Origin of the sequence: Echinicola shivajiensis (genome assembly GCF_018642165.1) — a bacterium.
GTDB classification, from domain to species: Bacteria; Bacteroidota; Bacteroidia; order Cytophagales; family Cyclobacteriaceae; genus Echinicola; species Echinicola shivajiensis.
Genome location: NZ_JAHHZM010000016.1, coordinates 1 through 57,671 on the forward strand (window position 1 = coordinate 1; position 57,671 = coordinate 57,671).

Here is a 57,671-nt window from a genome sequence, read left to right on the forward strand (position 1 = left end):
AAACAAAGAATCCAGAGCTGAATTGACTGTAAGTCAAAAAAAATAGAGGCCGATTTTCATTAATCGGCCTCTATTGGCTAAAATCGACTATCTCGCTTTTTTAACTCTTGTTTTGAGACAGCCTCTTTTTATTTGCCATCATCAGTTTGGTCTGCAATAAATCTTCATGATCAAGCCAATACTGTCTGCTAAAGACGAAGACTACGTGCCAGCCCTTTTGCCTTAACAACTGCGGATGGTATACAAAAGCCTCCTTAGCTGTTTTGGAAGCGAAAAGACGGTTATCATCTGTCAGTACAGCCCCAATGTATTTATCTCCCTCAAGCAACTCCAAATCCATTATTCGTGAAATGGAATTATTCTTTAATTCATGATTCCCATAGAGTCCCAGTAATTTGTCCTTCAAATACCATGAACTTTCAAAGCCTGTAGTATCCCTTTCTTGGATCACGAGCTTATCCCCAGCAGCTACCTGTTCTGCATATGCCAAATAATCGTGCAGCATTTTAACTCCCTGATTGAGCAGTTGCCTATGCTTAAAGTCCTTAGAAGTAATACTACTAACTACCACCACTCTACTTCTAGCTCGAGTTACAGCCACATTTAACCTATTGATCCCACCCTCCTTGGACAATAAACCAAAATTCGCTGTAAATTTCCCCGATTTATTCTTGGCATAACCAATAGAAAAAATCACTTCATCAAACTCATCTCCCTGAACATTCTCAATATTCTTCACTTTTACTTTCGCTGAGGACACTGAGCTATCTTGGGAAATAAGTTCAGCAATCAGCTCCATTTGGAAATAATTAAAAGTGATCACGCCTATTTCCACTTCTGGCTTATCTTTTAAAATTCCCTTTATTTCTTCCACCACAGCTTCAGCTTCAACCTTGTTGGACTGCTTATCCCAAATGCCATCTACCTTCTTCCATTTATAGGCCTGTACTGATTCATTAAGAGAATTCATTTCAGGCAACATGGTAAGTTTATTATTATAGAAATGTCGATTGGAAAACTCTATCAGTGATAAATTCTTACTTCTGTAATGACCGTCCAATGCATATTTCTTAAAGTAATTTGAAGCCAGGTCCAAAAGGGAATTGGAATCCAATTCTATTCCTTCCTCTTCTGATTCCAAACGAACTTTATAAAGATCAAAGGGCTGTAGCTGCTGACTGTCCCCTGCTACAACAACTTGTTTTCCCCTGAGCATGGCCGGTAGTCCTCTTTCCGCAAAACACTGTGAAGACTCATCAAAAACCACCAGATCAAACCTGCTTTCCAATGGGAAAAGGGCTGAAACGGTTTCTGGAGAAGCCAACCAACAGGGCACCAGTTTAAAAACTTCCGCTTCGAATTCTTCTATCAGTTTTTTAATAGTCCAAAGCCTCTTTTTCTTACTGACCTGATGCAAAAGGTCCCGATAGGTAATCAAATTGTTGAGCCTATTATATTCGAGTTTTTTAAAAGTATTTTCCCTTACCCTTAACTCAGCGATAAATCGACTTACTTTGATCTTCTCTTCTACTGAAACAGTAAATTCCTCGAGGATATCTTTTACTTTTTGAAGGCTAATCTCCTGCAAAATGGGATACTTTGCCTCAATATGTTCTATCCAACTGAATTTCAAGCCCTTCAGAAACACCTCTTGTAATTCTTCAAAGCTTCTATTTGGATAAGTATCGATCAGCTTATTGATCACCTCTACATCCACAGTGCGCAATTTCCTCTTCAACCTGTCCAAGGCTACTATTTCAGAAAAATCCTGCGTGATGGTACGTTTCACCATTTCCAACTTCTCATCATTGGAGGCTGTAAGTAGGTGTTTGATCTGAATAGTACTGAAATAATTCTTCCACTGGGAAGTTTTCATTTCAATCAAACCATTGACTCCGATCAATTCTTGTAGTACTAGTCTATATTGGTCAAAATCTGTCTTTTCAAAAACCAAATATGGAGAAAGCATTCCCAAATCCTCTAATATAAACTTAGCCTTCAAAGCCTCTGTGAGCACGTGGAACTGATGGTTGAATACTGTAAAATCGAATGGCTTGGCGGGCATTTCCACCCATTCCTTACGGTTTAGCAAAGTATACTGGTGATTAAGGTTCAGACGGTTTTCCAGCATTTTAACCAACAAATTCAGTCCTTCCTTATCACGATTAAGCCCATTCCGTTTTAATAAATCCCAAACTCCTTTGTACTCTTTTCTATAAAAAATCAAGCTAATTGACTTCCACCAGGATCCTTTCATCTGAAGAACATGAAGGACTTTTTGGTAAACAGCCTCCACATATTTATCACTTACAGTCCACTCAATCCCTTCCTCAGAAAGCAATTTTTTCACAACATCCACTTTATTTTCCAACCATAGCCTGTCGAGTTCTCCTTTCGGATACTTCATAAGCTTTTTGAGGCTTTGGAAAATCTCCTCATTAGACACTATTTCCTGTAGCTCTTCTAGCCTACTCCTATATTCAAACGATTGGTAAACCAAAGGAAATTCAAAAGGCTGGTAGAGAAGATTCCCTAAAATATTTTCAGCTGTTTGCTTCAGCTCTTTTATTTCCTCCAGATTCTCTTTAAAGCGATGGATAACATTGGGGGTAAATTGGGCAAAGTCTACCCGGTGCAACCAAAATGAGTCTGGACTTTCATATCTAGGTTGGTAATATATATACTCCTTAAAATCACGTAGAAACTCATCCAGCGAATTCCAATGGTAATTTTTATAATACTGAGTAAGATTAAAATGTTCCTCCCGAAAATCAGAACTGATATATAGCTCCTTGATCGGCACTCCACACTCTTCTGTATTGAAAAGTGCATGTCTATAATCTTCCAAAAACTCCGAATGCGTCTCAATCGTCCTTACAGTCTGACTGAAATTCCGCTCCAATTGGATGGCATCCAAACTTCTATTGAGCTCTTGGTAGCGTTCCAAAGATTGGATTTGATCACTTATTTTTTTGAATAGCCTATTTCTATCTGCCCTGAAATCATGAACTAAAGCTAAAAATCCTGAAAAGCCCTGCTCATTAAGCCTCGAATTGACTACCTCGAGAGCCGCCCTTTTTTGCGAAACCACCAACACCTTTTTTCCCCTGGAAATAAAATCAGTCACCAAATTACAGATCAATTGGGATTTACCTGTCCCAGGAGGGCCTTGCACCACACAAGAACCGCCTTCTCTGACTGTTTTGAGGACTTCCTCTTGACTGGCATCCATGGGGAATGTATTGAACAGATTTCCCTCTTTCAAGGACAAGGTTTGTTCCTCATCCTGAACAAACCAATCCATGAAAAGCTCTTCTAGGTTTTCTGAAGTATATTTTTGCCCAAGCTCCTCGTAGTCTCTGATCAGAAAGGAACTCTTCTGGGAAAATTGTCCCAAAACTGCATTGGGCTGTAGCTTCAGCACACCAGTTTTAAAATACTTTTCACTTTCATTTGGACTGTTTTCTCCAAAAGCATCCAGCTTTCCTTCAAACAAATCCTGGTTAAAATTGAGGGTAAGTTCTTTTTTAAGATACTGATAAAGCTCAGTCAAAAAAGGTCTGGGCTCTTTAGGAAAGTTTTCTATGGCATTTTCCCACCAATCTTTTTTGAATTCACTCTGATGGGCATGGGCATAAGCCAACAAAAATGATTTATTGATAAAAGGCTGATCTCCAGATTTTTTTTGTAAATACCAATAGTTCCCCTCTTGAATCAACTTAACAGGAAAAAACAGCAGTGGGCATCTAATAATCTGATCATTGGGCAGTTTGCCCTCCACAAAAGGCCAAGCCACAAAAAGGCTTTTCTCACCACTTTCCTCCTCAGTCAACTTTACATATTGGTTGATTCGCTTAAGGCGGTTTGAAACCTGATTGATATTTTTATCCCTCGCATCTGCTACTTTGATCAATGGGATCTTCTTCTTTCTACCCAGCAATTCCTGGATATAATCGAAGGCATTGTCATACTCCAAAAATTCAAGGTCCTTCAGGTCTATCATTTGGGAAGCTATTACCCTTGAAAGGTGGATGGACCTGTTTTTAGCAGACAAATCCATCAGCCTGTTCATATAAACCTGAAAGACATCTTGTATCATAATAATTATTTAAAAGGGGAATCTTTTTCCTTTGCCATATGATTGTAAACAATTCCATCCATTATTCCTGGAATCCACTTGTTCAAAAACACAGCCAATTTCCCTTCCCTGGTCAAAACCAAATCTCTCTTCCGCTTATAGGTTGCATTAACAATATGCTTGGCCACTTCTTCCGAACTCATCATATCACTTTCAATTCGAGGAGACTCACCTTGAGAGCTACCATCTGCAGTAAGTGCATTATTCCTAATATTAGAAGAAGTAAAGCCGGGGCAAGCCACTAGTACATGCACTCCCCTTTTCATTACTTCTGTCCGTAAAGACTCCATAAAACCATTCATGGCATATTTACTGGCAGTATAAGCTGTTCTAGCCGGGGTACCTCTATAACCATTGATAGATGACACTCCTACAACAGACCCCTTATTTTCAAGAATAGATGGTAAGCAATACTTGGTTGCATACACCGTCCCCCAGAAATTGGTATCCATTACTTTATGGAATACAGATGTGTCCAATTCCTCGAATAGTGCCCGCATGGAAATACCTGCATTATTGACCAAAACATCAATCTTTCCGAAGTGCTTAATTACTTCTTCAGCCATTCTTTTGTTATCCGCTTCCACTCCCGCGTCTGCCAAAATCCCCTTGGCCTCCAAACCTGCATCCGCTAACTTCTTAAGGCTATTATCAAGCTTGACTTGGTTTCTACCAGTAATCACTATTTTGGCCCCTTCATTTCCATATGCCAACGCACATGCCTCTCCTATCCCAGAAGTAGCACCAGTTACAATCACAACTTTATCCTTAAATTTCATTCTAATACTTTACTTTAAACCTAAAGATAATCATTTCCACTTATTTGGAAATTTCTTGAAAAAGAAGTTCTGAATACCCCGATCCCAAAAGACTAATATACAGTACTTAATTATTTATCTGACAAACTCAACTAACGCAGTCGATTCTCTTCCTCCAAAACCTTATCCCATTTCAAAGATTATGATTAATTTTGCAGCCTATGTCGAGAAAGATGAAAAATAAGGTTCTGGAAAACCTTACTATTGAGCGGATTGCCTCAGAGGGCAAATGTGTAACCCACTACGAGGGGAAAGTGGTTTTCGTACCACAAGTTGCCCCTGGAGATGTGGTTGATGTTCGTATTACCAAGGGGAAAAGCAGCTTCATGGAAGGGCAAGCGATCAAAATACACAAATACTCAGAAGACAGAGTAGATCCTTTTTGTGCACATTTTGGAGTATGCGGAGGATGTAAATGGCAGCATATTAATTACACCCTTCAACTATCTTACAAAAGACAACAAGTACTAGACCAGTTTAGTAGGATTGCAAAAGTGCCCATTCCAGAGGTATTGCCCATCATTGGTTCTGCCGATACCCAATATTACAGAAACAAACTTGATTTCACCTTTTCCAATAACCGTTGGCTAACACGTGAAGAAATTGAATCTGGAAAGGATTTTGAAAGAAATGCCCTAGGCTTCCATATACCAAAGCGTTTTGATAAAATAGTAGATGTTGACCATTGCTACCTTCAAGGCGGGATATCCAATGATGTAAGGAATGAACTGAGGAAGTTTGCTTTGGAAAATGGTATCACCTTCTTCGACATGATCCAGCAAATAGGCTTGCTAAGAAACCTGATCATCCGAACCAGCTCTACAGGTGAAACCATGGTAATCGTTCAGTTTGGAGAAGATCAGCCTGCTGATATCCAAAAGGTAATGGAATTCTTGGCCGACCGTTTTCCAGAAATCACCTCACTATTGTACATCATCAACCTTAAGAAAAATGAGACTTTCCACGATCAAGAGATCCATACTTTCAAGGGGCGAGACTATATCATAGAAAAAATGGAAGAACTTGAATTCAGGGTTGGGCCAAAATCCTTTTACCAAACCAATTCTGAACAGGCCTATCAACTATATAAAGTCGCCAGAGAGTTTGCTGACCTTAAAGGCGATGAGGTAGTTTATGATTTATATACTGGCACAGGAACTATCGCAAATTTTGTCGCTAAAAAAGCAAAGCAGGTTATAGGCATTGAATATGTGGATGCTGCTATTGAAGACGCTAAACTCAACGCTGAAGTAAATGGCCTGGAGAACACCTTATTCTATGCAGGGGACATGAAGGATATATTAAACGATGACTTCATTCATGAACATGCTGCTCCAGATGTAATCATTACCGATCCTCCAAGAGCGGGCATGCATGAGGACGTGGTCAATATGTTGCTGAAATTAGAAGCTCCTAAGGTTGTTTACGTAAGTTGTAATCCTGCTACCCAAGCGAGGGATGTGGCTCTTCTGGGAGAAAAATACCAAGTAGATAAGGTACAGCCTGTGGACATGTTCCCGCAGACTTACCATGTAGAAAATGTAGTTTTACTGACCTTAAAATCATCATGATAAGAGACGATAATGATCCGGAATTGAATGGCAAATACTTAGGCACCATTACAAAGGACTTTGTCAAAGTAGCCGACACACTTAAAGAAGCTTCTTACCAAATACGATCCAGAAAATTCTCTGAGCACCCTATTTTCCCAGTTTGCAAAACAGAACAGGCCATTGGTCAATTGCTTATCGGAAATAAAGACATCAAAGTTGATTGGAATTATTATATTACCTATTTGGATGAATTTATCCAAAGAAAGTTGATTGATGAAAAATCCATTGAAGATTTCAAAAAGTCCTATAAGGATCCTGATGAGTATTGCTGCTTATTTGTAATAGACCAAGATTTTACCAATTTTGTATATATCCCTTATCCAAATGAATAAAACAAAAAGCCTTGCTAATTCAAATAGCAAGGCTTTTTTACAGTTAATAGTTAAAGTTTTACTTCTTTCTTAATTTTTTCAGCAATAGCAGCCATTTCCTCATTATCCAATTTCAGTTTAGGGCGTGTAAAGTTAATATCATCCATACTGTTTAATGGCACCAAATGTACATGGACATGAGGAACTTCCAGTCCAATCACGGCTACGCCTACTCTTGTACATTTAATCGTCTTATCAATGGCCTTGGATACTTTTTTTGAAAACAAGTGTAAACCGGCCAATAAATCATCTTCTAAATCGAAGATATAATCCACCTCCTTTTTAGGAACTACCAAAACATGACCTTTCACCAAAGGCATGATATCAAGGAAAGCGATATAATTATCATCCTCAGCCACTATATGACCCGGAATCTCTCTGTTAATGATTTTTGTAAAAATACTTGCCATGGGATAAAAATAAAAAATCCCGATTGGAATTCCATCGGGATTGATATAATTAGTAATTAATCTCTAATACTTCGAACTCAACAACTCCTGCAGGAGCATTTATCTGAGCTATCTCTCCTACCTTCTTCCCTAACAAACCTTTACCGAATGGAGAGGACAAAGAAATCTTATTGGCTTTCAGGTCAGCCTCTTCCTCTGATACCAAGGTATAAGCTACCGTCATGCCATTTTTGACATTTTTTATTTTCACAGTACTCAAAATACCTACCTTGGATGTATCCATTTTCGAATTATCCAATACACGTGCATTTCCAACCACTTCTTCCAATTTGGAAATTTTCAATTCCAAAAGACCTTGAGCATCCTTAGCTGCATCATACTCTGCATTTTCACTAAGGTCTCCCTTATCCCTGGCTTCTGCAATCTGCTTGGCAATATCTTGCCTTCCCTTCGTCTTCAAATGCTGAAGTTCATCTTTTAACTTCCTAAGTCCTTCTTCAGTATAATATTGTACTTTTCCCATAGTCAAATTAATTTAACAAAGCTTGAAAAATAAAAGAACGGTCTCATTGCTGAAGACCGTTGTTCAAATCCTGCTTTTATTTGCGTGTAAGGCAAATATAATCATTACGTAACGATAATACAATCTTAAGGTTTAGATTGTTTTTTTCCCAAATCTATTTTAAAGGAAATGCCTCATGGATCTTCCCTACCAGCACCTGATTGATTTTCTCATAGGACTGAAAAGTCCAACCTGCAATATGCGGACTGAACAAGACATTTTCCCTCTCACAGAGTTCTTCAAAAGATAGCTTTTGTTCAGCAGTTAAAGTCTTTAACTTTTCATTCTCCAAAACATCCAACAAAGCTCCTTTTAGTTGGCCATTTGACAAAGCCTTGTTCAAGGTATCAAAGCTGATCACTTCACCCCTAGCAGTATTGATTAGATAAAAAGGCTTCTTAAATCCCATCAATACCTCCAAAGTAAAGAAATTCCTTGTCTCTGGTGTCAAAGGCACATGGATGCTGAGCACATCTGCCTTTTCTTGAATCTCCTCAAAGCTCGCTACGGTGGCATATTCATCACCATAGTTTTCCTTGTACTTATCATAAGCAAGCACACTCACCTCAAAACCCTTCAGCTTTTTTGCGAAAGTACTTCCCATATTACCATAACCAAAAACACCAACAGTCTTTCCTTTCAACTCCTCTCCTCTATTTCCTTCTCTATCCCAGATACCTTTTCGCACCTCTTTATCGGCTTTTCCGATATGATTAAAAAGTGCCAATAACATCCCTATCGCATGTTCCCCAACAGCATCCCTGTTACCTTCAGGCGCATGAAAAAGCTTGATATCATGTTCTTCAATATAATCCAAGTCTATCTTGTCCAAACCGGCACCTGCTCGGCCTATAAACTTCAATTTACTCGCCTTTTCCAAAAGAGGCCTATCCATTGGTGTTTTGGATCGAATAATCAATCCTTCATATCCTGCTACAATTTCTTCAATTTCCGGCCTTTTAATATCTGGCCTATAATCCACTTGAAAGCTCAACTCTTCCAAAAGAGGCGTAATGCTTTCATGCATATCATCAATAATTAGAATTCTCATATATAAGTTAATTTCTATTAGGGTGACTGTTCCGCCAATGGCAAACAGATTACAAATTTAATAGCATCATCGCTACTAGAAAATAGACCGCTAAGCCCAAAAGGTCATTGGCTGTTGTAATAAACGGGCCTGAAGCCATTGCCGGATTAATTCCAATTTTATCCAAAACAATAGGAGTTACTGTCCCCATAAAGGATGCCAAAAGAACGACACTAAATAAAGCCAGCCCCACTACAATACCAAACTCCACTTTATTTCCATAAACAAACACTACCGTTCCAAAAACGATCAACCCTAGGACTATCCCGTTAAGAATGGCTACCAAAAGCACCTTTGCGAAACGTTTTCCTATGCTTTCGGCAAAAACAGATTTAGCAGCTAAAGATTGCACTACCAAAGATGATGACTGGATCCCCACATTTCCTCCTGTGGCCGTAATCAAAGGTATGAAGGAGGCAAGTTCAATATATTTGCTCAAACCTTCATCAAAAATTCCTATTATCCGAGCCCCCATTAAACCTCCAATAATGCCTATCATCAACCACGGAAGCCTAGCTTTGGAAAGTCTGAAAACTGAATCGGATTCTTCAACGTCATCCGAAATACCCGTCATGGCCTGCATATCTTCTTCTGCCTGTTCGCGGATCACATCCAAAACGTCATCAACAGTAATTCTACCAACCAATTTGTTTTTCGCATTCACCACAGGCAAGGCCTCCAAATCATACCTGCGCATGATTTCAGCCACTTCCTCCTCATCCATATAAGTAGGAACAGAAATAATATCTTCTTCGTAAATATCCTTGATCTTGGTGTTGGAAGAAGAAAGGATGATTTTTTTCAAAGCCACCCTTCCAATGAGGCTTTCTTTATTGTCCACCACATAGATGGAATAAATTTTCTCAACATTTTCAGCTTGCCGCCGAATTTCTTCTATGGTTTGAACTACGGTCCAATTGAGGTTAGCTTTAATAAATTCCTTGGCCATCAAGGCACCGGCACTTCCCTCTTCATATCTAAGAAGCTCCTGAATATACCCTGACTTTTCTTTTTCCTGGATATTGCTGATAACCTCTTCCCTATCCTTGACTACAAGCTGGTTCAAGATATCCACCGCATCATCGGACTCCATATTATCCAGCAGGCCAGCCAGTTCGACAGAATCCATTTCTTGCACCACTTTGAACTGCGATTCTTCATCCAACTCTATCAGTACATCTGCAGAAAATGCCTTATCAAGTGTCCTCAGTACATACAGGGCCTCCTCCATATCCAACTCGTCGAGTAACGACGCAACATCGGCCTCATTCGCCCCGTCAATCGACTCGCGTATGGACACTGCATCACCAGCCTCAATGCTCTCCTTTAAGGATTCGAGGTACTCTTTGGATAACTCAAACTCTTTTATTTTTTCCAAGATGCTTCCAGTTTATTGGTTAAGGAAATAAAAGACGATACATCTAGTTGCTCAGCCCTCTTGTCCAAAATTGGATCCTGTTTCATTTCATCTGACAAGCCCATTGACTTAAGTGCGTTTCTAAGTGTTTTTCTCCTTGTGCTAAAACCCTGTTTCACCACCCTGAAGAACAACTTCTCATTGCAATCCAGAACTTTTACATCATTTCTTTTCAACCTGATCACTCCGCTATCTACTTTGGGCGGTGGGTCAAAAACAGTGGGAGGTACAGTAAACAAGTATTCAATATCATAAAATGCCTGTAAAAGTACACTTAGTATCCCATAGTCTTTATTGCCATGCGGAGAGGCAATTCTCTGAGCCACCTCTTTTTGAAGCATACATACTACTTCGGTCACTTTATTCCGCTCAGCGAGAACTTTGAAAAAAATCTGAGACGATATATTATAAGGGAAATTCCCCGCAATGACATATTCCCCTTCTATTACCTTTGAAAAATCATACTGCAAAAAATCCGCATCAATAATATGCTCTCCCAGTTGCGGATATTTCTTGTGCAAATAGGCAATCGATTCCTTATCGATATCCACCAGAAACAGGTCCCACTTTTCCTCCAAAAGAAAGTCCGTCAGTACTCCCATACCTGGTCCGATCTCTAAAACCTGCTTCACGCCCAGATGTCCTGTGACAGACTTGGCAATTTTTTCCGCAATACCTAGATCGGTAAGGAAGTGCTGCCCCAAATGCTTTTTTGCTCTGACTCTCTCCATCTTTAGTTCTCTGATAAAATTATACTAAATTGCCAACCAAAATTAAGACAATATATGCTAACTGCCATAAGATTATTAGACTCTCCAAAAAATCTTCTTTCAGAAGCAGGAGTAATTTTCATCTCTCAAGAAGACGAAATACAAAATCTTCCTTTAGCAGATGATAAAAAAGGCTTTATCAAAGAACAGCTTTTTAAAAATAAAAAAAGAGAATTGACTTTTGCGGATGATAAATGTAATCTACTATTTATCAAGCCAAAAAGACATGATGAGGGCGCCTATAAACTAGAGTTTTCCAGAAAATCCGGAGCAAAAGCATGGGCATTCATAAAAGATATCAATCAAGCAAAGGTGTATTTTTTCGGAAAATCTGAAAAACTATTCCTTGCATTTGTTGAAGGACTCGTCTTAGCTTCCTATCAATTTGACAAATACAAAAGTGATAGGAAAAACCCTATCAGCACACTGGAAATCCATTGCCCGATTGCTGAAGAAAGCAATTTAGAAGAATTGCTATATATGACAGTCGCAACTTTTGAAGCAAGGGACTTGGTTAATGAGCCTGTAATATACCTTAATGCATTAAAGCTAGGTGAGGAAATCAAGAGGCTGGGGAGTAAGTACGGATTTGAAACGGAGGTACTGAATAAAGCGCAAATTAACTCGTTAAAAATGGCTGGCCTAAAGGCTGTAAATGCAGGTAGTGAAATCCCCCCTACATTTTCCATTTTGCACTATAAGCCCAAAACTGGCAGAAAATTCAAAAAGCCTATTGTTTTGGTGGGCAAAGGAGTCGTGTATGATACTGGCGGATTGAGCCTTAAGCCTACCCCTAACTCAATGGACTTCATGAAAGCAGATATGGCCGGTGCTGCTGCGGTAATTGGAACTATTTGTGCTGTGGCCCAGCTTAAGTTACCCATGGAAGTCATTGGATTGATTCCAGCAACTGATAATAGACCAGGTTTTAATGCCGTAACTCCAGGAGATATCATTACCTTTGCAAACGGAAAAACAGTAGAAATACTCAATACCGATGCTGAAGGGAGATTGATTTTGGCTGACGCCTTGATTTACGCCAAAAAGTATGACCCTAAATTGGTCATTGACCTTGCTACTCTGACCGGATCAGCAGCTAGTGCGCTGGGCAAAGAAGGAGCAGTCATGATGGGCAAAGCCTACGATGAGGAAAAAAGCTTTCTCAAGATTGCCAGCCAAGAGGTATTTGAGCGCTTAGTAGAATTTCCGCTCTGGGATGAATATGGAGACCAATTAAAATCCTCCATTGCAGACATCACCAACTTGGGAGGCCCGACAGCTGGTGCGATTACTGCTGGTAAATTCCTTGAGCATTTTATTGATTATAACTGGATCCATATTGATATAGCTGGTCCAGCATTTATCAAATCGGGAGAGGATTATAAGACAACCGGTGGAACTGGATTTGGTGTGAGGCTAATCACCCAGTTTTTGAAAAACATTTCTAATTGATCACTCATGAATCAGAGACAAAATAAACCCATCATTGGTATTACCATAGGCGACATTAATGGCATTGGTGCCGAAGTAACCATGAAGGCATTAATGGATAACAGGGTTTTGAAACAAATCACTCCTGTAATTTATGCTCACGGGAAAGCAATTACTTTTTACAGAAAATTGCTCAAAATGGAGGATTTTAATTTTATGCAAATCCGAAATATTGATGAGGTACACCCTAAAAAGATCAATGTCATTAATGTAACTGAAAACTGCCCAGAGGTAATGCCAGGCGTAGAAACTCAGGAATCAGGAAAAATGGCTCTTGCCGCTTTGGACAAAGCCATAGAAGACATTAAGGCAGAAAAGATCGACGGTATTGTGACAGCCCCGCTCAACAAGAACAACATCAATTCTGAAGAATTGAAATTTGTCGGCCACACAGAATACTTGACCAATGCCTTTGAAGCCAAGGAAAGCATGATGTTCATGGTGGCAGAAGATATACGAGTAGGTCTGGTATCCGGACATGTTCCTTTGGCAGAAGTCGCCCAAAATGTAACCGGAAAAAAAATCAAACAGAAATTAAAAATAATGTTAAAGTCATTAAAAGAGGACTTTGGCATACAAAAACCAAAAATTGCCGTGTTAGGGCTGAACCCTCATGCTGGGGAGGACGGACTTTTAGGCAAGGAGGAAGAAGAAGTGATCAAGCCTGCAATCCGCGAATTCAAAGATCAGGGCCATATGATCTTTGGCCCTTATGCAGCGGATGGATTCTTCGGCATGATGCACCAAATGAAATTCGATGGAATCCTGGCCATGTACCATGACCAAGGCCTAATTCCTTTCAAAACATTAGCTTTTGAATCTGGCGTAAACTTTACTGCGGGATTGCCTGTTATCAGGACATCACCGGATCATGGAACAGCATATAATATTGCTGGAAAAAACATTGCTGATGAGGGTTCTATGCGCGCTGCTATCTTTACAGCCATGGATATAATCTCCCAAAAAGAGGATTGGGAAGAAGAGTAAATAAAATAAATTAGTGACAGATTTTATATTTCTAAAATAGTTCACTAAATTTGCGGTCTTAAATTATCAGGAGGAATAGTGAAATTCTGGAGAGCTTTCGATATTGACATCATCAAATTAAATGAAGGAAAGCATGAATTCACCTTCGATATAAATGATGATTTCTTCTCCCATTTCAAGGATAATGAAATGGTGGAAAAAGGTGACATGAAAGTCACGGTTTTGCTTAATAAGGAAGCAAACTTATTGGAAGCAACATATAAGATACAGGGCACAGTAGAGCTGACTTGTGACAGAAGTTTGGAAAAATTCAATCAAACGCTGGACGCAGATCAGAAAATCATCTACAAATATGGCCCCGAGGAACAAGAGATCAATGAAGAAATATTCATGATCACAAGAGACACTCCAAGTATCAATGTTGCCCAATTGATTTATGAGTTTATTATTCTTGCCTTACCAGCCAAGAAGCTTCACCCGGACTACAGGGATGATGAAGATGAAATGGATGGCCCGGGCGAGTTTGTATATTGGTCAGAAGATGAAGAGGATGAAGTAGAGGATACTGCTCAACCAGAAAAAACTGATGACCCGATAGATCCCAGATGGGAAGCATTAAAAAGTATTAAGAAAAAAGATTAATCTAAAAATTGTATAGAGATGGCACATCCTAAACGAAAAATTTCGAAAACCAGAAGAGACAAGAGAAGAACGCATTACAAGTTGACCGCTCCTGGTTTGGCTCAATGCCCTACAACTGGCGAGTACCACCTTCCTCACAGAGCTTACTGGCTAGACGGTAAACTTTACTACAAAGGACAGGTGATCATTGAAAAAGAAGTGCTTGCATAAGCTGAAAACATTTTAGTAAGTTGCGCATACGCTAATTACAAAAAACTAAATCCATTTGGGCATGGTCCTAAATGGATTTTTTTATGCTTGAGCCGCAGTTATCGTAGTGACTTGCTTTTAAAAACGTGGCTTTTAGGATTCTACTTGTAAAATTACTTGGTGGTAAGGCACATTTTAAATAATTTTGGAAGCCTAATTTAATTTGTGACATCAGCAAAGCAAAATCCTGTCACAAAAGGAGTATCCAAAGTGCAATTGCCAACATCATCCACGCCATGCGGATAGGCATTTGCCAAAACATTAATTAAATGGAAAAAACTAGAGCTGTTATAACCGGAGTGAATGGATGGGTTCCCGACTATATCCTCACTAATAAAGAGCTGGAAACAATGGTTGAGACCAGTGATGACTGGATCACCAGTAGAACCGGCATTAAAGAAAGAAGAATTCTTAAGGGAGAAAATCAAGGCACTTCGGTAATTGGCGCCAATGCAGTCAAAGGCTTGTTGGAAAAAACCAACACCAATCCTGAAGACATTGACCTGATCATCTGTGCCACTGTAACACCAGATATGCCCTTCCCTTCCTGTGCCAATCTCATTGCAGACAAAGTAGGAGCGAAAAACAGTTACAGTTTTGATATTTCTGCAGCCTGTTCGGGATTTTTATACGCACTTACAATGGGTAGTCAGTTTATCGAAACTGGCATGCACAAAAAAGTGATTGTCGTAGGAGCAGATAAAATGTCTTCTATTGTAAATTATGAAGACCGAACCACCTGCATCATCTTTGGAGATGGTGGTGGAGCAGTTCTTCTAGAACCAACTACAGAGGAACTTGGAGTTATGGATTCAATTCACCATTCTGACGGATCAGGCGCTCCATTCTTGCACATTAAAGCTGGCGGTAGCCAAATCCCAGCAAGTATAGAATCAGTAAAAGCCAAGCAACACTACGCTTACCAAGAAGGCTCAACCGTATTTAAATTTGCGGTTACAAACATGGCTGAAGTGAGTGCTGAAATAATGGAGAAAAACAACCTTAAAGGAGATGATATAGCTTGGTTGGTACCCCATCAGGCTAACAAAAGAATCATCGATGCCACAGCCAACAGAATGAATGTGGGACCTGAAAAGGTGATGATCAATATCGAAAATTACGGAAACACTACAGCAGGAACCATCCCTCTATGTTTATGGGATTATGAATCCAAACTAAAGAAGGGAGATAACCTAATCCTTGCCGCCTTTGGTGGTGGATTTACATGGGGCTCAGTTTATCTAAAATGGGGCTACGATCCAAAATAATTATATTTAACAAATCAAATAATCAAAATGGCTAGTACTGCAGATTTCAAAAATGGTCTATGCATGGAGTTCAACAATGATATCTATTCCATTGTGGAATTCCAGCACGTAAAACCTGGGAAAGGTGCTGCTTTTGTCAGGACCAAATTGAAAAGCCTAACTACTGGAAAGGTACTTGATAAGACCTTTAATGCTGGGGAAAAAATCACAACAGCAAGGGTAGAAAGAAGGCAACACCAGTTTTTGTATGCAGATGACATGGGGCATCACTTCATGGACACCACTACTTTTGAACAAATTCCCATTGAGGAAAAATTAATAGAAAGAGCTGACCTAATGAAAGAAGGTCAGTTAGTTGACATTTTGATCCATGATGAGACAGATACACCTTTAGGTGTGGAGTTACCTCCATTTGTGGAACTTATGATCACTTATACCGAACCCGGAATCAAAGGGGATACTGCTACAAATGCATTAAAACCTGCCACATTGGAAACAGGTGCTACGGTAATGGTGCCTTTATTTGTAGACCAGGACACCCTTATTAAAGTGGATACCAGAGATGGATCCTATTCTGAAAGAGTAAAATAATTTTTAAGATACTTGCTCTGTGGGCAAGTATCTTAGTGTTTTTAATTGGCCATTAATAACTCTATGTATATTAGAGTTTTAGAAAACTAAAAAATTATGAAAGCGAAAGAAATCCAAGAACTAATAGATTTTATTTCTAACTCGGGTTTGGCCGAGGTGAAAATCGAGACTGACGAGTTTAAGCTGTCAATCAAAAAGAATGCTTCAGAAACACAAGTAGTAAAAGCTGCAGAACAGGCTGCTCCTGTCGCTGCAGCTCCAGCACCTGTTGCGGCTCCAGCTCCGGCTGCAGAAAGCACTCCGGCACCGGCGCCAGCAGACAATGCTAATTATGTAGAAATCAAGTCTCCAATGATTGGTACTTTCTACACCACTCCTAACCCTGACTCAGATCCATTTGTATCTGTTGGTGACAGCGTGAAGCAAGGACAAGCTGTATGTATCATCGAAGCCATGAAACTGTTCAACGAAATCGAATCAGAAGTTTCTGGAAAAATCGTTAAAATATTGGTTGACAATGCTTCTCCTGTAGAATATGACCAACCTCTTTTCTTGGTAGATCCAGCTGGATAATTCTTTTTTTATACAAACTAGATATATATCGTGTTTAATAAAATACTAATTGCTAACAGAGGAGAAATCGCCCTTAGAGTTATCCGTACCTGTAAGGAAATGGGAATCAAAACAGTAGCGGTTTACTCTATTGCTGACAAAGACAGTTTGCACGTAAGGTTTGCTGACGAAGCCGTATGCATCGGAGCTGCTCCAAGTAGGGAATCCTACCTTAATATCCCAAGAATCATTGCCGCTGCCGAAATCACCAATGCAGATGCCATTCACCCTGGATATGGATTCTTATCCGAAAATGCTGAATTCTCAAAAATCTGTGAAGAGTACAACATCAAGTTTATTGGTGCCAGTTCTGACATGATTGATAAAATGGGCGACAAGGCCACGGCCAAAGCCACTATGAAAGAAGCGGGTGTACCTACTATACCTGGTTCTGAAGGACTTTTGGAAACCATGGAACAAGGCATCAAGATAGCCAGTGAAATGGGTTACCCTGTTATCCTTAAAGCAACTGCGGGAGGTGGTGGACGAGGAATGAGAATTGTTCATGAGGAAAGCGGATTCAAGAAAGCATGGGATGATGCCCGTCAGGAATCAGGAGCTGCCTTTGGAAATGATGGACTCTATCTGGAGAAATTTGTAGAAGAGCCTCGACACATTGAAATTCAGGTTGTCGGCGACAGCAAAGGTAAAGCTTGCCACCTTTCAGAAAGAGACTGCTCCATTCAAAGAAGACACCAAAAATTGGTTGAAGAAACCCCATCTCCATTCATTACAGATGAACTTCGCGAAGCCATGGGAACAGCAGCTATCAAAGGGGCTGAAGCCATTGGTTATGAAGGTGCCGGTACTATTGAATTTTTGGTAGACAAACATAGAAACTTCTACTTTATGGAGATGAATACCAGGATTCAGGTAGAACATCCAATCACTGAAGAGGTTACTGATTTTGACCTAATCAAAGAACAAATCAAAGTTGCTGCAGGAATACCTATCTCTGGCAAAAACTACTATCCAAAGTTATATGCAATGGAATGTAGAATCAATGCCGAAGACCCTGCAAATGGATTCCGCCCTAGCCCTGGAAAGATTAACAACCTACACCTTCCCGGTGGTAGAGGTGTAAGGGTAGATAGCCACGTTTATGCGGGCTATATGATCCCACCTAATTACGATTCCATGATTGCCAAGCTTATTGTTAGCGGCCAATCCAGAGACGAAGTTATCGTAAGAATGAAAAGAGCATTGGAAGAATTTGTAATCGACGGTATTAAGACTACAATACCTTTCCATCTTGCCCTTTTGGATGATGAAGAATTCAAGGCTGGTAATTTCACTACGAAGTTCCTGGAAACCTTTGATTTCTCAGTAATCAAAGGATAAAAGATCATAATAGATAAAAAGGAAAGGCTATTCTCAATTAAGAATAGCCTTTTTAATACCCATATTAAATATATTAACAGGGTACAAATCAACTTACTAAGACGGAGATAAAAAAATATTTTTATTCCTCACATGGTATCTCATATTGGGACTCCACATACACTGAGTAATAAGGATGGCGAGGAACAACTACCTCATAATACTCCCATTCATCTCCTGTCTTTTTTGTTGAAGTACCTAAATGTGTGGTTAACATTTCTATTGAAATGGCGCCCTCAGGAAGCACATCAAAGCCTCCAATCTTAATATTTTTAACATCAGGTACATAAGACCAACCTTTTTCATCAATCCTAACAGAAAGTTTCAGATAATCTCCGGGACTTGCCCCTTCAGGAATTTCCACATCCAATAATTCCTTGAGCTTAACAGCACCAATAGCCTCTTCACTTATTACAGATTCTAAATAAACCCATTTTATCTCAGCACCATTCCCTTTACTCGCGTCATATACTGGTATATCAACATATTTCACTCTTTTTCCATCAGTAGTAAATCTTGAACCAATAGCCCATGCACTTTCAGGGGAATAACACTTTTTCTCATTCCCAGTAGATGGGACGGTGTCTTTAGGATCGACCTCGTTGCAGGCTGAAACTGCAATAATAAATGTGATCAAAGCTAAACCCCAAACCTTGTTCAGGATATTAGCAGCATAAAAGTTTTCCATCATTAGTTAAGTTTATTAGATATGAATTTACCTAATTTGAACTACAAAAAAAATAATTTAAACTACATTTATTTACATTTAAAAAACTTAAAAATGAATAACAATAATTTGTAAATCAATTAACAATATTTATCAATCAATAACCTAAAAATTTTATTTGAGTTTCACTTATGATCCTAGTCCTAAACTTAAAACACAACTTTTAATATCCCGCACAAATAAGTAAGCTCAAGACTATCAATATTTAATCAACTAATTTCATCATCATTATCCTATAATTCATCCATTATATTTAGTAGTTTTTACTCTTCACTTTGTTAAACTTTTAAAAGAAAAAGTTTAAACAATAGTGCTTTTCTATCAGAAATCGAGTAATCAGAACCTACTATACCTAGCGTATAATAGCTAAAACATAACAAAATAGAGTTGTACCGTAAAATCAGCTTTTCATACCTCATATTTACAAGTAAAATCCACCTATGGATCCTTTATAATATAACTCCTTCTCCTTTCCAACTCATATTTTTCTACATGTCTTAAAGATTCTTGCCATTTTTTAAAGTATATTGAGGATTGTTCACTTCAAAACTCACCGCCTATGCAAACAATACTTGGATCAGGAGGAATAATTGTAACTTTGTTGGCAAAGGAATTAAACACCTATACCGATAAGGTTCGACTGGTGAGTAGACAACCCAAGGTGGTCAACCCCGATGACGAAGCTTTTCCAGCAAATCTTCTAGACCTCAAACAAACGCAAAACGCTTTGCGCGGTTCCTCTGTAGCTTACTTAACTATCGGATTTCCCTATAAAACAAGAATTTGGCAAGAGGCTTGGCCCAAGGTCATGAATAATGTCGTAAAAGTATGTTCAGAGCAAAACATTAAGCTAGTATTTTTCGACAACGTGTATATGTATGACGCATCTCATCTTGGAGAAATGACTGAATCCACACCTGTACTTCCTATTAGTAAAAAAGGAAAAATCAGAGCTCAAATAGCTGACAAACTAATGGAAGCTACTGCCAAGAAAAAACTTAATGCACTAATAGCCCGATCAGCTGACTTTTATGGGCCATCGACTCCAATGAAAAGCATTATGACGGAAATGGTTTTCAAACCTCTTTCTAAAGGCAAATCTGCCAAATGGTTCGGCAACAGCCATTGCCCACATTCATTTACCTATACCCCTGACGCTGGTAAAGCAACAGCCCTTTTAGGAAATACTCCAGACGCTTTTAACCAAATATGGCACCTTCCTACCGCGTCAAATCCTCCCTCGGGAAAAGAATGGATTCACATGGTAGCTAAAGAAATGGCTGTAAACCCAAACTATCAATTAATCCCTAAATGGATTTTCAATATATCTGAAATCTTTGTTCCATTTATGAAGGAACTTAATGAAATGCTTTATCAATATGAAAGGCCATATATATTTGATAGCAAAAAATTTGAAGAGCTCTTCTTTTTCAAACCAACTTCTTATTTAGAAGGCATCAGAAGAATTATAAAGAATGACTATCCCTCAAGGATAAGGCAAAAAGACAACCTTCTTTATTGAGAAGAAGGTCATCTTTTATCAATTCTATTTATTTCCTCCTTCAATATCCAAAACCAACTCCTCATACCATGCTTCTCCATATTTTCGGATTAAAGCATCTTTTACGAATTTATAAATTGGGACATTCAACTCCTTACCTAGACCACATGCAGGGCTACAAATATCCCATCTATCATAATTCAAAGCGTCATACTCGTCATATTTAGTCACTCTCACTGGATATAAATGACAGCTTATGGGCTTTTTATAATCTATCTCACCATTAATATGCGCTTCTTCTATCCCACATTTAAGTATCCCTTTATCATCTTTGATTGCATATGCACATTCCTTGTTTTCACCGACAGTAGGAGTCCCTTTGTCCCCATCCATATCATATACCCAGGTTCCTTGCTCCTCAATGGCTTTTCTTCCTGCTTCTGTAAGGTACTTTTTTACTTTTGGATAAATTCCTTCAAGAATTTCTGTTTCCTCATCATCCAATGGAGCTCCGGCATCACCTTCCACACAACAAGCCCCTTTACATTTCTCTAAATTACAAACAAAGAAATGCTCTTTTAGATCATCACTAAGTACTGCGTTTCCTACTAATATCATAACTCTCTATTTTCCTATTGCAAAGTTAGGAAAACTAATAGGGATTATGATTCAAATTGGTACAATTACTGCTATTAGTTCACAAATATCACGGGAAATCCCGTAATTTGCACCGTGCAAGTCAACTTGTCGCCATGATTGCTTCTTAAGAGGTAATTAGGGAGGAAAGTCCGGGCAACATAGAGCGCCATACTTCCTAACGGGAAGGGGCAAAGCTGGTGACGGCTTTGTTACAGATAGTGCCACAGAAAATAAACCGCCCCGGTTGTTATCGGGGTAAGGGTGAAAAGGTGGAGTAAGAGCCCACCGGGCTTCGGGTAACCAAAGTTGCATGGTAAACCTTATGGGTTGAAAGATCAAATAGGCCCCGGTCCAAGAGCTGCTCGTTCAATCCAAAATGGCTTTTGTCATTTTCGGAAACCGGGGTGGGTAGATCGATAGATCCTGACTGCGAGGTCAGGGCCAGATAAATGACAAGAACCATCTTTTGATGGTAACAGAACCCGGCTTATAGACTTGCACTTTTTACTTTTATTAAACATAATTTGTATGCAGAAAATCTTGATTATTGATGATGAAAAAGTCATCAGGTCGACCCTTAAAGAAATTTTAGAATACGAAAATTATGAAATTTTTGAGGCCCAAGATGGAGTTGAAGGACTCAAAATGATCGAAAGTCAAGACTTTGACCTAGTGCTATGTGATATCAAGATGCCTAAAATGGATGGGCTAGAAGTGATTGATAAGGTCAGCAAAATGGATAAACAACCTCAGTTTATCATGATTTCCGCCCACGGCTCAATTGAATCTGCCGTCGAAGCCACCAAAAAGGGTGCCTTTGATTTCATTCCCAAACCACCTGACCTGAACAGATTATTACTAACGGTGCGCAATGCACTCGACAAAAATAATCTAGTGACAGAAACCAAAGTTTTAAAGAAAAAGCTTTCTAAAAAACTGGATATGGTTGGTGAGTCCGAAGCTATCAGCCAAGTAAAGGAAACTATTGAAAAGGTAGCCCCAACAGATGCCAGGGTACTTATCACTGGCCCTAATGGAACAGGTAAAGAATTGGTAGCCCACTGGCTCCATCAAAAGAGTAACCGCTCCAGTGCCCCTTTTATTGCCGTCAACTGCGCGGCCATCCCCTCTGAATTGATCGAAAGTGAATTGTTTGGACATGAAAAAGGAGCTTTTACCTCCGCAAACAAACAGCGACAGGGCAAATTTGAACAGGCCAATGGAGGCACTATTTTCTTGGATGAAATTGGGGACATGAGCCTTTCTGCTCAGGCAAAGGTACTGAGGGCTCTTCAAGAGCATAAAATCACCCGAGTTGGAGGAGATAAGGACATTAAAGTAGATGTCAGGGTACTGGCAGCTACCAATAAGGATCTTAAAAAGGAAATCGAGGAAAATAATTTCAGGGAAGACCTTTACCATAGACTAAGCGTCATTCTCATCCAAGTCCCTGCACTAAAAGAAAGAAAAGAAGATATCCCTTTATTGGTGGACAGATTTCTTTCTGATATCGCCAAAGAATATGGCACTTCAAAAAAGGATATTGATAAAGAGGCCATTGAACAGCTTCAACAATTTCCGTGGACTGGAAATATCAGAGAGTTAAGGAATGTAGTAGAGAGACTAGTTATCCTATGCAACCAAAAGATCACTTTAGAGGACATAAAAAAATACGCTGACTATTAAATCAGCGTATTTTTTTATCCTTTTACTTCTTGGCTATCCATCGCCTTAGCATATGCTGGACAAGGCTTACTTGAGGCGCATGCTCCCAATGCCAAAAGGCAAGAAGCTAAAATAACTGCTGCTAGTTTTCTCATGATAATAATATTTGATCTAAACCAAATATTATTATTTATGTAAGGAATACAAAATTAATTGACCATTAAATTGCAGCCTCTCACTTCACTGTTGTCAAATCTCCCAAGTATTTCCAAACTACCATCCTCACTATATTTTCCTAAATCTTGGGTTTCAATAAAAGCACAAGAATGAAAATTGGCCAAATCAACAATATTCACTCCTCCCTGAGCCTTTGAACTCCATGACAAAGGGTCGTTTACATCCCTTAGAAAAACCATCATAGACTTAGGTAGAAAGTATTTTCCATCACCTTTTGAATACGCCTGAGACATCAACTCTGTCATTCCATACTCCGAATGAACAGAACTTATTTTAAAAGCATCCTTATATATATTATGAACCTCTTCTCGGATCATTTCTTTTCTACGGCCTTTCATTCCCCCTGTTTCCATTACAATCAGATTTTCAATTTGCGGAAACTGGTCAGCAAATTGCTCAGCCAAATCCAATAATGCAAAGGTAACTCCTAGCAGCAGCACTTTTCTGCAATCTCCAGCTGCCTTTAAATACCTTAGCTTTTCAATGAGTTCTTGATAATTATATAAATAAAAACCAGAATGTTCTGAATTAGACTTCTTAATAAAACAGTCTGCCATCGCAACAAGAGAACTTCCCTTTCTTTCCAAATAGGCTGGTAAAAGCGCAAGTACATGAAAGTCTTCAAGTGATCCATAGAATGACTCAAAAAGCTCTACAGAATGATTTAAATAAAAATCACTGGACCAAATATAATGTCGACTGGTAATTTGCCCTGTTGTGCCGCTGCTTGAATAGAAGTCACTGTACATGGCAGGATCTCCACATACCACCTGATGAGATTTAAAAAAACCAATCGGTAAAAATGGAATATCTTTCACCCTATTAACATTTTCAGGTTTTATACCTCTTGCATCCAAATAGGCTTTATATACCGTGTTTTCTCTGGCTTGGAACCTAAATAAACTTAATGCTAACTCATCGAAGTTTGAAGCATCCAATCTTTCCAATTGCTCTGAAAAACTTTTGAAATAATTCATCGTTTTATTATCTATAGTGGACAAATTTAAGCAAATTTAAGATTAGGTATATTTAATCAATCATTACAAGCAAATATGAAAGCAAAGAGCTCTATATATGTCTTGATATTAACTTTTTTAACGGGAGCCTGCGTATCCCCTCCTGACAATTTCCCAACAGTCCCTGAAATTAACTTTTCAGATATCTCTTATGTTGAAATGGATAATGCTGCAGATTCCTTAATCATTGCTCTAAGGTTCAAGGACGCTGAAGGTGATTTGGGTCTCGACGCTAGGGATATCGACCCACCATTTCACCCATTAGAATACCTTACAGACAGCCAAGGAAACTTGATCACCTATTCGAACCGGCCGGCCAATGCCCCCGATTACAACCCGATTGATTGGGCTGTTAACCCAATAGTAGACAATGTAGAAGTCAAGGATACCGTCTGGGTTGAACAAAACCCGGACTTCAACAATATTTTCGTACAATTTTTTATCAAAAGAAATGGAAATTACCAGGAGTTCAAATGGTCTGACGCACCATATTACACAACCTTCAATGGTAGATTTCCACTAATACTTTCATCTGACAACCCAAGGGCAATTGAAGGGACTATTCAATACTCCATGCAGTCTCTTGGATGGAGGTCTATCTTTAGAAATGACACTATTCGACTGGATATTCAAATTCAGGATAGGGCCTTGCATAAAAGTAATATGATTTCAACTCCTGACTTTACCCTGAATCAAATCATGAAATAAAAAAAGCTTCTCTTAGGAGAAGCTTTTTTTATTTCTTATGCCATACTATTACCACATCGGATAACTCGTTGGATCCACCTCATTCATGACCCTATAGGCTTTTTCCACCACATCATCTGCACTAGGCTTGGAGAAATAATCACCATCCGTAGAGTATGCAGGTCTATGCGCTTTTCCAGCTAATGTAACCGGCTCTGAATCCAAATGGTAATAAGCTTTTTGCTCCTCCAAAACCTGCTGCATCATATAAGCAGTTCCTCCGCCAGGAACGTCTTCATCTGCAAAAATAACCCTATTGGTCTTCTTAATAGAATCGGCGATAACGTGATGGATATCAAAAGGCAATAAGGTCTGTACATCTATTACCTCCACAGAAATCCCATATTCATCCAACTGTTCTGCAGCCTCTAGTACTATTTTGCACATCGCTCCATAGGTCACTATAGTAATATCAGTACCTTCCTTCAACACTTCGGGCCTACCTAATGGAACAGTAAATTCGCCTACATTAGTGGGTATTTTTTCCTTTTGCCGATAAGCATTCAGACATTCTATCATTAAAGCAGGTTCATCACTTTTTAACAAAGTATTATACATACCTGCTGCTTGAGTCATATTTCTAGGAACACAAACCAACATTCCCCTAAGACTTCCCAAAATCATGCTCATCGGAGAACCCGAATGCCAAACACCTTCAAGACGATGCCCTCTTGTCCTGACAATAAGTGGGGCTTTTTGCCCACCTTTAGTCCTATAATGCAGACAAGCCAAATCATCGGTCAAGGTCATCAATGCATAATATAGATAGTCCAAATACTGAATTTCAGTAATTGGCCTTAAACCTCTCAATGCTGATCCAATCCCTTGTCCAATGATGGTAGTTTCACGAATTCCTGTATCAGTCACCCTCAACTCTCCATATTTAGCCTGAAGCCCCGCAAAGGCTTGATTAACATCTCCAATCTTCCCTACATCTTCTCCAATGGCAAAAACCCTTGGGTCTCTGCTCAACATTTCATCAAAACAGGCCTGCAACACTTCCCTCCCATCTACTGTTGCAGAATTATCTTCATATATGGCTGGCACCACAGGTACTTTAAGACAGCTCTCCGATGACTCACTGTAGAGATGGCTATTATACCTTTCTTGATTAAGCTTCTGATGCTCTTGATACCACAGTTTTATTTCAGACCTCAAGCTAGAGCTATCAAACCTCATAAGGAATAAAGCTCTTCTCACAGCTCCTATCACATCTTTACGAATAGGATTCAACGTTTTTGACAAATCCTCTGCCAACAACAATAAAGCTTTTGACTGTGCACTTTCTTTGGCTGCGTTCTTGATTAAATCAACTACCTCTTTTAGCTCATTTTTGATCCCGCCAGAAAATGACTTCCAAGCCATATCTTTCTGCTCACGCACATACTTTAAAGCCTCCTTATCTATCTCGTCCAACTCCTCCTCTGTCGCTAGCTCGTTATCCAGAATATATTCCCTGAACCTAAGGTTACAATCATGCTGAGCTTCCCACTCCAAACGCTCTTTGGACTTATACCTTTCATGCGAGCCAGAGGTCGAATGGCCTTGTGGTTGAGTCATTTCCACCACATGCACCAGACAAGGAACAAATTCCTCTCTCGCCAAACGCTCTGCCTTTTGGTAAGCCTTATGCAAGGCTTCATAATCCCAACCTTTCACCACTATAATCTCAAAACCAGGCTTGTCTTTTTCCCGCTGGAACCCTGCCAAGGCTTCAGAAATGCTCTCCTTGGTGGTTTGATACTTATTGGTTACGGAAATACCATACTCATCATCCCAAACAGACATGATCATAGGAATCTGCAGTACCCCTGCCGCATTGATGGTTTCATAAAACATTCCCTGCGCAGTTGATGCATTCCCTATAGTACCCCAGGCCACCTCTTTTCCGAGTCCTTTAAATTCCGCTAATTTTTGAAGCTCTTTATTTTCTTTAAATAATTTAGTGGCATAACCTAGCCCTACCAACTTAGGAACCTGAGCTGCAGTGGATGAAATATCTCCTGCAGAATTTTTCATTTTCCTCAGGTCTTTCCATGTCCCATCATCATTTAGGGACCTTGTAGCAAAATGCCCATTCATCAACCTTCCTCCAGAAGCTGGCTCTTCCTCCACATCTACATGAGCATACAGTTGCGCGAAATAAGCTTGAATTTTGAGCTCCTGAATAGCTAACATAAAAGTTTGATCGCGGTAATATCCTGAACGAAAATCACCATCCTTAAAGTAACGTGCCATCACCACTTGGGCAAGCTCTTTCCCATCACCAAAAATGCCAAATTTTGCCTTGCCCATAAAAACCTCCTTTCTTCCCATCAAGGAAGCCTGACGGCTCTGCTGCACAATTCTATAATCAAATAAAATCTGTTCTTTTTCTAATCCGATATTAACCTTTGTTTTAGGTAAAGTCTCCACTTCTAGCATATTTAATAATTAAAAGCAATTTTGGGTTTTTCAAGGTATTCCAAAAATACAGAATTTTGGGGTTTTAACAAATATACCTGACAAGTATCAGTCTTTTCAATCCATAATAAATTTCAAAAAATACATTATTAAATCTTTCTTATAAAATAATATTTCGATTATAACAAAACAGCAGTAATATTACCATATTTTAAAATCACACCCTACAACATTAAACAAACATCAATTTATATAATAATCCGAACCAAATAATTAATATTAAAAAACACTTGCTTTAGAATTTTATTCACATAAAGACATTTTTTCAATTATTAATTTCATTTTTTGTTTATTTTCATCACCCACCCCAAATAAACTATAAGAATCTAACGCCCAATTACTTTCTCCTTACTATATTTGCCAATATTAAAGCACCCCCAAACATTTCTAACTATGATAATAGGGATTCCAAAAGAGATTAAAAATAACGAGAACAGGGTTGCCCTTACCCCTGCTGGCGCTCAAGAACTTGTAAAAAGAGGTCATACCGTTTACGTTCAGCATACTGCCGGTGACGGAAGTGGCTTCCCAGACGAAATGTATGTTAAAGCTGGAGCTAAAATCTTACCTAGCATAGAAGAAACATACGCCACTGCTGAAATGATCATTAAGGTCAAGGAACCAATTGAACCTGAATACGATCTCATCAGAGAAGACCAATTATTATTCACTTATTTCCATTTTGCCTCACATGAGCCATTAACCAAGGCCATGGCCAAAAGCAAATCCGTTTGTTTGGCTTACGAAACAGTAGAGAAAGCTGAAGGGGGCCTCCCTTTACTTGTCCCTATGTCTGAAGTTGCTGGTAGAATGGCCACACAAAAGGGAGCCAATTACTTGGAGAGACCTTTGGGCGGAAAAGGAATATTAATGGGCGGAGTACCAGGAACACTTCCTGCCAAAGTACTGATCCTAGGAGGAGGTATAGTAGGAACACAAGCTGCTTGGATGGCCGCAGGACTAAAAGCCGATGTCACCATCCTGGACGTTTCCCTTCCAAGAATGCGTTATCTCTCTGACGTAATGCCTGCCAATGTAAAAACAAGAATGTCCAATGAATTTAACATCAGAGAACTTATCAAAACTGCTGATTTGATCATTGGAGCTGTACTTATACCTGGAGCAAAAGCACCTCACCTTATCACTCGTGACATGCTTAAAGATATGCAAAAAGGTACAGTTTTAGTTGACGTAGCTGTTGACCAAGGTGGATGTATCGAAACCTGCAAGCCAACGACACACGAGAATCCAACTTATATCATTGATGATGTTTTACATTATTGTGTAGCCAATATGCCCGGAGCGGTTCCTTACACAAGTACCGTTGCTTTAACCAACGCAACCCTACCTTACGCCATTCAGCTTGCTGAAAAAGGTTGGAAAAAAGCTGCTCAAGAAAACAATGAATTGGCCAAAGGTCTTAATATCATCAAAGGCGACATCGTATACGAGGCGGTGGCTGAAGCTTTTGATTTAGAATATGTACCCGTTGAGAAACATTTGGTTTCCTAAGAATAAAAGACCCAAATATATAAAGGCTGCCGAAATATCGGCAGCCTATTTTTTTATTAAGAAAATTCAAAGTTTTACTTAAAACCCCACTCAAACTATCATTAAGAACTCAGCCCCTTAATAAAATCTGTCGCCAAATAACTTACCAATTTTGCAGCCCCCTCATCTGTTTTGCCATCTTTCATCATAACTGCACCTTCACATATATGAAAGTAGGCTACCTTCTCCATTCCCTTCCAAGCAACAAGAAAGACGTATTTCCGGGCATGCACCCCTGAAACACCAACAGGATCCATTGCACTGGACAACACCTTACCCACTACATCCAAATCAAGCTCAATTCCAAACTTCTTATCCTCCACAAAAGCTAAACCTCGACTGACTGCTTCTTCAAAACTCATATTTCCCCTAAGAAAAACATCCTCCCAAAAAACAAAATCAATCCTATCCTGATTTTGCATACATTCTAGCATTTCCTGAGAATTATAGTTCTCACTCAAACCAACCACCGCATATTTATCCAAAAAACCTTCCTCGAAAGCATACCGAAACCCATTCCCACTGTGTCTTCCTTCAAGTTTTCTAAAATCAGCATGTGCGTCTAAGTTCAACACATTGATATCTTCAGTACCTAAGCCTTTGGCTACTCCCTTAATAATAGGATAGCTATTATTATGGCCTCCACCTATTATTATTGGCAACTTCCCCTGTTGCACAACCTCTCTGACCATCTCAAATACAGCTGAATCAATCTGCTCAACAGCTTTTCTCCACTTCTCAACACCAGCCCCTTCCTCAGGAAGCAAACTGGAAAAATCAAATTCCCCCAACAAGGAAAACTCATCACCTTTTAGATTCCTCTGCTGTTGAACATTCAAAAAACTATTCAAAAAAGCAGGCCAAAGACTCTCCGTCCCCTCCTTACCTAAATTGGCTCGTACACCGATAGACTCAGGAATTCCAATGATCACCCCCAACTTCCCTGCAAAACCAAACTTAATACATTCCCCTAATTTGGCTTCCCCAGGTCTTTTTACCACTCTTTTATCAATATCCTGCTGATTGAAAAACTTAAAATAATTCATAAGCTTACTTAAAACTGTCCCCTAATCATTACTTTATCAATCAAATTCTCGCCAAATGAATACGGTAAATAAGCCAGCGAACTCATAGGTTTAGTAAATATCAAATTAGCCTTTTTACCTACAGTAACACTCCCCAGTTCCTCCTGAACCTCCATCGCATGCGCACCATTTATGGTCACGGCATTGATAGCTTCTTCAGGGGTCATTTTCATCTGAATACAAGAAAGCGCAATCAACAAAGGTATGTTTCCACTTGGGGAAGAACCCGGATTAAAATCAGTAGCCAATGCCACTCCTAATCCTGCATCAATCATCTCCCTAGCTGGAGGATACGCCATCCTTAGAAAAAAAGCAGCTGATGGCAATAAAGTAGGTATGGTTTCGCTTCCCAACAATGCCTTGATCTCCTCCACACCCATGGTTTCCAGATGATCAACGGATAACAAACCATTTTCTACACCAAATTGCACACCGCCGGAATTACTTAACTGATTGGCATGCAACTTCCCTTTAAGCCCATACTTTTGGGCAGCATCCATTACCTGCTTGCTTGCTTTTGCATCAAAAAAACCTTTTTCAAAAAACACATCCACATAAGAGGCCAAGCCTTCTTCCGCTACTTTTGGCAACATCTCGTTGCAAACTAAATCAACATAGGCCTGATGGTCATCTTTATACTCCAGCGGATAGGCATGGGCGCCTAGAAAGGTCGCCTTAATATGAAGGGGGGATTTTTCTTTCAGCCTTTTTACGACCCTAAGTATTTTCAATTCTGCCTCCACACTCAATCCATAGCCACTCTTTATCTCAATAGCTCCAGTTCCCATAGCCCTTACAGCTTCAAGCCTCCTCCAAGATTGCTGAAACAAATCATCTTCATCCGTATCTCTTAGAAGGGCTGCGGAATTTAAGATTCCCCCACCCTTTTGCGCAATTTCAGCATAACTTAGGCCTTTGATTTTATCTACAAATTCACTTTCCCTGCTTCCTGCAAATACCAAATGAGTATGAGAATCACACCAAGCTGGCAATACAAACTGTCCAGATGCATCAATAATATCTTCTTGATCCGAAAACCTCCTCAAATCAAGCTGATCCATGGTGCCATACCCCATGATCTCCTCCCCTTTCACCAGCAAGAAAGCATTATCAATAGCAGGCAAGCTAGCCATTTCCTTACCACGTAAAAATTTGGGTTCCTCTCTGACCCCAAAAAGGGTTTTAATATTTGTAATCAGCATTAAATTCTTTCATTTAAATCCAAACCGTGCTTTTTGGCCGTATCCTTGGCTATTTCATAACCAGCATCCGCATGTCTAATTACACCAATTCCAGGATCATTTCTCAAAACCCTCGCCAATCGTTCCTTAGCCGCTTCTGTACCATCCGCAACGATTACCATTCCGGCATGAATAGAATATCCCATTCCAACTCCTCCTCCATGATGAAGTGAAACCCAACTTGCACCACCGGCAGTATTCATCAAAGCATTTAAAATTGGCCAATCGGCAACTGCATCTGACCCATCCATCATACTTTCAGTTTCTCTATTTGGAGAAGCCACGGAACCAGTATCCAAATGATCTCTCCCTATAACTATTGGAGCCTTGAGCTCTCCATTCTTAACCATTTCATTAAATGCCAAGCCAGCTTTTTCTCTTTCTCCTTGACCCAACCAGCAGATTCTAGCAGGCAATCCCTGAAAGGAAATTTTTTCTTGGGCTAAGGTGATCCAACGTTTTAAAGATTCATTTTCAGGAAACAACTTGAGAATCATCTCATCTGTTTTTCTGATATCTTCTGGGTCGCCAGATAAGGCCGCCCACCTAAAAGGCCCCTTTCCCTCACAGAAAAGTGGACGTATAAAAGCCGGAACAAAACCAGGGAAATCAAAAGCATTTTTCGAACCTCTTTCCTGTGCCCTAGCTCTCAAATTATTCCCATAATCAAAAGTCACGGCACCCTTGCCCTGCAAATCTAGCATCAGCTCTACATGCCTAAACATAGACTCATAAGCTAGATCAATATACTTTTCTTCATCTTTTTCTCTCAATACATTAGCTTCCTCCACAGTAACGGTATGTGGATAGTAACCCAGCAAAGGGTCATGTGCCGAAGTTTGGTCTGTCAAGGTATCCGGAACAATTCCCCTTGCAATAAGTCGTTCCAAAAGATTCACTGCATTAACTGGAACCCCTATAGAAACTGCTTTATTTTCTTTTTTTGCTTCCAAAGCTGTATCAATTGCCTCATCAAGATCCGCGACCATCAAATCCAAGTAACTGGTCTCCAAACGCTTTTTGATACGCCATTCTTCCACTTCAGCCACCAAACAAACACCTTCGTTCATAGTGATGGCCAAAGGCTGTGCTCCTCCCATACCTCCAAGACCAGCAGTTACATTTAAGGTACCTTTAAGGCTTCCGCCAAAATGCTGTCGCGCCAATTCTGCATAAGTTTCAAATGTCCCTTGAACAATTCCTTGGGACCCAATATATATCCATGAACCTGCTGTCATTTGACCGTACATCATCAAACCAGCTTTTTCCAACTTGTCAAAATGTTCCCAAGTAGCCCAGTTCGGCACCAATTGGGAATTAGAAATCAATACTTTTGGGGCATTAGCATGGGTAGGCACAATGCCCACTGGTTTTCCTGACTGAATCAACAAAGTTTCATCTTCTTCCAAAACCTTTAGCCCTTTGATTATCTTATCAAGGGCATCAAAATCCCTGGCAGCTTTCCCCCTTCCACCATAGACAATCAAATCTTCTGGTCTCTCGGCTACTTCAGGATCCAAATTATTCAACAACATCCTCAATGCCGCCTCCTGGACCCAACCTTTACAGTTCAATTTGTCCCCAGTTGGGGTTTTATATTTCTCTTGGGAATATTTCGATATTACGCTTGACATCATTGTAAATTTTAAAGTGATTTAATTTCCTCCATCTTCCATCTCCTGATAAACTGAATGCTGCTTTCAATATCAATAGCCAACACCCTGTCCTGAGTATTAAAACTCACCTCTTTCCTATATAGATCCACTAACTTTTCAACTATTGGAGAACTCTTGACCGGTTTTCTGAATTCCAAAGCCTGAGTCGCAGTCAACAACTCAATAGCTAAGATTTTCTCAAGGTTATTTAATACCCTTAAACACTTGGTGGCACCATTGGCTCCCATGCTAACATGGTCTTCTTGCCCATTGGATGAAACAATGGAATCAACTGATGAAGGAGTACATAATTGTTTGTTTTCACTTACCACACTTGCTGCGGTATACTGCGGTATCATCAAACCTGACTGAAGACCGGGGTCATTGACCAAGAACAGCGGCAAACCCCTTGCCCCTGAAAGCAATTGGTAAGTTCTCCTTTCAGAAATGTTCCCTATTTCTGCCATAGCAATCGACAGATAATCAAAGCCCAAGGCCAAAGGTTGTCCATGAAAATTACCCCCAGAAAGTATTTGATCCTCATCGGGAAAAATATTGGGATTATCCGTAACTGAATTGGCCTCCACATTAAAAGTGTGCTTAACAAATGCCAAACTATCCTTTGATGCCCCATGCACCTGAGGAACACATCTGAAAGAATAAGGATCTTGCACCTGCTTATCTTTTGCCTGTGCAATCTCACTTCCTTCCAAATACTCCCTGATGACTTTTGCGGTTTCTAACTGCCCCTTATGAGGCCTAATTGCATGAATCAAATGATTAAAAGGCTGAACGTTTCCGTTAAATGCCTCCAAGGAAATCACTGAAATAAGGTCAGCCCATTTAAATAATTCTTCAGCACGGGAAACTGCAAAGGCCCCATAGCTCAACATAAACTGGGTTCCATTTATCAAAGAAAGCCCTTCCTTCGACCTCAGGGTAATTGGCTCCCAGCTAAACTGAGCAAGCACCTCTTTGCTTGTTTTGATTTTTCCTTCGTGATAAACCTCTCCCAAACCGATCAATGGCAAGCTTAAATGGGAAAGTGGAGACAAATCACCTGACGCTCCAAGTGAACCCTGATTATACACAACCGGCAAAACATCATGATTATAAAAATCCACCAAACGCTGAACCGTCACCAACTGCACTCCTGAATGCCCTTGGGCTAAGGACTGGATTTTAGTCAACAGCATGATTTTCACCAAATGCTTAGGCACCTTCTCACCCACTCCACAGGCATGAGACTGAAGCAGATTGTATTGCAACTGCTCTATCTCCTGAGGATCTATTCTTACTTGCTGCAAATAACCAAAACCAGTATTGACACCATAAAAAAGCGCCTCTTCATCCTGGGAAACCTTCTGATCCAAATAAGCCCTACATTCCTGAATCTTCCTTTCCATTTCTTTGGACAAGGACAATTTTCTCCCACTTGCAATTACTTCAATAATTGCTTCCAAGCTTATCCGCTCTGAACTGATTTCATGAAGCATATTTTCAGGTTCCACTCCCACCATATAAGTATTTGATTTTAAAAGGGTTTATATTCTACTCTTACAAATTTCCATATTTCAACTAATAATAAAAAATAGTATTATATTCACCTTTTAATAACTAAAAGTGATTATTATGGAAATTCGTCAGCTCAAATATTTTTTGGTTTTGGCAGAAGAGTTACACTTTCATCGTGCCGCTGATAAACTATACATCGTTCAACCAGCCCTATCAAAGCAAATAAAATTACTGGAAGAAGAATTAGGCATTGCCCTACTCAAAAGAGACAAAAGAAATGTCAGGCTTACCGAAGCTGGCAAATATTTTAAAACGGAAGCCAAAGCAATTCTTGACCAACTAGAATTAGTAAAAAGCCATACCAAATTAATACAGGAAGGAGAGAAGGGAGAAATAAGAATTGGCTACGTCGGTTCATGCATCCACACTTTTCTTCCAGACATGCTCAGTGAACTTCATGAAGCACATCCTTATATTCAAACCTACCTTAATGAAATGACCTCTTCGACACAGTTGGAAGCTATTCAAAACGGAGAATTGGACATTGCCTTTTTAAGAAACCCTTTGCCTTCACCACATTTTCACCACCAGCTTGTATTTAGAGAATCCTTTGCACTTGTACTTCCAGAAAACCATTATCTAAATGAAAACAATTTTGAAGGCATCCATCAACTTGCCCAAGAAGAATTCATCTTACCGACAAGGTCAGATGGGGAATTGTATTATAGACTCCAACTTAGTATTTGCGAAGACAATGGATTTTCACCTCGAATAGCCCACGAAACAGTTCATGGACACACTGTCCTTAACCTAGTTGGACACGGGCTTGGAATCACCTTTTTACCCACTTCCTTTAAGAATGTCACCAATGCAGCCGTAAAATTCATTGAACTAAAAAACATTTCACAGCGTGCAGAAATAACCGCTTTATGGAATAAAGAAAACCCCAATCCGAGCTTAGAAAAATTATTAAACTATATCAAAACACCTAAAAATTAATAAGATCATAAATATTAAAACAACAAAAAAACCATACAAATTTCCATATGTGCATCCCGTATAACTTAGTAGAGCAAATCGATTTCCTTATACAGGTTTTCGATTTTTTTTCATTATCTTTCACAACCATTAATTATTTTATCACTTATCCTTTGGTTTTACACCTATCAAACAGGAAAGAAAAACTTAACAATTCAGCACTTAAACAAATTCATTCTAGAAAATCATAAAGCTACATCCAAAACAGCCTAATCAATAGCTACCAAAATAAATAATCAATATTATGAAAAAACAATTTTGGGCAATCCTATTGCTCTTCCTTTTTATGGGTAAACTGCAGGCGCAGGAAAGCACTATATCCGTAATACCAAAACCAGCTAAAATGACAATCAACTCAGGCCAGTTTATACTGAACGAAGAAACTGTCATTATCGCTAAGGATTATGAAAGTAGAAATTCAGCCACACTATTCAATGAATTTCTTCAAGCCCAATACGGGTTTAAATTAAACATTTCCCTTTTAGAACTTCCGGGAAACACCATTGAGCTCATCTTGAACAAAGATTCAGAAGATTCAGAATCATATACCCTGGATTCAGATTCAAAAAAGATCAAGATTACAGGAGGAAAGAAAGGATTATTTTACGGTCTTCAAACGACCCTACAATTGATAGAATCAAATTCTGGACTTCTTACTATTCCAGCTGTAAGCATCCAGGACCAACCAGAGTTTGCCTATAGAGGCATTATGCTTGATGTGGGTCGCCACTTTTTCCCTGTTGACCAAATCAAAAAAATCATTGATTTGATGGCTTATTTCAAATTCAATAAAATGCATTGGCACCTTACTGAAGACCAAGGCTGGAGATTGGAAATTAAAAAATACCCTAAGCTAACAGAAATCGCTGCATTTAGAGACTCCACAATAATTGGACAATACTATGATTTCCAACCATTCATCTATGATGGTGAAAAACATGGCGGCTATTATACTCAAGAAGAGGCCAAGGGAATCGTAAAATACGCTGCTGACAGGATGATTACAGTAATCCCTGAGATTGAACTTCCTGGACACAGTTCCGCAGCACTAGCGGCCTATCCAGAATTCGGAAGTTTTGAAATGGAGGGCGCTAAGCCTGAAGATATCAAGCCTCTTTCAGGTAGTATTATGGCAATGAAAGAAAATGGCGACCCATATGACAATGACCTGAGTCCAAATGTCCCAGGTTACTGGGGCGTACATTATAACGTATACGGTGTAAAAGATGAGACGTTCCAATTCCTAGAAGATGTTTTAACAGAGGTAATGGAAATATTCCCAAGTGAGTACATCCACATTGGTGGAGACGAAGCTCCAAAAGACCACTGGAAGACCTCAGCTATTTCCCAAAAGCTTATCAAGAAAGAAAAACTGGAAGACGAGCACGAATTGCAAAGCTATTTCATCACTAGAATTGAAAAGTTTCTTAACAAAAATGGCAGAAAACTAATTGGATGGGACGAAATCCTTGAAGGAGGCCTTGCTCCTAACGCTACTGTAATGAGCTGGAGAGGTGAAAAAGGAGGTATTGCTGCAGCCAAAATGAACCATGACGTGATCATGACCCCTAACAGTCATATGTACATTGACCATTACCAATCTGAAGACAAAGACCAAGAACCACTCGCAATTGGAGGCTTCCTCCCTTTAGAAAAAGTCTACAGCTATTCCCCAAGACCTGAGAGCCTAACTGCCGAAGAAAACAAACATGTGCTAGGTGTTCAAGCCAATTTATGGACAGAATACATTGCTACTAACAACAAAATGGAATACCACTTATTCCCTAGAGCTTTGGCCTTAGCAGAAGTAGCTTGGAGCAATAAAGAAGAGAAAAACTATGAAGAATTCTCCCAGGAAAGACTTCCAGCAAGACTTGCCGAATTAGAAAAACTAGATGTATTCTATAGAATTCCGGAGGCAAAAGTGAATATCAGTAAAGACCAAAGCTCTGGAAGACACAAAATCACCATTACACCTTTTGTGAAGGGAGCTAAAGTGTACTATACAGTTGACGGACACAAAGCAGATCAAACAGGCTATCTATATAGAGACCCAATTTTGGCACCTATAACTAATGAAGGTCAGGAAAATTTAATCTTAAGATATTTAATAGTAACTCCTGAAGGCCGTCAAAGCAACCAATTTGAAGTAACCATTGAATAATAACCTCGGGCCGGAACATACATCCGGCCTTTTTTAACCCCATTTATTCACATGAAAAACACATCAAAATTATTTTTACTACTATTAGTAGGGCTTGCATGTTTCCAGTGTAAACCAAAAGAAACTGTAATCACCGTTTTATCCTATAATATTTATCATGGTGAAAACAGTTATGAAAACGGAAAAAGCAATCTGGAAGAAATCGCTCAATTAATAAAGGATCTGGACCCTGACTTTGTAGCTATGCAAGAAGTTGATAGCGCCACACAAAGAACAGCATCTATCAGAAACGGCCGAGCAGTAGACCTTACTGCTGAACTTGCAAAAGCAACAGGCATGCATGGATTCTTTGCCAAAGCCATCGATTTCAGCAACGGTGGATACGGAGAAGGTCTCCTAAGTAAATATCCTGCAAAAATGAGCAAACTCGACTTGCCCATCCCAGAAGGAGGAGAAGGAAGGGCGATTGCTTTAGCTTCCGTTGAAATGCCAAATGGAGTAACACTAACATTTGGCGCAAGCCACCTGTGCCACCAATATGAAAATAACAGAATCGCACAATGTGATGCCATTCTTGCCAACCAAGAAAATATTGACGGCCCTTTCCTTTTTGCCGGTGACTTAAATCTCAAACCCGACAGTAAAGCCTATGCTTCCCTAACAGAAAGTTTTATTGATGCTGCCGAGGCATACGGAACTCCACAATATACCTTCCCCACTGATGATCCAAGGATCAGGATAGATTATGTATGGCTATCCAAAAATGACAATTGGGAAGTGCTGGAAGTAAAAGTCTTAGATGTAGATTATTCCGATCACATGCCACTTTTGGTAAAAGTAAAATTGAAATAAAAAAAGATCCCGAACTTAGTTCGGGATCTTTTTTTATGTGAATCAACTGGCAATCACCACTTCCACATTATTTCTTTCCAACATTTTCACAAAATCAGGATCAATTGCATCATCTGTAATAACCTTGTCTACCTTATCGAAACCAGCAATAAATGCCAATCCAATTTTCTTAAACTTGGTAGAATCTGAAACCACGATCACTTCCTCAGCTATATCAATCATAATCTGGTTAAGATATGCCTCTTCCATATAATGGGTAAAGACCCCAACGTCAGATTTAAACCCATCAACACCAAGAAAAAGTTTGTTGCAGTGTAATTGCTTCAGATTTCTTTCAGCCATTGGACCAACCAAAGACATCGAAAACTCTTTCAAAAATCCTCCCGGCATCATCACATCCAAATTATCATAACTAGCCAAGTTATTCACAATATCCAGGGCATTACTGATAACCGTCAACCTTTCAAACTTACCAAGATTATTGGATATTTCGAATGTTGTAGTTCCTGAATCCAAAATAATGGAATCATTTTCTTCTATTAAAGAAACCGCTTTCTTACCAATTTTCCTTTTAAGATCAAGGTTGATCTTCTTCTTTTCTGTAACAGGAAGCGCCATGTTATTGGTCTTAAATGCCCCCCCGTGTGCCCTAACCAAAAGCTTATTACGCTCCAGATTAGCCAAATCATTTCTTATAGTAACTTCACTTACACCAAGATCCTTACTGAGTTCACTCACATTTACCTGGCCATGCTCATCCAAAACTTCCAAAATTCGGGACCTGCGTTGCGCTGTTTTTTTCATATTTCAATCCTAGGTTAAATTAAATAATTTCTTTTCCTTAAAAAATCTTTCGAAAAATACTCATTTAGTTTCATTATTCAAACAATACCTCAAGTATTTACGAATACCAAACCTAATCATCAATAAACAAACCCTCTATGAAAACATTTATATTTTCATATCCTTAATATTTACAAAATATTAACACAAAAGATTGAACCAACTAAAAACTCAAAAAATAAAACCAATTTATCTTTCGATATTTACATTAATGCTTCATTAGTTAACTTCAGCAAAGTACCAATATAAGCACTTTAATCCTACAATAAACATTTAAAGCTTAATACAATCAAAAAACACGAAACAAAAACTTGACATTATACATGAAAGCACGTGAGAAACAACCTATTTTTCGAAAGCAAAATCGAAAATATAAAAGAATTCAAAGAATTTTATTTTCGTTTTATTTGCATATATCATTTTTTTTTCTGTATTTAGTAACAAGATAAAGATTATCTGGTTTGTTAGGGTTATTTATTAAAAAAAGCCGATCTCGATTCTACACTTTGAAGATCGGCTCTTTTTTTTCTATTTTTCGAGAAGAATCTTTCTCCACACGCCAAAACCAATCAAATATGAATACAAATAAATTTATCCTCCCATTCACCCTATCATTTGGACTCTCTCTAGGAGCTTTTAGCCAAAATATCCCACAAAACTACAAGCTGCTCTATGAGCAAGACTTTTCAACTGAAAACACCTTAGAGGAATTTGAATCTACCGATGATAAGGCTTGGAAAATTTCCGATCAAAGTTTGGAAACCTACAAAGCAGCAAATTATGAACCCAAAGCAAGATCCCCTTTTAATATTGCCATAATTAAAGATTTGAAATTTGGCAGCTTTATCATGGAAGCTGATTTGCAACAAACTGGTAAAGAATACGGACACAGAGACCTGTGTTTATTCTTTGGAATGGAAAGTCCAAGCAATTTTTATTATACACATATAGCAACAAAACCTGATGCCCATGCCCATAATATTTTCTTGGTCAATGATGAACCACGAAAAGCCATAGGTCAATGGGTAAATGCAGGAATAGATTGGGGCAAAACCAATGAATGGCATAAAGTAAGAGTAGAAAGAAATATAGAGTCCGGGTCGATAAAAATATTTTTTGATGATATGGAAAACCCAATCATGGTTGCCAAAGACATCCACTTTGATTACGGACACATTGGATTCGGAACTTTTGACGATACCGGGAAATTTGATAATATAAAAATATGGGGACCGGACCTTGCTCCTCAACAAGATAGCTTCTTCCCATAAAATCAAGGAAAATATTTTCCCAACTCCTTATCAATTAGCCCATTCCATCTGTATTGGGCTTCTTTGTCTCTGCCATGATCAGTTTCTTTGTCATATGCCTCTTGCATTTGATTCATCTCTCGATATGTCTCAAGATATAAATAACCTATCTTCCCATCATAATCATCCGGGCTGAGTTCCAATTTCTTGATCTTCTCCTTGAAGCGCTCGACTATGATTTTGGTAATATCAAAATGCCGCTGTTCATGATTTAACCCATAATCATCCCTACTCCCTGACCTTACCCATGAAGAGGGCTTCAACATAAACACCTTGGTCACCAGATCCAAAACTATCACTCCGTCTTTAATTTTGGAATTTCCTTCCCAAGCAAAACTTGAAAATATGGACGCTACATAATTACTTCCAAAATGAGGTTTAGCCTTAAAGTCCTCCCATTTCAATGGGCGATCTTGATGATAGAAAACTGTATCTCCCAATTCCCGCACCTCATAATCTCTGATACTTAACTCAACGCTATTGGCCAATCTGATATCATTTAGTGCACCTTGGCTCATCCATTCATTAAAATACCTCAACGAACTGGCTAAAGATTGTTTCAAGGACGAGGAAACCGCTGAATAATTACCTGAAGATCTTTTATAATTAGCCCCACCTTGATAATCCATCAAATGGATCAGTTTCCCTTCTTTTTCAAGCTGAAAGGTGAATTCCAAATCTACCTTTCCCTCTATTAAGCCTCCTAAAGCTCTTTTTTCTGAAATCTCACATTTATTCACCTCTAGCACCACAGGCTTCAATAACCTGTCCTTTGGAACACTTCTAAAAATATAATCCCTCAAAGCCTTTTCCGTTCCGCCTTGTAGACCTAAAGGCTCCGTTTCCTTTGACTCTTTACTTGTAAATATCCTCCCAATTGTCTGCTCTGCATTTCGTTTATCCTGCACATCTTTATAATAATAACCATTAGGAGTAATTTTCAAATATTCGGGTTTCAATACAATCAATGTGGCCGGAGACTGCCCATAACCTTCAATTTCAAAAAATAAAGCAACAAAAAAGTATAGAAAAAAAAATTGGTAGTTAATCTTAATCCCTTTCATCATTTTTAAACAAGTAGTTACATCACTTGTAATTTAACAAAAAACTGCTGGCTCATCACCAGCAGTCTCAAAACCAAATACAAAAAAATACACCATCTACGGTAAAATCACATTATCAATAACATGAATCACACCATTGGTAGCGTGAATATTTAAAAGGGCTGTATTCAATGAAGCCCCTCCTACTGTTAAAGCTTCTAAATCAACAGAAAGCATGGCTCCTTCATTCAGGGTTGGAAGTGAAGCCCCATCCCTTAAGTCTTGAGAAAACGCCCTGGCTGGAACCACATGCGCGGTTAATACTGCTGTCAAAGTTTCTAGAGGAATGTCATTAAAATCATTCCAAGCGGGATTGGTATCATACAAAGCTTGGAAAGCAGCATCAGTTGGAGCGAAAACAGTTAAATCTCCATCATCTCCACTTACAGCATCTACCAAATTTGCTCTTTGCAAAGCACCTACTAACTGGGTAAACTCAGGACTTGAAGCTGTCGCATACTCAACGGTTATTTCAGCTATTGACTGAGAAGGAGGAACGATCACATAATCCAGAACATGAATAACTCCATTTGAAGCCATCACATCTGTATCAGTAATTCTAGCACTACCATTGATCCATAAACTACCATCGGGATCTTGGCTGATATAAAAACTATCCCCATTTACAGTAGTCACTTCTCCTACGCTTACTTCTGAAGACAACACTTCATCGGACAAAACATGATAGGTAAGAATATCCCCTAAATCCGGACTAGCTAACAATGCCTCCGCGGACCATCCATTATCGCCCAAAAAATCAGAAAAAGCAGCATCGGTTGGAGCGAAAACTGTAAAGGGCCCATCTCCCTGAAGAGTGGTAACCAACCCCGCTTCTATCACAGCAGCCTCTAAAGTGGTGAAATTAGGGCTGCCAACTACAATATCTACGATATCATCTTCCTCAATTGGAGTTGGATCATCATCATCATTGCATGCTGTCAAAAACAACCAGCAGAAAGTTACTGCCAGAATAATCGGAAATCTTTGCTTAGTGAGTTTCATGGTTCAGTTGTATTTAATTGATTATTGATTACAACTAAATAACTATACCAAGCAACTTTTGTTTAACTTTTAATTAATTTATTTAAACAAGTATTAAAAACAATCAAAACTCCTTTTTCCCACAAGCACTCTATTGATAAAAAACACAAGTTACTTCTTCAACTCATACCATTCAATCTCTGCAAGATTTGCTCTTCGGCCTTTTTGAATGGGGGCATAATTTTCTGATAGATAAGCAACGATAATCTCTTCATTGTCGCCCAAATCCCATAACCCTTGTGTCTCCTGCATCCAATTTATCAGTGACACCCAATGCGCTTTATCACCCCTATTTTGAATCACTAAATCTGCTGCATGACAATTGGTACAATTAGCTACCACTAGCTCATATCCTTCCTTGGCCACCAAGCCTGTCGCAACATGAATTCCATCCTTGACCACATCATCCTGAACTAAAGGGGCTGGTTTTTCTTCTTCCTCTTCACTTAACAACAATTCAGGATTTTGATTGATAACCAAAAGGCCTACCATAAATACAACCAAAAATATTGATAGCCCCAGCAAAAGCCCTAGAAGGCCTCTTAAAGAATTAATCAGTTCTTTGTTCATCTCAACCCACTTTTACTGCTATTCTGTGACATGCATTATTCAAATACCCTTTTGGGTTCCATCCAGGGACTACCATCGGCTGGGCCACTCCATTGGAATCCGTAGCTTTTGCCCATACCTCATAATACCCTTCCTTAGGGAACTTTAAAATAGATTTAAAATGCTGCCAAGCCAATCTGTTAATTGGCTTTTCGAGCTGACATTTCTGCCAAGTCTCTCCAAAATCAATAGACACTTCCATCTCACTAACCTCCAATTCTCCTGCCCACGCATGACCTCTAATCTCCAATGATTCTCCCGAACGAATCATAGCCCCTGTTTTAGGATAAGTAATCAAAGATTTAACAGGCATCGACTCTATAATACACATATCTTCATCTGCTACCTTTTCTCCAGGTGCTACAGGCTTACAGGGCACCCTATAGGATGGAGCGGCCATCTTTGGTCCATCATGGACTATATTTCTCACTGAAATACGGTTTAGCCATTTTCCAGATGCTGAAGCTGGAAAACCGCCCGCAACCAACCTTAATGGATATCCATGTGCTAAGGGAATATCCTTCCCGTTCATGGCAAATGCCAACAAAGTTTCCTCTTGCATGGCCTTAGAAATAGGAACTCCCCTAGAAATCGGTTCCTTATCAGGATTCCCGCTCAAATGCACATCTGCCGCATGATAACCTACATAAACCGCTTCATCAGTTATACCTACATCATTCAAAACATCTTTCAGTCTAACTCCCGTCCAATTGGCACAGGAAACAGCACCTGTTTTCCATTGATTCCCACTGGCTGGAGGATAAAATTCACTTCGTCCATTCCCTCCACATTCTAAAGTCAACTGATAAGTATAATGCTTGAATTTATTCTTCAGCTCTGACAAACTGAAGGTTTTTGGAGAGTTCACAGCCTCTCCATCAATGACCAATGTCCAATTACGCACATTAATATCTTTCGGAATCAACCCATTATTTCTGACAAACATCTTATCCTCTGGTGTCACCCTATCATCCAAAATATGAGGTTGGGACTCCAAATTCCAAGGCTTATTATTTAACACAATAAGGTCCTTATGTTTATTAAAAAGTTGATAAGGATCATCTTCTTTAAATGCAACTGGAACATAATCTTTCGGCAAATTACGACCAAAGACAATCTCTGCCCCTAGTGCTGCAGAGAATGTAGCCAATGAAGCGTTCCTAATAAACCTTCTTCTTCCTTCGTTGGATTTACTGTTTGACATGCTATTAATCAATTAATCAAATTAAAAAAATACTGTTTCATCTTTCCGATAAATATAACGCATCCTACTTAATCCATTATTATTATGTTTCAAATAATTATTCAAAACTCCAATGAGAGTAAATCCGTAAATCTGCACCTTTGATTCACCTCCAATTTAATATAAGCCTTCAAATATCAATTGTCTATTCATATCCACAATTTGTTCCAATTAAGAACAGATCAGTGATACACAATTAGTCATGACACCTATTAGAAGGCGTATTCTATCTTGGCACAATAGCTGAAACAAACCAATTAGAATAACGAGTGAATTTACCACCTCACTCCAAAAACCGTCCAAAACAATTGTAAACTTTATGAAAAAATTAGCATTAGTTTTTGCCCTGAACACCTTTGCATTAATTGGAGCAGATGCAGACTCAATTTCCAATAAAACACCTATCATACATCTCCTTCAGAATAAGAAAAATGAAATTGAGCCTCAAGATCTCCCGAAGGCAGTAAAGGAAACCATCTTATCGAAGGAAAAAACAAAATCTTTGCCCATCTATAAAGCTTACGAAATCAGTAATTCATCTGGAGATATAATTTATGAAATCAGTTTTGGTTTGGAAAAGATAGAGTTCACAAAGAAATACAACAAAAAAGGCAATGAGTTAGAGGAATAAAACATATTATTTAAACCACCTACCACGAATAAAGCACACCCAAGCAGTATAGGTGTGCTTTTATTTCTTTGCTTAAACAGGCCATTTTTCTAACTGATAAGCACTCTCCCAAAACATCCATTCCAATTTTGTAGCCATTTTAAAAGCAACCAACATTTCTTCTTGCGCCCTATCCCCTGCGCTACTGGCCAATTCATCAGTGATCTCAATAGCTTTTGATACAGCGGCCGAAAACTCCTCCCCTGAATAAGTAGCTATCCAGTTTTTATAAGGATTTCCACCTCCTACCTGTTTTGAATATATATAATCCCCTACTCTTTTATAGATCCAAAAACATGGCAGTATAGCTGCCACAGCAACTTCTATATTTGAAAAAGCAGCTTGGTTTCGGATATAATTGGTATACAATTGACATGATGGAGTAGGCTCTATTTCATCTGGCAAGCCAAGTTCTCTAAAGTAACTTTCGTGTAACGCCCTTTCAACAACAATAGCTCCAGCAGCAAATTCAGAAAAAGCCAAGACCTGATCCAGGTTTTCCAGCCTCCCACTAATTGTACTCAACGCTTTTCCAAACTCACCCAAATAATAAGCATCTTGCGCCATGTAGAACTTAAATATTTCTTTCGGCAGAACACCATTTTTTAATTCCTGGTTAAAGGGCATAGACAGGATTTTCTCATATAAGGGGGTAATCTCTTCCCATGCCTTTTCAGACCATTTCATATTTTATTAATTTTTGAGGTTCAAAAAAATGATTTAGTGGCCCATGCCCTGCTCCAACCTTCACTTCCCTTCCAGCCTCTATAGCCGATAATACATAATCCCTGGCCATCGCGACTGATTCAAACATTGTTAATCCGCGGGCCAAATAAGCAGCAATTGCAGAAGACAAAGTACAGCCTGTACCGTGAGTATTCAGTGTTTCTATTTTACACCCTTCAAATTCCTTATTAATACCACTAGCACCTATTAGAAAATCCACTATTTGGTCTCCTGCCAAATGTCCGCCTTTCACCAAAACATGGGCAGGTCCCATAGATAAAATTTCCCCTCCCGCTTTTCGCATTGCATCAACACATTGAACATCTCTTCCCACCAGCACAGCTGTTTCATCCAGATTGGGGGTGACAATATGAGATAAAGGGAATAATTTTGACTTGATCACATCGACCGTCTCTTGATTAATTAAACGGTCACCACTAGTAGCCACCATCACTGGATCAAATACAATGGGAATTGCAGGATAATTTCTTAATTCACTGGCAATAGCACAGACTATCTCAGGCCTGCTTAACATACCAACCTTAATGGCTTTAGGATAAATATCAGTCAATACAGCTCGAAGCTGGTCCAGTATATGCGCAACTGGAATATCATGAATACCATAGACCCCTTTCGTATTCTGCGCTGTAGTAGCCGTAATTACACTTGTCCCAAAACACCCAAGTGCGGAAAAGGTTTTAAGATCAGCTTGTATACCTGCCCCTCCTCCACTATCTGACCCAGCAATCGTCAACACTGAAGGATAGGACTTCTTGAAATCACCCATATTTACTTCCGTTAATATCTTTTAATATTATGAGTCACCGTAATTACCTTGGAATAATCAATTGATAATTCGCGTTTACGGCTCTTATTATAATAGTAACCAAGACTTACACCTTTATTCAAACTAGCAAAAGCTAATTCACTTATATCTTGAGGGTAAATTGACTCCTATATATTATCCATTAAAAAACTTCAGGAGTCCGTCCTAGCAAACAGGCATACAAAAGACAAGGCAACTTTTTCCTTCGCCGGAATTATCCGTTTCAGGTTCAAAGGGTATTATCTCAGCCAGAATAAATCTAGGCACCCCTAAAGTTTGATTGGTGGTGAAATTACAACATTATAATGAACCCACAATAGCAAAAAATGGAATTACCTTAACTGAAACAACTTCTAGCCAATTCATATGATTTAATCCTATCCGCGTGATCATAGATATGTGAACAAATCATAATTTCATCTACTTGAGCTACTTGCTGGAATTGATTCAATTCACGCTTGATTTTTGATGGCGTCCCAATAAAGGAACAAGCTAGCATTTGTTCTATTGCTGCGGCTTCAGCTTCAGACCACATGCCATCCATGGACCCAACAGGCCTTTTTAAGGGATATGATTTTCTCCTTATTATCCCCAAAGCCATTTGATAAAAAGAAGTTGCTAACTTTTGGGCCTTCTCTTCTTCTTCAGCGGCAATAATATTTACACAAGCAATTATATAAGGTGCTTTTAAATATTCAGATGGCTGAAAATTATCTTTATAATATCGAATTGCACTTAAGAATTGGGCAGGAGCAAAATGACTTGCAAAAGCATAGGGCAGCCCCTTTTTCGCCGCTAAGACTGCACTGCTCATGCTACTTCCTAATACATAAATGGGCACATCTAACCCTTCTCCAGGCACAGCTCTAACTGCCCCATCAATATTTTCATCAGAAAAATAAAGCTGCAGCTCCTCTAGATCATTAGGAAACTCCTCTACTGTCTCCATCCTATCCCTTCTAAGCGCTCTAGCTGTGGTTTGATCAGTACCAGGTGCCCTACCTAGCCCAAGATCTATTCTATTCGGGTAAAGGCTTGCCAGTGTCCCAAATTGCTCAGCAACCATCAATGGCGTATGGTTGGGCAACATTATACCTCCAGACCCTACCCTAATGGACTTGGTTCCTCCCGCAATATGCCCTATTAATACAGCCGTTGCAGAGCTACCTACATTTGGCATATTATGGTGTTCCGCTAACCAAAACCTTTTATATCCCAAATATTCAAGCTGATTGGCCAAATCCAAGCTCCTATCAAAAGCGTCTCTCGCATCAAATCCTTCTCTTATTATCGCCAGATCAAGCGCAGAAAATAGAGTTTGCTTAAGTTTTTTCTCTTCTTTCATAAATTGTTTAAATAAGCATATTTTCAAACGGACTCAAGCCAAAAATCGTTCTTGAAAAGCAAAAAATCAGGACAAAAAAAACCGAAACATCAAATTGACATTTCGGTTCATAAAGTTGAATTACTATTGCTTATCCAAATAAGTCTGAACTTAAATACCTATCACCGCGATCGCATGTAATACATACAATCACTCCTGAATCTAAAGTTTCTGCTAGTTTTATAGCTGCATGCAAAGCTCCACCACTACTCATTCCTGCTAAGATACCCTCTTCTTTTGCCATTCTACGGGTCATCTCTGTAGCCTCAGACTGGCTCACATCAATAATCTGATCCACTCTAGTGGATTCATAGATCTTAGGTAAAAACTCTGGAGACCATCTTCGAATGCCTGGAATACTGGATCCATCTGTTGGCTGGGTACCAACAATCTGGATAGCTGAATTTTGCTCCTTCAAATACCTTGAAACTCCCATAATGGTTCCTGTTGTCCCCATTGCCGAAACAAAATGGGTGATCTCACCATTGGTATCTTTAAATATCTCAGGCCCAGTACCCTCGTAATGTGCCCTATAATTATCTGGATTAGCAAATTGGTTGAGGATATAATACCCCTCCTTTTCGGCCATTTCTTCAGCTAGTATTCTTGAATATTCAATGGTCTTAGCGGCAGGCGTCAATATTACTTTGGCCCCATAAGCCTCCATGGAAACAACCCTTTCGCGCGTAGAATTATCTGGCATGATCAATGTCATTTCCACACCAAGAACTTTGGCTATCATCGCCAGGGCTATCCCAGTATTCCCACTGGTAGCTTCTACTAACTTATCGCCTTTCTTAATTTCACCCCTCTCCAATGCACACTTAATCATGCTATATGCTGCACGGTCCTTTACGCTTCCACCGGGATTTTGTCCTTCAAGCTTACAATATATCTTAACATTGGGATTGGTAGGTATGTGTTCAAGCTCCACTAGTGGAGTATTTCCAATCAACTCAAACAATTTCATTTAAGCATCATTTTTGAAGATGAACATATCAGTGGTTTCAGCATTGGCATTGTACATCTTAGTTTGGTAATAAATTTTACTTTTGGCAGGAATACTTTTTGTTAACCACACATTCCCTCCTATTATACTGTCTGCTCCCACGATGGTATTCCCACCCAGAATCGTTGCTCCAGCATAAATGACAACATTATCTTCAATGGTTGGGTGACGCTTTATGTCAGCATCTTCCTTATTGACACTCAAGGCACCAAGAGTCACCCCCTGATAAATCTTAACATTATCTCCAATAATCGTGGTTTCTCCTATCACGACTCCCGTACCATGGTCAATACAGAAATGCCTTCCAACTTTCGCCCCAGGATGAATCTCTATCCCAGTTTTACTGTGTGCAAATTCGGTTATCATCCTTGGAATCAGGGCCACTCCCTGCTGATGAAGGGAGTGAGCAATTCTATAGGCAGCAATGGCATAAAACCCAGGATAACTACGGATAACCTCCGTAATGGACTTCGCAGCAGGGTCTCCCTCATACATGGCCACAATATCTTCGTGTATGGAGTCAAACACCTTGTCTAAGCTGCCAAAGAACTCCTTGGCGACAATCTCACTATCTTTATCAATAAGCTTCTTATTCCGCCCCAAAATGGCTTGAAGTTGAACAATAAAGTATTGCAACCTATCTTCGACCTCTTGGGGATCTCTTAAAATCTGGACGGCATATTCTGGAAAAAGAACACCCAACAATCCTTCAAAAAACTCCCTAACAATTATAGGGGAAGGGCATTCTGGGCAATGAGCATGTGTTTGATATATTTTTTCAATAAAAGATTCCTTGAATTCCATAATCATTGAGTTTGTTAAAGTACAAAACCTGCTCTAATTACATATGGTTCATTATAAAGCAAATTTCGATTATCGTAAAGAACATTGTACAGCAAGGTAAAATTCATCCCTCCTCTTCTTCCAAAAGGGATAAAATAACCTCCTCCCAAAAACAATCCTGGCTCCCATTCTCTTCTACTTACAATATCCCCAGTAGCTGTTTCCCTGTAGGCCTCGACATTGAGGCTTTCAAACTCTGCTTGGGCAAACACACTGGAAAATATATTATAACGATTGAAAATCCTCCCTCCATAAACATTGGAAGACTCGGAAAAATCACGGTATTTCAAATATTGATAGGTAATTCCTAAACCTGCAGAATACCGTTCCGTAATCATCACTCCTACTAAAGGAGATACATCAACATAAGTAATTGACCCGAATTGCAGACCAAAATTACCTCCAAAATATAAACGATCACTCAGAGGGACTTTTTCCTCTTCATTTTCATAAAATTCCCTTTGGGCCAACACCTCTGATGGCAGCAAAGAAATACCAAGGGCAATTAAAAGTACTAGTCCCGAAATTTTATTCTTCAACGATAACATAAAGATCTTCAGTTTTTTTCTTCATTAAATATCTTTCACGAGCAAACTTTTCCAAAAGTTCATAATTACTGAGCAATTCTTCTCTTTCGGCTTTAATTTTTGCTTTGCGTTCCAAATAAAACGCTTTCTGATCCTCTAATTTGGAAAGCTTAGAACGAAGTGTAAACTGACTTATGATATCGTTTGTATCAATAAACACCATCCATATTATAAAAAGGACAGTAAAGATAAAGTAGAAGTTTTTAGTATATTTCAGGTACCTCCCCATTTCAATGATGCTTTTTGACCATAACAAATATAGGGAATAGTATTGACTAACGACTCCTCACAAAAGACAAAATGAAAGTCTTTTACCCTATCATTAAAATACAAAATTACACTGACCCTTCCTAAATAAGAGGAAAGGTTTTAAAACAAAAAAAGCATCCCAATTGCTTGGGATGCTCCTTAATCATATTTCTAAGAATTATTTTCCAGGAAAATAAGCAGACTCAGCCAATAATTCTTCAATTCTCAACAATTGGTTGTACTTAGCCATTCTATCAGAACGGGAAGCAGAACCAGTTTTGATCTGACCCGTGTTACAAGCTACTGCCAAATCAGCAATAGTAGAATCTTCAGTTTCTCCAGATCTATGAGACATTACTGCGGTAAATCCAGCTTTATGAGCCAATTCAATAGCATCCAAAGTTTCAGTCAAAGTACCAATTTGGTTAACCTTGATCAAGATCGAATTAGCTGACTTTTCTTCGATACCTCTCTTCAAGAACTTAACGTTAGTTACAAAAAGGTCATCTCCTACCAACTGAACTTTATCTCCGATCTTAGCAGTCAACATAGCCCAACCTTCCCAGTCTTCTTCGCCACATCCATCTTCGATAGAATCGATAGGATATTTCTCAGTCAACTCAGCAAGGTAAGCTACTTGCTCTTCTCTATTTCTAGCTACACCACCTTCACCTTCAAACTTCTTGTAGTCGTAAACTCCGTCCACAAAGAATTCAGAAGCTGCACAGTCAAGAGCAATAGTGATATCAGATCCTGCTTTATAACCAGCTTTAGAGATGGCATCTAAAATACACTCAAGCGCCTCTTCAGTACCTCCAGAGAAGTTAGGAGCAAATCCACCTTCATCACCAACAGCAGTACTCAAACCTTTGTCGTGAAGGATTTTCTTAAGATGATGGAAAATTTCAGCACCCATTCTGATAGCTTCAGAGAAATCAGCAGCACCTACTGGACGAATCATAAACTCTTGGAATGCAATAGGAGCATCAGAGTGAGATCCTCCATTGATGATATTCATCATCGGAACTGGAAGGGTTTTGGCATTAGTACCACCTACATATCTAAACAAAGGCAAACCAAGGTCATCAGCTGCTGCTTTGGCTACTGCCAAAGAAACACCCAAAATAGCATTAGCACCTAACTTAGATTTAGTATCTGTACCATCCAATTTGATCATCAAATCGTCAATGCCTCTTTGGTCAAAAACAGACTGTCCGATCAATTCTGGTTGGATAATTTCATTTACATTTTCAACAGCTTTCAAAACACCTTTACCTAGGTATTTGCTTTTATCGCCGTCACGAAGCTCCACAGCCTCATTTACACCTGTAGAAGCTCCACTTGGAACAGCTGCTCTACCAAATGCACCGCTGTCAGTTACTACGTCTACTTCCACAGTAGGATTTCCACGAGAATCCAAAATTTGTCTCGCATGAATTGCTTGAATCAATGTCATAATTCTAAAAGGTTTATAGGTTGTTCTATTAGTTTTTGATTGAAGAGATGAAGTCATCAAACAAGTACCTGGAATCGTGAGGTCCAGGAGAAGACTCTGGGTGATACTGTACAGAAAACACTGGTCTATCCTTTAATTTAATACCAGCCACTGTCTGGTCATTAAGATGGATATGAGTGATTTCTAAGGCATCATTTTCATCTATATCTTTTTTGGTCACCACAAAACCATGATTCTGGGAAGTAATTTGACTCTTACCAGTAATCAAGTTTTTGATAGGGTGGTTTAAGCCCCTATGTCCATGGTGCATCTTATAAGTAGATACATTACAGGCTCTAGCAATGATCTGGTGTCCAAGACAAATACCAAACACAGGCTTGTTTAAATCCAAGATTTGTTTAGCAGTCTCTACTGCATAATCCATTACTGCCGGATCACCAGGACCATTAGAAAGGAAATAAGCATCAGGAGCCCAAGCTTCCATTTCTTCCAAGGAAGATTTGGCTGGAAACACTTTGATATAAACTCCACGTTCTGACAAGCATCTAAGAATATTTTTCTTAACTCCGTAATCCAAACAAGCTACTTTAATAGATGAATTTTCATCACCTACAAAATACGGTTCCTTGGTACAAACTTGAGAAGAAAGCTCAAGTCCATCCATATCAGGAACTTTATCTAATTCTTTCTGCAGGTCCTCAATATTGTCAAATTCAGAGCTGATGATAGCGTTCATAGCTCCTTTAGAACGGATATGTCTTACAATTTTCCTTGTATCCACATCAGCAATTCCTGTAATACCATTTGACTCCAGATAATCCTGCAATGATTCAGTAGCATCCAATCTACTGTAGATTTCAGAGAAACTGTTCACAACAATACCTGCAATGGTAGGAGCGTCAGATTCAACCTCTGTGTCAATCACACCATAATTACCGATGTGGGGTGTAGTATTTACAATAATTTGTCCAGTGTAAGATGGATCCGTGTAAATTTCCTGATAACCGGTCATACCTGTGTTAAAACAGATTTCACCGCCATTAGTACCATGTTTACCAATTAGGGTCCCGTGAAATACGGTACCATCTTGAAGAAGAAGGGTTGCTTTTTGTTTGTCCATTTATTGAAATTGAATGCCCAAATTTAAGGATTTTATCACTAAGAGACAGAATAATTTTCAAAAGGATAATAAAAAAGGGATTGAACCAAAGTTCAACCCCTCTTTATATTTAATATAATGAATGCATTTATTATTCAGACTTTTCAGATTCTGAACCTGCATCGCTATCTGCTGCTTTATCTTCAGAAGCACTAGCATCTTCTGCTTTAGCTTCTGTAGCACCTGTAGCCTCAGCTGCTTTACCAGTACCTCTACGGCTTCTTCTGGTTTTCTTAGCTTCAGGCTTAGCTTCTTTCAACATCAATTCGTTGAAGTCAACCAATTCGATAATACACATTTCAGCATTATCACCTAGACGAAATCCAGTCTTGATAATTCTAGTGTATCCACCTGGTCTGCTAGCTACTTTCTCAATTACCTCACCAAAAAGCGCTTTGATCGCTTCCTTGTTCTGCAAATAAGAAAAAGCTACACGTCTGTTATGGGTAGTATCTTCTTTGGCTCTAGTCACTAGAGGCTCTACATATTTTTTCAACTCCTTGGCCTTGGCAAGCGTCGTAGAAATACGCTTGTGAAGAATGAGAGAGGCAGCCATATTAGAAAGCATAGCCTTTCTATGAGAAGCCTTCCTGCCAAGGTGATTAAATTTCTTACCGTGTCTCATCTTTTATTATTCTTCGTCAAGTTTATACTTAGATATGTCCATGCCGAACTGCAATCCTTTCTCTTGGATCAATTGTTCCAATTCAGCAAGTGATTTTTTACCGAAGTTCCTGAACTTCATCATGTCAGAAATTTCTAATCTTGCTAAGTCTCCCAATGTTTTCACATCGGCAGCTTTCAGGCAGTTAAATGCCCTAACGGAAAGATCAAGATCGCTAAGCGGAGTCTTCAACAACTTACGCATGTGCAAGAATTCTTCATCAATCGGCTCAGGGGAATCTCCACCTGGAGTATCAATAACCATAGTTTGGTCAGAGAACAACATAAAGTGCTGGATAAGGATCTTAGCAGATTCTTGAAGCGCCTTCTCAGGGTGAATTGATCCGTCAGTAGAAACTTCTAAGATCAATTTTTCAAAGTCAGTTTTTTGCTCTACCCTAGTGTTCTCAACACTGTACTTTACATTCTTAATTGGTGTAAAGATAGCATCGATCGGAATAACTCCGAACACCTGCTCTTTTGGTTTAGACTCTTCTGCAGGAAGGTATCCTCTACCTTTTTCTACAGTAAGCTCAATTTCAAAGCTTTTAGAATCATCCAAGTGACAGATTACCAAATCTGGGTTCAAAACCTCAAAAGATGAGGTGAACTTAGCGATATCTCCAGCAGTAAAAACATCTTGGTTTTTTACTTCCACAGTAATCTTACCATCTATAGAGTCGTGGATCTTCTTAAATCTAACTTGCTTAAGATTAAGAATTATATCAGTAACGTCTTCCACAACGCCTTCGATAGTAGAGAATTCATGAACTACACCAGGTAATTTCACCGAGGTGATGGCGTAGCCCTCTAAGGAAGAGAGCAAGATTCTTCTCAGCGCATTACCAATTGTAACCCCGTAACCTTTTTCTAGTGGTTTAAAGGTGAATAAGCCGTGGAAGTCATCAGCTTTTTCCATCACCACTTTTTCGGGCATTTGAAATGCAAGTATGGACATATCAATAGTTCTTTTAAGTCAGAAAGTTTAGTTATTACTTAGAGTATAGTTCGACGATAAGTTGTTCCTTGATGTTCTCAGGGATATCCTCTCTAACAGGGACACTTACAAACTTACCAGATAACGAATTATTATCCCACTCTAACCATGAATAGCGGTTTGCACCTCTACCCGCAAGACTAGCAGTAATTGCTTCAAGAGATTTTGATCTCTCTCTTACAGATACAATGTCACCAGGCTTCAAAGTGTATGATGGAATGTTTACCAATTCACCATTCACTAGGATATGCTTATGTGAAACTAACTGTCTTGCACCTCTACGAGTAGGAGCGATACCCAATCTATAAACAGTGTTATCAAGACGAGCCTCCAACAATTGAAGAAGGTTCTCACCCGTGATACCTTGCTTTCTAGAAGCGATATCAAACATTTTAGAGAATTGTCTCTCTAGAACTCCGTAAATATATTTTGCTTTTTGCTTTTCAGACAACTGAATAGCATATTCTGATTGCTTCTTTCTTCTACCTCTACCGTGTTGACCAGGAGGGTAGTTTTTCTTCTGAAGTGCCTTGCTTTGTCCTTCGATAGGCTCTCCGAATTTTCTAGAAATTTTCGCTTTTGGACCTCTATATCTAGCCATTCTTATTTCTTAGTTAAATTAAACTCTTCTACGTTTAGGAGGACGACATCCATTATGCGGAAGCGGAGTCACATCTATAATCGTAGTAACATCAAGACCTACGTTTTGCAAGGTTCTGATAGCTGATTCCCTACCTGAACCTGGACCTTTTACAAACACTTCAATTTTTCTTAAGCCAAGGTCATAAGCAACTTGTCCACAGTTCTGAGCGGCCATTTGGGCAGCATATGGAGTGTTCTTTTTAGAACCTCTGAAACCCATTTTACCGGCAGAAGCCCATGAAATAACCTGACCTGAATTATTGGTAATGGAAATGATGATGTTGTTAAAAGAAGCTTTGATGTGGGCCTGGCCTACAGCTTCCACCTTAACAACTCTCTTTTTTCCTTTAGCTTTATCGTTTCTTCTTTGAGCCATAATCTATATCAAGATTTATTTAGTTGCCTTCTTCTTGTTAGCAACAGTCTTTCTCTTACCTTTTCTAGTTCTAGCGTTGTTTTTAGTCTTTTGACCTCTTACAGGAAGTCCTTTTCTGTGACGAAGACCTCTGTAACAACCGATATCCATCAATCTCTTGATGCTCAACTGCACTTCTGATTTCAAAACACCTTCAGTCTTGAATTCTTCAGCGATAATATTTCTAATAGTAGTAGACTCATCATCTGACCACTCACCCGCTTTCTTATCAAACGAAATACCTGCTTTAGTAAGGATCGCTCTAGCAGAACTTCTACCTATACCAAAAATATAGGTTAAGCCAATTTCACCGCGCTTATTGTCGGGAATGTCAACACCTGCAATTCTTGCCATAATTTTTTAACCTTGTCTTTGTTTAAACTTAGGATTCTTCTTGTTGATGACGTAAAGCTTTCCTTTTCTTCTGATCACTTTACAGTCCGCACTTCTCTTTTTAATAGATGCCTTAACTTTCATGACATTTTATTTATATCGATATACAATTCTGCCCTTTGAAAGATCGTATGGAGACATTTCTAGTTTTACCCTATCTCCAGGGAGGATCTTTATATAGTTCATTCTCATTTTACCGGAAATGTGAGCAATCAATTGATGTCCATTTTCCAGTTCCACCTTAAACATAGCGTTGGATAACGCTTCTATTATAGTACCATCTTGCTCTATAGATGCTTGTTTAGCCATATTTAGAATTTAAAGTTTTCTTCTATGTATTGATGCGTTGTAAGTATTTCTGTCCTGTCTTCAAATATAGCTACAGTGTGCTCAAAATGTGCCGAGGCTCTTCTATCTGCAGTACGTATAGTCCATCCATCTCTTTCTTGAACCACATTTCTCGTACCTAAATTTACCATCGGCTCAATCGCCAACACCATACCTTCTTTCAATAAAGGACCACTCCCTTTTTTACCGTAATTAGGAACCTCTGGAGATTCATGCAAACTTTTACCCACTCCATGTCCCACAAGCTCTCTGACTACTGTGTAGCCTTTCGCTTCAACATACTTTTGAATGGCATTTCCAATATCTCCGATTCTTTTACCGGCAATTGCACTTTCAATACCTAAATACAATGATTCTTTGGTTGCCTTGAGCAATGACAATACTTTTGGGGAAACTTCACCGACAGGGTAAGTATAAGCGGAATCGCTATGAAAACCTTGGTGAAAGACTCCACAATCTATTGAGATTATATCGCCATCTTTCAAAACATACCCACTTGGAAATCCGTGAACGACTACTTCGTTCACAGAAATACAAAGTGAGGCGGGAAAACCATTGTATCCTTTAAATGAAGGTATACCTCCGTGATCCCTTATAAATTCTTCAGCAACTTTATCTAAGTCAGCGGTCTTTACCCCTGGCTTTACAAG

The 57,671-nt window shown here is 39.1% G+C and carries 56 protein-coding genes, 1 other RNA gene and 1 riboswitch (1 of these 58 running past the window's edge); of the genes, 20 read left to right on the forward strand and 37 right to left on the reverse strand.

Annotated elements, in window-relative coordinates; genetic code table 11:
• Positions 1-100 precede the first annotated feature (100 nt).
• Both KMW37_RS18755 and KMW37_RS18760 read right to left on the reverse strand, forming a co-directional pair.
• A complete protein-coding gene (locus KMW37_RS18755) occupies positions 101-4,099 on the reverse strand; it encodes an AAA domain-containing protein (protein ID WP_215226195.1) in 3,999 nt (1,332 codons plus the stop codon).
• Positions 4,100-4,104: 5 nt separating this feature from the next.
• Positions 4,105-4,917 carry an SDR family oxidoreductase gene (locus KMW37_RS18760; RefSeq protein ID WP_215226196.1) on the reverse strand — a complete coding sequence of 271 codons (813 nt, stop codon included), beginning with the start codon at positions 4,915-4,917 and terminating at the stop codon, positions 4,105-4,107.
• A gap of 200 nt (positions 4,918-5,117) precedes the next feature.
• Here KMW37_RS18760 and rlmD point away from each other — a divergent pair, with 200 nt between their 5' ends.
• Positions 5,118-6,527 (forward strand): 23S rRNA (uracil(1939)-C(5))-methyltransferase RlmD, encoded by a 1,410-nt coding sequence (gene rlmD / locus KMW37_RS18765; RefSeq protein ID WP_215226197.1) that lies wholly within the window; start codon positions 5,118-5,120, stop codon positions 6,525-6,527.
• Positions 6,524-6,901, forward strand: a complete 378-nt coding sequence (locus KMW37_RS18770) for a hypothetical protein (protein ID WP_215226198.1) — start codon at positions 6,524-6,526, stop codon at positions 6,899-6,901. Before rlmD ends, KMW37_RS18770 begins: the two co-directional genes overlap by 4 nt.
• Positions 6,902-6,951: 50 nt before the next feature.
• Here the strand turns inward: KMW37_RS18770 and KMW37_RS18775 are convergent, their stop codons facing one another.
• The 5 genes from KMW37_RS18775 to rsmA form a co-directional block, all read right to left on the reverse strand.
• Positions 6,952-7,350 (reverse strand): HIT family protein, encoded by a 399-nt coding sequence (locus KMW37_RS18775; RefSeq protein ID WP_215226199.1) that lies wholly within the window; start codon positions 7,348-7,350, stop codon positions 6,952-6,954.
• Between the two features lie 49 nt (positions 7,351-7,399).
• Positions 7,400-7,873: a transcription elongation factor GreA gene (gene greA / locus KMW37_RS18780; RefSeq protein ID WP_215226200.1), complete on the reverse strand. Its 474-nt coding sequence runs from the start codon at positions 7,871-7,873 to the stop codon at positions 7,400-7,402.
• A gap of 154 nt (positions 7,874-8,027) precedes the next feature.
• On the reverse strand, positions 8,028-8,963 hold the full coding sequence (locus KMW37_RS18785) for a 2-hydroxyacid dehydrogenase (protein ID WP_215226201.1): 936 nt from the start codon (positions 8,961-8,963) through the stop codon (positions 8,028-8,030).
• A 49-nt stretch (positions 8,964-9,012) separates the two neighbouring features.
• Positions 9,013-10,380 carry a magnesium transporter gene (mgtE, locus tag KMW37_RS18790; protein WP_215226202.1) on the reverse strand — a complete coding sequence of 456 codons (1,368 nt, stop codon included), beginning with the start codon at positions 10,378-10,380 and terminating at the stop codon, positions 9,013-9,015.
• On the reverse strand, positions 10,368-11,150 hold the full coding sequence (rsmA, locus tag KMW37_RS18795) for a 16S rRNA (adenine(1518)-N(6)/adenine(1519)-N(6))-dimethyltransferase RsmA (protein WP_215226203.1): 783 nt from the start codon (positions 11,148-11,150) through the stop codon (positions 10,368-10,370). The genes mgtE and rsmA overlap by 13 nt, the downstream gene beginning before the upstream one ends.
• Before the next feature lie 54 nt (positions 11,151-11,204).
• Here rsmA and KMW37_RS18800 point away from each other — a divergent pair, with 54 nt between their 5' ends.
• The 8 genes from KMW37_RS18800 to accC all read left to right on the forward strand — a co-directional run bounded on the left by KMW37_RS18800 (position 11,205) and on the right by accC (position 18,370).
• A complete protein-coding gene (locus KMW37_RS18800) occupies positions 11,205-12,641 on the forward strand; it encodes a leucyl aminopeptidase family protein (RefSeq protein ID WP_215226204.1) in 1,437 nt (478 codons plus the stop codon).
• 6 nt (positions 12,642-12,647) lie between these two features.
• Positions 12,648-13,667 carry a 4-hydroxythreonine-4-phosphate dehydrogenase PdxA gene (pdxA, locus tag KMW37_RS18805; RefSeq protein ID WP_215226205.1) on the forward strand — a complete coding sequence of 340 codons (1,020 nt, stop codon included), beginning with the start codon at positions 12,648-12,650 and terminating at the stop codon, positions 13,665-13,667.
• A 78-nt stretch (positions 13,668-13,745) separates the two neighbouring features.
• Entirely contained in the window at positions 13,746-14,309 is a 564-nt protein-coding gene (locus tag KMW37_RS18810; protein WP_215226206.1) for a YceD family protein, read from the forward strand.
• 18 nt (positions 14,310-14,327) lie between these two features.
• On the forward strand, positions 14,328-14,519 hold the full coding sequence (gene rpmF, locus KMW37_RS18815) for a 50S ribosomal protein L32 (RefSeq protein WP_015264052.1): 192 nt from the start codon (positions 14,328-14,330) through the stop codon (positions 14,517-14,519).
• Positions 14,520-14,827: 308 nt separating this feature from the next.
• Entirely contained in the window at positions 14,828-15,826 is a 999-nt protein-coding gene (locus KMW37_RS18820) for a beta-ketoacyl-ACP synthase III (protein ID WP_215226207.1), read from the forward strand.
• 27 nt (positions 15,827-15,853) lie between these two features.
• A complete protein-coding gene (gene efp / locus KMW37_RS18825) occupies positions 15,854-16,417 on the forward strand; it encodes an elongation factor P (RefSeq protein WP_215226208.1) in 564 nt (187 codons plus the stop codon).
• 96 nt (positions 16,418-16,513) lie between these two features.
• Entirely contained in the window at positions 16,514-16,990 is a 477-nt protein-coding gene (accB, locus tag KMW37_RS18830) for an acetyl-CoA carboxylase biotin carboxyl carrier protein (RefSeq protein ID WP_215226209.1), read from the forward strand.
• Positions 16,991-17,020: 30 nt separating this feature from the next.
• Positions 17,021-18,370: an acetyl-CoA carboxylase biotin carboxylase subunit gene (gene accC, locus KMW37_RS18835; RefSeq protein ID WP_215226210.1), complete on the forward strand. Its 1,350-nt coding sequence runs from the start codon at positions 17,021-17,023 to the stop codon at positions 18,368-18,370.
• A 121-nt stretch (positions 18,371-18,491) separates the two neighbouring features.
• Here accC and KMW37_RS18840 read toward each other — a convergent pair whose 3' ends face one another.
• A complete protein-coding gene (locus KMW37_RS18840) occupies positions 18,492-19,100 on the reverse strand; it encodes a hypothetical protein (protein WP_215226211.1) in 609 nt (202 codons plus the stop codon).
• A gap of 595 nt (positions 19,101-19,695) precedes the next feature.
• On the opposite strand from KMW37_RS18840, the gene KMW37_RS18845 reads away from it, so the two are divergent.
• A complete protein-coding gene (locus KMW37_RS18845) occupies positions 19,696-20,658 on the forward strand; it encodes an NAD-dependent epimerase/dehydratase family protein (protein WP_215226212.1) in 963 nt (320 codons plus the stop codon).
• Between the two features lie 24 nt (positions 20,659-20,682).
• Here the strand turns inward: KMW37_RS18845 and KMW37_RS18850 are convergent, their stop codons facing one another.
• Positions 20,683-21,255, reverse strand: coding sequence for a DUF3109 family protein (locus KMW37_RS18850; protein WP_215226213.1), 573 nt, complete (start codon positions 21,253-21,255; stop codon positions 20,683-20,685).
• Positions 21,256-21,368: 113 nt separating this feature from the next.
• Here KMW37_RS18850 and rnpB point away from each other — a divergent pair.
• Both rnpB and KMW37_RS18860 read left to right on the forward strand, forming a co-directional pair.
• An RNA gene (gene rnpB / locus KMW37_RS18855) (RNase P RNA component class A) lies at positions 21,369-21,782 on the forward strand.
• A gap of 22 nt (positions 21,783-21,804) precedes the next feature.
• A complete protein-coding gene (locus KMW37_RS18860; protein ID WP_215226214.1) occupies positions 21,805-22,962 on the forward strand; it encodes a sigma-54-dependent transcriptional regulator in 1,158 nt (385 codons plus the stop codon).
• A gap of 188 nt (positions 22,963-23,150) precedes the next feature.
• Here the strand turns inward: KMW37_RS18860 and KMW37_RS18865 are convergent, their stop codons facing one another.
• Positions 23,151-24,155 carry an acyl-CoA synthetase family protein gene (locus KMW37_RS18865; protein WP_215226215.1) on the reverse strand — a complete coding sequence of 335 codons (1,005 nt, stop codon included), beginning with the start codon at positions 24,153-24,155 and terminating at the stop codon, positions 23,151-23,153.
• Between the two features lie 75 nt (positions 24,156-24,230).
• Here KMW37_RS18865 and KMW37_RS18870 point away from each other — a divergent pair, with 75 nt between their 5' ends.
• Positions 24,231-24,902, forward strand: a complete 672-nt coding sequence (locus tag KMW37_RS18870) for a hypothetical protein (RefSeq protein ID WP_215226216.1) — start codon at positions 24,231-24,233, stop codon at positions 24,900-24,902.
• Between the two features lie 48 nt (positions 24,903-24,950).
• On the opposite strand, the gene KMW37_RS18875 is transcribed toward KMW37_RS18870, so the two are convergent.
• A complete protein-coding gene (locus tag KMW37_RS18875; protein ID WP_215226217.1) occupies positions 24,951-27,365 on the reverse strand; it encodes an alpha-ketoacid dehydrogenase subunit alpha/beta in 2,415 nt (804 codons plus the stop codon).
• A 432-nt stretch (positions 27,366-27,797) separates the two neighbouring features.
• Between KMW37_RS18875 and ald the strand changes: the two genes are divergently transcribed.
• Positions 27,798-28,916, forward strand: coding sequence for an alanine dehydrogenase (gene ald, locus KMW37_RS18880; protein WP_215226218.1), 1,119 nt, complete (start codon positions 27,798-27,800; stop codon positions 28,914-28,916).
• A gap of 101 nt (positions 28,917-29,017) precedes the next feature.
• On the opposite strand, the gene KMW37_RS18885 is transcribed toward ald, so the two are convergent.
• Genes KMW37_RS18885 through hutH form a run of 4 tightly spaced genes read right to left on the reverse strand, consistent with a single transcriptional unit; the run spans position 29,018 to position 34,456 of the window.
• Positions 29,018-30,001 (reverse strand): formimidoylglutamase, encoded by a 984-nt coding sequence (locus KMW37_RS18885; protein ID WP_215226219.1) that lies wholly within the window; start codon positions 29,999-30,001, stop codon positions 29,018-29,020.
• An 8-nt stretch (positions 30,002-30,009) separates the two neighbouring features.
• On the reverse strand, positions 30,010-31,242 hold the full coding sequence (gene hutI, locus KMW37_RS18890) for an imidazolonepropionase (protein WP_215226220.1): 1,233 nt from the start codon (positions 31,240-31,242) through the stop codon (positions 30,010-30,012).
• Positions 31,242-32,915: a urocanate hydratase gene (hutU, locus tag KMW37_RS18895; protein ID WP_215226290.1), complete on the reverse strand. Its 1,674-nt coding sequence runs from the start codon at positions 32,913-32,915 to the stop codon at positions 31,242-31,244. The genes hutI and hutU overlap by 1 nt, the downstream gene beginning before the upstream one ends.
• An 11-nt stretch (positions 32,916-32,926) precedes the next feature.
• Positions 32,927-34,456 (reverse strand): histidine ammonia-lyase, encoded by a 1,530-nt coding sequence (gene hutH / locus KMW37_RS18900; protein WP_215226221.1) that lies wholly within the window; start codon positions 34,454-34,456, stop codon positions 32,927-32,929.
• Between the two features lie 112 nt (positions 34,457-34,568).
• On the opposite strand from hutH, the gene KMW37_RS18905 reads away from it, so the two are divergent.
• The 3 genes from KMW37_RS18905 to KMW37_RS18915 all read left to right on the forward strand — a co-directional run bounded on the left by KMW37_RS18905 (position 34,569) and on the right by KMW37_RS18915 (position 38,505).
• Positions 34,569-35,450 (forward strand): LysR substrate-binding domain-containing protein, encoded by an 882-nt coding sequence (locus tag KMW37_RS18905; RefSeq protein WP_215226222.1) that lies wholly within the window; start codon positions 34,569-34,571, stop codon positions 35,448-35,450.
• Positions 35,451-35,733: 283 nt separating this feature from the next.
• Complete coding sequence (locus tag KMW37_RS18910) at positions 35,734-37,653, forward strand: beta-N-acetylhexosaminidase (RefSeq protein WP_215226223.1); 1,920 nt, start codon at positions 35,734-35,736, stop codon at positions 37,651-37,653.
• A 51-nt stretch (positions 37,654-37,704) separates the two neighbouring features.
• Positions 37,705-38,505 carry an endonuclease/exonuclease/phosphatase family protein gene (locus tag KMW37_RS18915; protein ID WP_215226224.1) on the forward strand — a complete coding sequence of 267 codons (801 nt, stop codon included), beginning with the start codon at positions 37,705-37,707 and terminating at the stop codon, positions 38,503-38,505.
• Between the two features lie 42 nt (positions 38,506-38,547).
• Here the strand turns inward: KMW37_RS18915 and agaR are convergent, their stop codons facing one another.
• Positions 38,548-39,309: a transcriptional repressor AgaR gene (agaR, locus tag KMW37_RS18920; protein ID WP_186754612.1), complete on the reverse strand. Its 762-nt coding sequence runs from the start codon at positions 39,307-39,309 to the stop codon at positions 38,548-38,550.
• 614 nt (positions 39,310-39,923) lie between these two features.
• Between agaR and KMW37_RS18925 the strand changes: the two genes are divergently transcribed.
• Positions 39,924-40,619, forward strand: coding sequence for a hypothetical protein (locus KMW37_RS18925; protein ID WP_215226225.1), 696 nt, complete (start codon positions 39,924-39,926; stop codon positions 40,617-40,619).
• A 2-nt stretch (positions 40,620-40,621) separates the two neighbouring features.
• Here KMW37_RS18925 and KMW37_RS18930 read toward each other — a convergent pair whose 3' ends face one another.
• The 4 genes from KMW37_RS18930 to KMW37_RS18945 form a co-directional block, all read right to left on the reverse strand.
• On the reverse strand, positions 40,622-41,725 hold the full coding sequence (locus tag KMW37_RS18930) for a DUF922 domain-containing protein (protein ID WP_215226226.1): 1,104 nt from the start codon (positions 41,723-41,725) through the stop codon (positions 40,622-40,624).
• 93 nt (positions 41,726-41,818) lie between these two features.
• Positions 41,819-42,763, reverse strand: coding sequence for a fasciclin domain-containing protein (locus KMW37_RS18935; protein ID WP_215226227.1), 945 nt, complete (start codon positions 42,761-42,763; stop codon positions 41,819-41,821).
• A 150-nt stretch (positions 42,764-42,913) separates the two neighbouring features.
• The gene (locus KMW37_RS18940) at positions 42,914-43,372 is read right to left on the reverse strand and encodes a hypothetical protein (protein WP_215226228.1); all 459 of its coding nucleotides are present in this window, start codon (positions 43,370-43,372) and stop codon (positions 42,914-42,916) included.
• Between the two features lies 1 nt (position 43,373).
• Positions 43,374-44,615 carry a sulfite oxidase gene (locus KMW37_RS18945; protein WP_215226229.1) on the reverse strand — a complete coding sequence of 414 codons (1,242 nt, stop codon included), beginning with the start codon at positions 44,613-44,615 and terminating at the stop codon, positions 43,374-43,376.
• Between the two features lie 358 nt (positions 44,616-44,973).
• Between KMW37_RS18945 and KMW37_RS18950 the strand changes: the two genes are divergently transcribed.
• On the forward strand, positions 44,974-45,285 hold the full coding sequence (locus KMW37_RS18950) for a hypothetical protein (protein WP_215226230.1): 312 nt from the start codon (positions 44,974-44,976) through the stop codon (positions 45,283-45,285).
• 72 nt (positions 45,286-45,357) lie between these two features.
• Here KMW37_RS18950 and KMW37_RS18955 read toward each other — a convergent pair whose 3' ends face one another.
• From KMW37_RS18955 to map, 17 genes are all read right to left on the reverse strand, one after another.
• Positions 45,358-46,011 (reverse strand): TenA family protein, encoded by a 654-nt coding sequence (locus KMW37_RS18955; protein ID WP_215226231.1) that lies wholly within the window; start codon positions 46,009-46,011, stop codon positions 45,358-45,360.
• Positions 45,998-46,837, reverse strand: a complete 840-nt coding sequence (thiD, locus tag KMW37_RS18960) for a bifunctional hydroxymethylpyrimidine kinase/phosphomethylpyrimidine kinase (protein ID WP_215226232.1) — start codon at positions 46,835-46,837, stop codon at positions 45,998-46,000. The genes KMW37_RS18955 and thiD overlap by 14 nt, the downstream gene beginning before the upstream one ends.
• A gap of 222 nt (positions 46,838-47,059) precedes the next feature.
• Positions 47,060-47,157, reverse strand: a riboswitch (TPP riboswitch).
• 56 nt (positions 47,158-47,213) lie between these two features.
• Complete coding sequence (locus KMW37_RS18965) at positions 47,214-48,221, reverse strand: LLM class flavin-dependent oxidoreductase (protein ID WP_215226233.1); 1,008 nt, start codon at positions 48,219-48,221, stop codon at positions 47,214-47,216.
• 130 nt (positions 48,222-48,351) lie between these two features.
• On the reverse strand, positions 48,352-49,230 hold the full coding sequence (cysM, locus tag KMW37_RS18970; RefSeq protein ID WP_215226234.1) for a cysteine synthase CysM: 879 nt from the start codon (positions 49,228-49,230) through the stop codon (positions 48,352-48,354).
• Entirely contained in the window at positions 49,231-50,073 is an 843-nt protein-coding gene (epsC, locus tag KMW37_RS18975; protein WP_215226235.1) for a serine O-acetyltransferase EpsC, read from the reverse strand.
• A gap of 14 nt (positions 50,074-50,087) precedes the next feature.
• On the reverse strand, positions 50,088-50,660 hold the full coding sequence (locus KMW37_RS18980; protein WP_215226236.1) for a hypothetical protein: 573 nt from the start codon (positions 50,658-50,660) through the stop codon (positions 50,088-50,090).
• On the reverse strand, positions 50,641-50,928 hold the full coding sequence (locus KMW37_RS18985) for an FtsB family cell division protein (protein WP_215226237.1): 288 nt from the start codon (positions 50,926-50,928) through the stop codon (positions 50,641-50,643). Before KMW37_RS18985 ends, KMW37_RS18980 begins: the two co-directional genes overlap by 20 nt.
• 198 nt (positions 50,929-51,126) lie before the next feature.
• Positions 51,127-52,404 (reverse strand): phosphopyruvate hydratase, encoded by a 1,278-nt coding sequence (eno, locus tag KMW37_RS18990; RefSeq protein ID WP_215226238.1) that lies wholly within the window; start codon positions 52,402-52,404, stop codon positions 51,127-51,129.
• 28 nt (positions 52,405-52,432) lie between these two features.
• Complete coding sequence (gene carA / locus KMW37_RS18995; RefSeq protein ID WP_215226239.1) at positions 52,433-53,524, reverse strand: glutamine-hydrolyzing carbamoyl-phosphate synthase small subunit; 1,092 nt, start codon at positions 53,522-53,524, stop codon at positions 52,433-52,435.
• A 130-nt stretch (positions 53,525-53,654) separates the two neighbouring features.
• Positions 53,655-54,188, reverse strand: coding sequence for a 50S ribosomal protein L17 (gene rplQ, locus KMW37_RS19000; protein WP_215226240.1), 534 nt, complete (start codon positions 54,186-54,188; stop codon positions 53,655-53,657).
• 6 nt (positions 54,189-54,194) lie between these two features.
• Positions 54,195-55,184, reverse strand: a complete 990-nt coding sequence (locus tag KMW37_RS19005; protein WP_186754564.1) for a DNA-directed RNA polymerase subunit alpha — start codon at positions 55,182-55,184, stop codon at positions 54,195-54,197.
• Positions 55,185-55,218: 34 nt separating this feature from the next.
• The gene (gene rpsD, locus KMW37_RS19010) at positions 55,219-55,824 is read right to left on the reverse strand and encodes a 30S ribosomal protein S4 (RefSeq protein WP_215226241.1); all 606 of its coding nucleotides are present in this window, start codon (positions 55,822-55,824) and stop codon (positions 55,219-55,221) included.
• Positions 55,825-55,842: 18 nt separating this feature from the next.
• Positions 55,843-56,241, reverse strand: a complete 399-nt coding sequence (gene rpsK / locus KMW37_RS19015) for a 30S ribosomal protein S11 (RefSeq protein WP_015264093.1) — start codon at positions 56,239-56,241, stop codon at positions 55,843-55,845.
• Between the two features lie 15 nt (positions 56,242-56,256).
• The gene (gene rpsM / locus KMW37_RS19020) at positions 56,257-56,634 is read right to left on the reverse strand and encodes a 30S ribosomal protein S13 (protein ID WP_186754556.1); all 378 of its coding nucleotides are present in this window, start codon (positions 56,632-56,634) and stop codon (positions 56,257-56,259) included.
• A 6-nt stretch (positions 56,635-56,640) separates the two neighbouring features.
• Complete coding sequence (ykgO, locus tag KMW37_RS19025; protein ID WP_009053196.1) at positions 56,641-56,757, reverse strand: type B 50S ribosomal protein L36; 117 nt, start codon at positions 56,755-56,757, stop codon at positions 56,641-56,643.
• Between the two features lie 6 nt (positions 56,758-56,763).
• The gene (gene infA, locus KMW37_RS19030; RefSeq protein WP_186754549.1) at positions 56,764-56,982 is read right to left on the reverse strand and encodes a translation initiation factor IF-1; all 219 of its coding nucleotides are present in this window, start codon (positions 56,980-56,982) and stop codon (positions 56,764-56,766) included.
• A 2-nt stretch (positions 56,983-56,984) separates the two neighbouring features.
• A protein-coding gene (map, locus tag KMW37_RS19035; protein ID WP_215226242.1) for a type I methionyl aminopeptidase crosses the window boundary here: on the reverse strand, positions 56,985-57,671 show its 3' portion. It continues 87 nt past the right edge of the window; 687 of the gene's 774 nt are visible here — the last part of the coding sequence; its start codon lies off the right edge, out of view; it ends in the stop codon at positions 56,985-56,987.

Excerpts from the sequence above, each read along its gene's own strand:
- rplQ (WP_215226240.1), bottom strand. The coding sequence starts at position 54,188 with ATGAGACACGGTAAGAAATTTAATCACCTTGGCAGGAAGGCTTCTCAT.
- KMW37_RS18965 (WP_215226233.1), bottom strand. The coding sequence starts at position 48,221 with ATGAAAGAAGAGAAAAAACTTAAGCAAACTCTATTTTCTGCGCTTGAT.
- KMW37_RS18760 (WP_215226196.1), bottom strand. The coding sequence starts at position 4,917 with ATGAAATTTAAGGATAAAGTTGTGATTGTAACTGGTGCTACTTCTGGG.
- infA (WP_186754549.1), bottom strand. The coding sequence starts at position 56,982 with ATGGCTAAACAAGCATCTATAGAGCAAGATGGTACTATAATAGAAGCG.
- KMW37_RS18840 (WP_215226211.1), bottom strand. The coding sequence starts at position 19,100 with ATGATGGAAAACTTTTATGCTGCTAATATCCTGAACAAGGTTTGGGGT.
- agaR (WP_186754612.1), bottom strand. The coding sequence starts at position 39,309 with ATGAAAAAAACAGCGCAACGCAGGTCCCGAATTTTGGAAGTTTTGGAT.
- hutI (WP_215226220.1), bottom strand. The coding sequence starts at position 31,242 with ATGCTGATTACAAATATTAAAACCCTTTTTGGGGTCAGAGAGGAACCC.
- eno (WP_215226238.1), bottom strand. The coding sequence starts at position 52,404 with ATGACATTGATTCAAGCAATTCATGCGAGACAAATTTTGGATTCTCGT.
- carA (WP_215226239.1), bottom strand. The coding sequence starts at position 53,524 with ATGGACAAACAAAAAGCAACCCTTCTTCTTCAAGATGGTACCGTATTT.
- rpsM (WP_186754556.1), bottom strand. The coding sequence starts at position 56,634 with ATGGCAAGAATTGCAGGTGTTGACATTCCCGACAATAAGCGCGGTGAA.
- KMW37_RS18875 (WP_215226217.1), bottom strand. The coding sequence starts at position 27,365 with ATGCTAGAAGTGGAGACTTTACCTAAAACAAAGGTTAATATCGGATTA.
- hutU (WP_215226290.1), bottom strand. The coding sequence starts at position 32,915 with ATGTCAAGCGTAATATCGAAATATTCCCAAGAGAAATATAAAACCCCA.
- thiD (WP_215226232.1), bottom strand. The coding sequence starts at position 46,837 with ATGGGTGATTTCAAGAAGTCCTATCCTTCAGTGTTGACGATTGCTGGG.
- KMW37_RS19005 (WP_186754564.1), bottom strand. The coding sequence starts at position 55,184 with ATGTCCATACTTGCATTTCAAATGCCCGAAAAAGTGGTGATGGAAAAA.
- KMW37_RS18905 (WP_215226222.1), top strand. The coding sequence starts at position 34,569 with ATGGAAATTCGTCAGCTCAAATATTTTTTGGTTTTGGCAGAAGAGTTA.
- greA (WP_215226200.1), bottom strand. The coding sequence starts at position 7,873 with ATGGGAAAAGTACAATATTATACTGAAGAAGGACTTAGGAAGTTAAAA.
- pdxA (WP_215226205.1), top strand. The coding sequence starts at position 12,648 with ATGAATCAGAGACAAAATAAACCCATCATTGGTATTACCATAGGCGAC.
- efp (WP_215226208.1), top strand. The coding sequence starts at position 15,854 with ATGGCTAGTACTGCAGATTTCAAAAATGGTCTATGCATGGAGTTCAAC.
- rpsK (WP_015264093.1), bottom strand. The coding sequence starts at position 56,241 with ATGGCTCAAAGAAGAAACGATAAAGCTAAAGGAAAAAAGAGAGTTGTT.
- ald (WP_215226218.1), top strand. The coding sequence starts at position 27,798 with ATGATAATAGGGATTCCAAAAGAGATTAAAAATAACGAGAACAGGGTT.
- KMW37_RS18785 (WP_215226201.1), bottom strand. The coding sequence starts at position 8,963 with ATGAGAATTCTAATTATTGATGATATGCATGAAAGCATTACGCCTCTT.
- rlmD (WP_215226197.1), top strand. The coding sequence starts at position 5,118 with ATGTCGAGAAAGATGAAAAATAAGGTTCTGGAAAACCTTACTATTGAG.
- KMW37_RS18775 (WP_215226199.1), bottom strand. The coding sequence starts at position 7,350 with ATGGCAAGTATTTTTACAAAAATCATTAACAGAGAGATTCCGGGTCAT.
- rsmA (WP_215226203.1), bottom strand. The coding sequence starts at position 11,150 with ATGGAGAGAGTCAGAGCAAAAAAGCATTTGGGGCAGCACTTCCTTACC.
- KMW37_RS18950 (WP_215226230.1), top strand. The coding sequence starts at position 44,974 with ATGAAAAAATTAGCATTAGTTTTTGCCCTGAACACCTTTGCATTAATT.
- accB (WP_215226209.1), top strand. The coding sequence starts at position 16,514 with ATGAAAGCGAAAGAAATCCAAGAACTAATAGATTTTATTTCTAACTCG.
- KMW37_RS18940 (WP_215226228.1), bottom strand. The coding sequence starts at position 43,372 with ATGAACAAAGAACTGATTAATTCTTTAAGAGGCCTTCTAGGGCTTTTG.
- epsC (WP_215226235.1), bottom strand. The coding sequence starts at position 50,073 with ATGGAATTCAAGGAATCTTTTATTGAAAAAATATATCAAACACATGCT.
- ykgO (WP_009053196.1), bottom strand. The coding sequence starts at position 56,757 with ATGAAAGTTAAGGCATCTATTAAAAAGAGAAGTGCGGACTGTAAAGTG.
- KMW37_RS18865 (WP_215226215.1), bottom strand. The coding sequence starts at position 24,155 with ATGAATTATTTCAAAAGTTTTTCAGAGCAATTGGAAAGATTGGATGCT.
- KMW37_RS18935 (WP_215226227.1), bottom strand. The coding sequence starts at position 42,763 with ATGAAACTCACTAAGCAAAGATTTCCGATTATTCTGGCAGTAACTTTC.
- KMW37_RS18850 (WP_215226213.1), bottom strand. The coding sequence starts at position 21,255 with ATGATATTAGTAGGAAACGCAGTACTTAGTGATGATCTAAAAGAGCAT.
- KMW37_RS18910 (WP_215226223.1), top strand. The coding sequence starts at position 35,734 with ATGAAAAAACAATTTTGGGCAATCCTATTGCTCTTCCTTTTTATGGGT.
- KMW37_RS18800 (WP_215226204.1), top strand. The coding sequence starts at position 11,205 with ATGCTAACTGCCATAAGATTATTAGACTCTCCAAAAAATCTTCTTTCA.
- rpmF (WP_015264052.1), top strand. The coding sequence starts at position 14,328 with ATGGCACATCCTAAACGAAAAATTTCGAAAACCAGAAGAGACAAGAGA.
- KMW37_RS18945 (WP_215226229.1), bottom strand. The coding sequence starts at position 44,615 with ATGTCAAACAGTAAATCCAACGAAGGAAGAAGAAGGTTTATTAGGAAC.
- KMW37_RS18980 (WP_215226236.1), bottom strand. The coding sequence starts at position 50,660 with ATGTTATCGTTGAAGAATAAAATTTCGGGACTAGTACTTTTAATTGCC.
- KMW37_RS18755 (WP_215226195.1), bottom strand. The coding sequence starts at position 4,099 with ATGATACAAGATGTCTTTCAGGTTTATATGAACAGGCTGATGGATTTG.
- KMW37_RS18885 (WP_215226219.1), bottom strand. The coding sequence starts at position 30,001 with ATGAATTATTTTAAGTTTTTCAATCAGCAGGATATTGATAAAAGAGTG.
- KMW37_RS18985 (WP_215226237.1), bottom strand. The coding sequence starts at position 50,928 with ATGGGGAGGTACCTGAAATATACTAAAAACTTCTACTTTATCTTTACT.
- KMW37_RS18915 (WP_215226224.1), top strand. The coding sequence starts at position 37,705 with ATGAAAAACACATCAAAATTATTTTTACTACTATTAGTAGGGCTTGCA.
- KMW37_RS18925 (WP_215226225.1), top strand. The coding sequence starts at position 39,924 with ATGAATACAAATAAATTTATCCTCCCATTCACCCTATCATTTGGACTC.
- KMW37_RS18860 (WP_215226214.1), top strand. The coding sequence starts at position 21,805 with ATGCAGAAAATCTTGATTATTGATGATGAAAAAGTCATCAGGTCGACC.
- cysM (WP_215226234.1), bottom strand. The coding sequence starts at position 49,230 with ATGAAATTGTTTGAGTTGATTGGAAATACTCCACTAGTGGAGCTTGAA.
- KMW37_RS18930 (WP_215226226.1), bottom strand. The coding sequence starts at position 41,725 with ATGATGAAAGGGATTAAGATTAACTACCAATTTTTTTTTCTATACTTT.
- KMW37_RS18845 (WP_215226212.1), top strand. The coding sequence starts at position 19,696 with ATGCAAACAATACTTGGATCAGGAGGAATAATTGTAACTTTGTTGGCA.
- KMW37_RS18870 (WP_215226216.1), top strand. The coding sequence starts at position 24,231 with ATGAAAGCAAAGAGCTCTATATATGTCTTGATATTAACTTTTTTAACG.
- KMW37_RS18955 (WP_215226231.1), bottom strand. The coding sequence starts at position 46,011 with ATGAAATGGTCTGAAAAGGCATGGGAAGAGATTACCCCCTTATATGAG.
- hutH (WP_215226221.1), bottom strand. The coding sequence starts at position 34,456 with ATGGTGGGAGTGGAACCTGAAAATATGCTTCATGAAATCAGTTCAGAG.
- KMW37_RS18820 (WP_215226207.1), top strand. The coding sequence starts at position 14,828 with ATGGAAAAAACTAGAGCTGTTATAACCGGAGTGAATGGATGGGTTCCC.
- KMW37_RS18770 (WP_215226198.1), top strand. The coding sequence starts at position 6,524 with ATGATAAGAGACGATAATGATCCGGAATTGAATGGCAAATACTTAGGC.
- rpsD (WP_215226241.1), bottom strand. The coding sequence starts at position 55,824 with ATGGCTAGATATAGAGGTCCAAAAGCGAAAATTTCTAGAAAATTCGGA.